We start from the raw sequence: 57,671 nt of genomic DNA, 5'->3' as shown, positions 1-57,671 counted from the left end.
ATCGCCTACGCCCCCTCGACCGCCACGCCCCCGGCGGTGGTGATCCCGGTCCCCCTCGGCGGCTGCTCCGGCTCGGTGGCGTGCGGCACGGCGTCGTCCGCGTCCGGGATCGCCTCGGTCGAGTACATCCTGCGCCGCACCCTGTCCGGCGGCGTCGCGCAGTGCTGGGACCCGGTGCTGCGCTGGCAGAGCGCCGGCACCGCGACCTGCGCCTACCGGCCGGCGTCCTACTACGCGCCGGACTGGACCATCCCGGGCTCGCCGGGGCAGGGGATCAAGGACCCGGCGACCTACGTTCTCACGGTCCGGGTGACCGACAACCTGGGCAACCAGACGATCCAGTCCGCCACCACGACCATCTGACCGGCTGACCGGCTGACCGCTCGGGCGCGCCCGCGGGCGGCGTGGCCCGCGGCCCTACGATGCGCCGGTGACGACCATCGGCGTGCTCGCCCTCCAGGGCGACGTCCGCGAGCACCTACGAACGCTGACCGGGCTGGCAGTCGAGGCGGTGCCGGTGCGTCGCCCGGCCGAGCTCGACGACGTCGACGCACTGGTGCTGCCGGGCGGGGAGTCCACCACTATGGCCAACCTCGCCGAGGCCTTCGGGCTCCTGGAGCCGCTGCGCGACCGCATCGCCGGCGGGCTGCCGGTGCTCGGCACCTGCGCCGGCATGATCCTGCTCGCCGACCGGATCATCGACGGCGCCGCGGTACCGGGTGGTCAGCGGACGCTCGGCGGGCTCGACGTCACCGTCCGGCGCAATGCCTTCGGACGCCAGGTCGACTCCTTCGAGGACGACCTCGACGTCGCGGGCGTGGCGGGCCCCGTGCACGCCGTCTTCATCCGCGCGCCCTGGGTCGAGCAGGCCGGTCCGGACGTCGAAGTGCTGGCGCGCGTGGCCCGCGGACCGGCCGCCGATAGAATCGTCGCGGTCCGTCAGGGCCACCTGCTCGCCACGTCCTTCCACCCCGAGGTCTCCGGCGACGGTCGGATCCACCGACTGCTCCTCGACCTCGTGAGCGGTGCGTGAGGCAGGGACCGCAGACGCTTCACGAGGTTCAGAAGAGGAACGCATGTCCGGGCACTCCAAATGGGCGACCACCAAGCACAAGAAGGCCGCCATCGACGCCAAGCGCGGCAAGATGTTCGCCAAGCTGATCAAGAACATCGAGGTCGCCGCGCGCACCGGCGGCGGTGACCCCGCCGGCAACCCGACGCTCTACGACGCCATCCAGAAGGCGAAGAAGTCCTCGGTCCCCAACGACAACATCGACCGCGCCGTCAAGCGCGGGTCCGGTGCCGAGACCGGTGGCGCCGACTACCAGACGATCACCTACGAGGGCTACGGCCCCAGCGGCGTCGCGATGCTCATCGAGTGCCTCACCGACAACAAGAACCGCGCCGCCATGGAGGTCCGCACCGCGATGAGCCGCAACGGCGGCTCCCTGGCCGACCCCGGCTCGGTCTCCTTCCTCTTCCACCGCAAGGGCGTGGTGATCGTGCCCGCCGACCAGGAGGGCAAGACCGTCTCCGAGGACGACGTCCTCGAGGCCACCCTCGAGGCCGGCGCCGACGAGTGCAACGACCTCGGCGAGGCCTTCGAGGTCGTCTCCGAGGCCACCGACCTGGTCTCGGTCCGCACCGCCCTCCAGGCCGCCGGCATCGACTACGACTCCGCCGAGGCCTCCTTCGTGCCCGACAACAAGATCGAGCTCGACAAGGACGGCGCCGCGAAGTTCTTCCGCCTCTTCGACGCCCTCGAGGATCTCGACGACGTGCAGAACATCTTCGCCAACTTCGACGTCTCCGACGAGATCATGGAGGAGCTCGAAGACGCCTGAGGGCACCGCCTGAGACGAAGTGCCTCGGCGCCCTCCCGCGCTCGCGTCCGACTGGGCGGCCCATCCCTGAACTTGGGGGCCGATATATCGCCCTCCCAGTTCAGATTTCCCCGGTCGACCGGGGAAATCCCGGGACGCGCGCCGTGCTCAGACCCACCCGGCAGCCCACGCAACCTGCGCGAGCGCAGCGTGTCGGGCGCCGGCGTCGGAGGACGGCGTCGTACGGTGGACTCCGAACACACGTTCGATGATCTGACGACGAGCTGAGGAGGGCCCGGGTGCGCGTGCTGGGCATCGACCCCGGGCTGACCCGGTGCGGACTGGGCGTGGTCGAGGGAAGTGTCGGTCGCGCGCTGCGACTGGTCGACGTCAACGTCGTGCGCACCTCCTCCGACCTCCCGGTGGCCCAGCGACTGGTCACCATCGAGAAGGGCGTGGCGGCGTGGATCGAGGAGCACTGCCCCGACGCCGTCGCGGTCGAGCGGGTCTTCGCCCGCTCCGACGTCAGCACCGTGATGGGCACCGCCCAGGCCAGCGGCATCGCGATGGTGGTGGCCGCCCGGCAGGGACTGCCGGTCGCCCTGCACACGCCCAGCGAGGTCAAGGCCGCCGTCACCGGCAACGGCCGGGCCGAGAAGGCGCAGGTGGGCTCGATGATCGCCCGCATCCTGCGGCTCGAGGCTCCGCCGAAGCCGGCCGACGCCGCCGACGCGCTCGCGCTGGCCATCACCCACATCTGGCGCGGAGGCGCCCAGGCCCGGATCGACGCCGCGCTCGCCGCGGCCGGCAGGAGGACCCGATGATCGCCTACGTCCGCGGCCAGGTCGCCGCGCTCACGCTCAGCAGCGCCGTGGTGGAGGTCGGCGGTGTCGGCCTGGAGGTGATGTGCACCCCCGGCACCCTCGCGACCCTGCGCACCGGGGCGAACGCCACCCTCCCGACCAGCATGGTCGTGCGTGAGGACTCCCTCACCTTGTTCGGCTTCGTCGACGACGACGAGAAGGCGATCTTCGAGCTCGTCCAGACCGCCTCGGGCGTCGGCCCCAAGGTCGCCCAGGCGATCACCGCCGTGCTCGCACCCGACGACCTGCGCCGCGCCATCGCCTCCGACGACGTCAAGACCCTCACCAAGGTCCCCGGCATCGGCCAGAAGGGCGCCCAGCGGATCATCCTCGAGCTCAAGGACCGCATCGGCGCACCCACCGGCGCGCGTCCCGGTGCCGCGGCACAGCCGACCGCCGCTCCCTGGCGCGACCAGGTGCACCAGGGGCTGATGGGTCTGGGCTGGAGCGCCAAGGACGCCGAGAAGGCGGTCGATGCCGTGGCGCCCGAGGCCGGCGACGCCCCCGACGTCGGCGCCCTCCTGCGGGCGGCGCTCCGTTCGCTGAGCAAGGCCTGACATGAACGACGACGACCTGGCCGCCGCCGAGGAGCGCCACCTACGCGCGATGATCGGCCCGGACGCCGACCTCGACCTCGATCCCGAGGCTCCCTCGATCACCGCCGCCGAGGCCGAGGGCGACGAGCGCGCCATCGAGGCGGCGCTGCGCCCGCGCACCCTGGAGGAGGTGGTCGGTCAGGCCCGGGTCCGCGAGCAGCTCGGCCTGGTGCTCGAGGCGGCCAAGCAACGCGGTCGCGCTCCCGACCACGTCCTGCTCTCCGGGCCGCCCGGGCTGGGCAAGACCACGCTCGCGATGATCATCGCCGCCGAGCTCTCCGCGCAGCTGCGGCTGACCAGTGGCCCGGCGATCACCCACGCCGGAGACCTCGCGGCCATCCTGTCGGGGCTCAACGAGGGCGACGTCCTCTTCATCGACGAGATCCACCGGATGTCGCGCCCGGCCGAGGAGATGCTCTACCTGGCCATGGAGGACTTCCGCGTCGACGTCGTCATCGGCAAGGGCCCCGGCGCCACCGCCATCCCGATCGAGATCCCGCCGTTCACGCTGGTAGGTGCCACCACGCGCGCCGGCCTGCTCCCGGGCCCGCTGCGCGACAGGTTCGGGTTCACCGGCCACCTGGAGTTCTACGAGGCCCACGAGCTCTACCGGATCGTGCATCGCTCCGCCGGCCTGCTCGGCGTCCGGCTCACCGACGAGGGGGCGGCCGAGATCGCGTCGCGCTCGCGCGGCACCCCCCGGATCGCCAACCGCCTGCTACGCCGGGTCCGCGACTACGCCCAGGTGCGCGCCGACGGCGTCGTCAGCCTCGACGTCGCCCACCGCACCCTCGACCTCTACGAGGTCGACCGCCTCGGCCTCGACCGGCTCGACCGCGCCGTCATCGACGTCCTGTGCCGGCGCTTCGGCGGGGGACCGGTCGGTGTCTCCACGCTCGCCGTCGCGGTGGGGGAGGAGCGGGAGACCGTCGAGGAGGTCGCCGAGCCGTTCCTGGTGCGGATGGGCTTCCTCGCGCGCACCCCCCGCGGCCGGATCGCCACTCCGGCCGCCTGGGAGCACCTGGGTCTGCCTCCCGCGGGGAATGACGACCGATCCGGCGACGAGGGAACTCTGTTCGACCCCTGAGTCGTTGAGCCCCACAGAGACGAGCGCCGAAACGGCCGGGGATTCCTCAGGTTTCGCGGTCGGGCGGCTAGACTCGCCTGTCGGTCGATCCGCTGGTCGCGGATCGCCCGCTTCTGTGCGTTGAACTGCTGTCGAGCCGAGGGGTCTGCTTCACGTGGAAGGGCTGCTTGGGCTGTTGCCCTTCGTTGCCATTATTGCGATCTTCTGGCTCCTGATCATCCGGCCGCAGCAGCGGCGGCAGCGACAGACGATGCAGCTTCAGGCCTCCATCGAGGTCGGCGACGAGGTCATGTTGACGTCCGGCTTCTTCGGCACCGTCGTGGCGCTGCGCGAGGATCGTGCCGACATCGAGTTCGCGCCCGGCGTCGTGATGAGCGTGATGCGCGCCGCGATCGCCTCGCGGACCTCCGACGAGGCGTCGGCTCCGTACGAGGAGGTCGACGAGTTCGACGAGGTCGATGAGACGGACGACATGGCGGCGCGCGACGACGTCGAGCATCCGCGCCTGGAGAAGCGCACCACCGACCCCGCTCCCGGTGCGGGCGATGACGTAGACCCCTCGGCGCCGGGCGCGCCGAAGGCTGGAGAGAGCTGAGCATGGCGGCGAAGAAGCAGGCCCACCCCGGACGCGTCCTGGTCGCGTTCCTCGTCGGGCTCGGAGTCCTCTACGGGCTGGTCGCCCTCGCCGGCTCGTGGACCCCGGCGCTCGGGCTCGACCTCCAGGGCGGTACGCGGATCACCCTGCAGGCCAAGGGCTCTCCCAGTTCGGAGAACCTCAACGAGGCGCGCTCGATCATCGACCAGCGCGTCAACGGCTCCGGCATCTCCGAGGCCGAGGTGATGACGCAGGGCGGCGACGTCGTGGTCGTCGAGATCCCGGGCGATCTCCGGCAGGACCTGGTCGAGGTCGTCGAGCGCCAGGCCCAGCTCCGGTTCCGGCTCGTGGGCTGCGACGAGACCCGCGGCTGCCAGCCGCCCACCGGGGCGAACCCGCAGCAGCCGCCCGCCGAGCAGCTGCCGACCCCGCCGCCCACCACGGACGCTCCGACGACCGGCGCTCCGTCGACGACCGCCACGGACGGTGCCAGCGACGGCCAGGGCAACAACCGGGTCGCGCCGTTCGGGCAGGACGACCCCACCGACCCGCCGTCAGACTCGCCCTCGGACTCCGCGACGAACTCGCCGTCCGACCTCGCCGGCAGTCCGACGGACTCCGCGACGACCCCGGCGTCTCCGACCGACTCGCCCTCGGCGCCGGCGGAGTCCTTCGAGGAGACCGCCGTGGTCCCGCTCGACCAGGCACTGGCCTTCATGCGCGGCGGCTACACCCAGGCCGACTACGACCTCTTCAACGCCTACCAGTGCGGCGAGGACGGCACGATCAGCAAGGTGCAAGGCGCTCCGGCCGACCTGCCCGACACCCCGGTCGACAACCCCCTCAAGCCGTTGGTGGCCTGTGAGCCGCCCGAGCCGGCGTCCGGGAGCACCCCGGCCCGCCCGTCGGTGAAGTACCTGCTCTCGCCGGCCGTCATTGCCGGCACCGACCTGAAGGACGCCAGCTACGGCATCCCGCAGAACGAGCTGCGCTACGCCGTCACCCTCGAGATCGGCGGCAAGGGCAAGGACGTCTTCACCCAGGCCTCCCAGCAGCTCACCAAGGACGTCGACCAGTTCGCGATCGTCCTCGACGGCGCAGTGCTCACCGCGCCGACCTTCACCTCGCAGATCACCGACGGCAAGGCCCAGATCTCCGGCAACTTCACCGAGACCCAGGCCAAGGACCTCGCCACCAGCCTGAAGTACGGCTCGCTGCCGATCACCTTCGAGTCCTCCACCGAGAACATCGGGCCCTCCCTCGCCGGCGACCAGCTCACCGCCGGGCTCACCGCCGGTGCCTTCGGCCTCGGCCTGGTGCTGATCTACTGCATGTGCTACTACCGCGGCCTCGGCCTGGTCGTGGTGGCCTCGCTGCTGGCCGCGGCGGCGGTCACCTACTCGCTGGTGCTCCTGCTCAGCGAGACCGCAGGCTTCACCCTCACCCTCCCCGGCATCGCCGGACTGATCATCGCGGTCGGTGTCACCGCCGACTCGTTCATCATCTTCTTCGAACGCATCAGAGACGAGATGCGCGAGGGCAAGTCGATGCGGGTCGCGGTGGAGACCGGGTGGAAGCGCGCCAAGGTCACCCGGCTCGCCGCACAGGTGGTCTCGCTGCTCTCGGCGGCGGTGCTCTACATCTTCGCCACCGGCGCGGTGAAGGGCTTCGGCTTCGCGCTCGGGCTCACCACGATCGTCGACCTCGCGATCCTCTTCTGGTTCACCAAGCCGATGGTGTCGTGGCTGGCCCACTTCAAGTTCTTCAACAGCGGACACCGGCTCTCCGGCCTCAGTCCCGAGACACTCGGCATCGACGGCCCCACTGCCGCGCCGGCCGGAGGGAGGGCCTGATGGGCAAGTTCTCACGGCTCGGCAACGAGCTCTACACGGGCCGCAAGTCCTACGACTTCGTCGGGCGTCGTCCGCTCTGGTACGCCATCACCGGTGTCATCGTGCTCGCCGCGATCGCGGCGATCCTGATCCGTGGCCTCAACTTCGGCATCGAGTTCACCGGCGGTAACGAGTTCCGGGTGCCCGTCAGCGGCGGGGCGACCCAACAGGTCGCCGACGACTACGGCAAGGTCGTGGCCGAGACCGGGGTCGCCGGCGCCGAGTCGCCCACGGTCACCACCGCCGGCAATGCGGTGCTGATCCAGGTCGAAGACATGCCTCAGGCGGACGTCCAGGCCATCAAGGACGCCCTTGTGAAAGCGGCGGGCGTCTCTCCCGACGACGTGTCGAACTCCGACATCGGCGCCAGCTGGGGAGAGGCGGTCGCCAAGCGAGCCGCCCTCGGTGTCGGGGTCTTCCTCGTCCTGGTGCTGATCTTCATCGCGCTCTACTTCCGTGAATGGAAGATGTCGGTGGCGGCCTTCGTGGCCTTGGCCCACGACGTCGTGATCACCGTCGGGGTCTATGCCCTCTCCGGCTTCCAGGTGACGCCGGCGGCGGTCACCGGACTCTTGGCGATCCTCGGGTTCTCGCTCTACGACACCGTCGTGGTGTTCGACAAGGTGCGCGAGAACACCCACGAGATGCGCAAGAACCGGCAGACCTACGCGCAGGCCGCCAACCTCGCGGTCAACCAGACCCTGGTCCGCTCGATCAACACCGGCATCGTGGCGCTGATCCCGATCGGTGCGATCTTGTGGGTCAGCGCCGCCCAGCTCGGCGCGAGCTCGCTGCAGGACCTCGCGCTCTCGCAGTTCGTCGGCATGGCCGTCGGCGTGTACTCCTCGGTCATCCTCGCGCCCCGCGTGCTCGTGCAGCTGAAGTCCAACGAGGACGAGGTCAAGCTCGCCGAGCGACGCGCCAAGGCGCGCGCCCGCGCCCAGGTCGACCGCTACGCCAGCGTGCCGTCGTTCACCGAGGACATGCCGGTCGGCCGCGATCCCGACGGCGAGGAGGACGAGGAGATCGAGATCGAGGTGGTCACCGACGACGTCGAGTCGACCCCGTCCTCGGGTCGCCCGACCCTCACCAAGCCGGACTCCAGCGCCACCGGACGCGGCCGCACGGTCCCGCCCGCCCGCGGTCCGGTGAGCCGCAGCGCGAGCTCGGGGCGCAACCAGCCGAGTCGCCAGTCCAAGTCCAAGCGCGGGAAGTAGGGCCGTCGCGGTGACGACAGGTCCGCGCGACGAGGTGCACGCGGCGGCCGCCGAGGCGGTCAACCGCCTCATCGTCGACGTCGTCGACTTCCCCCAGCCGGGAGTCGTGTTCAAGGACATCTCGCCGCTGCTGGCCGATCCGGCGGGCTTCGCGGCCGCCGTGGAGGGCCTCGCGGCGGCCGGTCGCGACGCCGAAGGCTCCGTCGCCGTCGACAAGGTCGTCGGCATGGAGGCCCGCGGGTTCATCTTCGCCGCCCCCGTGGCCCTGGCGCTCGGCGTCGGCTTCGTGCCGGTGCGCAAGGTCGGCAAGCTCCCCGGCGAGACCTATGCGGTCTCCTACGACCTCGAGTACGGCCAGGCGACCCTCGAGCTGCACCGAGACGCGATCACCCCCGGCGAACGGGTGCTGCTCATCGACGACGTCCTCGCCACCGGCGGCACCGTCGCCGCCACCCGCGACCTCGTCGCTCAGTGCGGCGGAGTCCCCACCGCCATCGCCGTCTTGATGGAACTCACCTTCCTCCCCGGCCGCGACGCCCTCGGCGACCTCCCACTCACCGCCCTGATGGCCGTCTGACCCGCTCCGGTAGCCGTCCTGGCCGGCCTCGGCGGGGCGGGATTTCCCCGGTCGACCGGGGAAATATGAACTTGGCGGCCGATATCCCGGCCGACAAGTTCAGGGATGGGCCGCCCAGTCGGCTCCCTGATGGTCCGCGGCCTGGTCGCTCAGAACGCTTGTGGAACGAGTCTCGAAGCCGGACCCGCCCCTTTGCGCCCCGTGCCGTCGAGGTCGCGGGCCGACTCGGTGCCCCTGGACTGCCCCTAGACTGGTGACATGACGGAGGAGCGGACCGCGACCCCGGGCTCCGACGCGCCGAGCCCGCGACCTCCGGCCGCCCCGCGCCCCGACCCCGCCGCCGCGATGGCGGGCGGCTCAGGTCGCGGCATGCGCGCGAAGCTCGCCCGCATCGGCAGCCGCAACCAGGCCGTCAACCCGGTGCTCGAACCGCTCTTCCGCGCCGTGCGGGCCAACCACCCGAAGGCCGACCTGGCCCTTCTCGAGCGCGCCTACACCACCGCCGAGAAGATGCACGGCACCCAGATGCGCAAGAGCGGCGACCCCTACATCACCCATCCGCTCGCGGTCACCACGATCCTCGCCGGGATCGGCATGACCGAGCCGACCCTGGTCGCCGCCCTCCTGCACGACACCGTCGAGGACACCTCCTACACCCTCGACGAGTGCCGCGAGGACTTCGGCGACGAGGTCGCCCGGATGGTCGACGGCGTCACCAAGCTCGACAAGGTCGTCTACGGCGACTCCGCGCAGGCCGAGACCATCCGCAAGATGATCGTGGCGATGTCGCGCGACATCCGGGTCCTCGTCATCAAGCTCGCCGACCGGCTGCACAACATGCGCACCCTGCGCTACGTGCCGCTCAAGAGCCAGGAGCGCACCGCCCGCGAGACCCTCGACATCTACGCCCCGCTGGCCCACCGGCTCGGCATGAACACCATCAAGTGGGAGCTGGAGGACCTCGCGTTCGCCACCTTGCACCCCAAGATCTACGACGAGATCGTGCGGATGGTCGCCGAGCGGGCCCCTTCGCGCGACAGCTTCCTCGCCGAGGTGATCAGCCAGGTCGAGAAGGACCTGCGCGAGGCCAAGGTGAAGGCCACCGTCACCGGCCGTCCCAAGCACTACTACTCGATCTACCAGAAGATGATCGTCGGCGGCCGCGACTTCGACGACATCTACGACCTGGTCGGCATCCGGATCCTCGTCGACGAGGACCGCGACTGCTACTCGGTCCTCGGCGTGCTCCACTCGCGCTGGAACCCGGTGCTGGGCCGGTTCAAGGACTACGTCGCGATGCCGAAGTTCAACATGTACCAGTCGCTGCACACCACCGTCATCGGCCCGCAGGGCAAGCCGGTGGAGATGCAGATCCGCACCTTCGGGATGCACCGCCGCGCCGAGTACGGCGTCGCGGCGCACTGGAAGTACAAGGAGGACGGGCGCGAGGGCCGCGACACCGAGCGCAAGGGCGACATGGACGACATGTCGTGGGTCCGCCAGCTCCTCGACTGGCAGAGCGAGGTCGAGGACCCCGGCGAGTTCCTGGAGTCCCTGCGCTTCGAGATCAACCGTGCCGAGACCTACGTGTTCACCCCGCGCGGCGACGTCATCGCCCTGCCGGCCGGCTCCACCCCCGTCGACTTCGCCTACGCCGTCCACACCGAGGTCGGCCACCACACCATCGGCGCGCGCGTCAACGGGCGCCTGGTGCCCTTGGAGTCGACGCTCGAGAACGGCGACGTCATCGAGGTCTTCACCTCCAAGTCCGCCAACGCCGGCCCCTCGCGCGACTGGCTCGGCTTCGTGAAGTCTCCGCGAGCCCGGTCCAAGATCCGTCAGTGGTTCACCAAGGAGCGCCGCGAGGAGGCAGTCGAGCGCGGCAAGGACGCGATCGCCAAGCTGATGCGCAAGGAGGGGCTGCCGATCAAGCGGCTGCTCACCCACGAGTCGCTCACCCTGGTCGCCGCCCAGCTCAAGCTCGCCGACGTCACCGCGCTCTACGCCGCGGTAGGGGAGGGCAACCTCGGCGCCCAGGCCGTCGTCCGCCGCGTCATCGACCTCCACGGCGGCGACGAGGGCGTCCAGGAGGACCTGGCCGAGGCCGTCACCATCACCGGACGCCGTGGCCGCTCGATCGCGGGCGGCGGCGCCGACGCCGGCGTCATTGTCAAGGGCTCACCCGACGTGTGGGTCAAGCTCGCCAAGTGCTGCACCCCTGTGCCCCCCGACGACATCCTCGGCTTCGTCACCAAGGGTGGGGGAGTCTCGGTGCACCGCGCGGACTGCACCAACGCCAAGGACCTGCGCCGCCAGCCCGAGAAGGTGCTCGAGGTGGAGTGGGCCCCCACCGGCCAGTCGATGTTCCTGGTCAACATCCAGGTCGAGGCCCTCGACCGCGCCCGCCTGCTCTCCGACATCACCATGGTGCTCTCCGACGCGCACGTGAACATCCTCTCCGCCAGCCTCTCCACCACCCGCGATCGCGTCGCCAAGTCCCGTTTCAGCTTCGAGATGGCCGAGGCCAAGCACCTCGACACCGTCCTGCGCGCCGTCCGCGGCGTCCCCGGCGTCTTCGACGCCTACCGCGTCACGGCCTAGCCCGCCGCCTTCGGCGGCGGGAGCGGGGTGGGTCGCCCGCCGCGGGGAGTGGTGCGCGTCCGGCCTGCGGCCGAGACCCGCTTCCGAGGGACAAGGGCCCCGCGTCGCTCGGGCGGTCTCTGGGTGCCTGGCTGGCTTGGTACCCCGGCGCCGCGCGTCCTTTTAGCCCTCGGAAGCGGGCCTCGTCCTCCGGCCGGCCGCGCACCACCGGGTCCCCTTGGCTGCTGTGGGTGTGGATGTGGTTGGGAGTGGCTGTCCGCAACCCACGTCGCGATGTGACGTGAGCGGCGAGACTCACCATCCCTCACATCTCACCCGACCAGCAACGAGCGGGGTGAACGTGGTGTGGGACTGCCCGGCGGACGGACCGGCTTCCGGGGGCTAAAAGGACGCGCGGCGCCGGAGAGCCCAAGCCGGCCCACCTGCCAGGCCACCCGAGCGACGCGGGGACCCTGTCCCCCGGAAGCCGGTTCGGCCAGAGGGCCGTCCCACACCACCCCCGCGAGACCGGCGACCCACCACCCCCCGCCGCCGAAGGCGGCGGGCAAGTGCGCCGAAGGCGCGCAAGGGTCAGCCCGAGAAGTCGGCGGAGGCGCGCCTGGCCATCTCGAGGAAGGAGCGGCGCGAGTCGAGGTTCTCCTCGAGCTCCTTGATCTTCTTCTCGTTCCCGGCCGCGCGGGCGGACTCCAGATCGGCCTCGACCTTGGCGATGGCGTCCTCGAGCTTGGTGACCATGTCGTTGGCGCGGGCGGACTTCTCCGGGTCCGAGCGCTTCCACTGGTCGTCCTCGGCGGACCGGATGGCGTTCTCGACGGCGCGCATGCGGCCCTCGAGCTCCTTCATCCGGTTGCGGGGCACCTTGCCGGCGGCCTCCCACTTGTCGGCGAGGTCGCGGAAGGTCTTCTTGGTGGCGTCGAAGTCCTTGACCGGCACCAGCGCCTCGATCTCGACGATCAAGGCGTCCTTGACCTCGGCGTTGGCCTCGAACTCGGCGTCGAGAGCGGCGTTGGCGGCGTCGCGGGCACCGAAGAACTGGTCCTGGGCGCCGCGGAAGCGCTTCCACAGAGCGTCGTCGACGTCCTTGGGGGCGGGGCCGGCGGCCTTCCAGTCGCGCATCAGGTCGCGGTAGCGGCCGGCGGTCGGTCCCCACTCGGTGGACGACGCCAGGGCCTCGGCCTCCTTGGCCAACCGCTCCTTGACTACGCGGGCGCCCTCGCGCTTCTCGTCCTGCTCGGCGAAGTGCGCCTTGCGGGCCTTGGTGTAGGCGGTGCGGGCGCCGGAGAACCGCTTCCACAGGGCGTCGTCGGACGGCCGGTCGATGCGGGGGAGCGCCTTCCACTGCTCGAGCAGGTCGCGCAGCCGGTTGGCGCCATTGCGCCAGTCGGTGCCGGTGGCGATGGCCTCGGCCTCGGTGACGATCTGCTCCTTGGCGGCCTTCGACTCCTCGGCCTTGGCAGCCTTCTCCGCGCGGCGGGCCTCACGCTGGGTGGCCAGCACCGGGGCGAGCGCGTCGAGGCGGGCGCCGAGTGCCGCGAGGTCGCCGACGGCGTTGGCGTCGCTCACCTGGGCGCGCACGGTCTTGATCGACTCGGCGGCCTCCTCGGGCGAGAGCTTGCCCGAGTTGACCCGCTGCTCGAGGAGCTGCACCTCGAAGGACAGCGCCTCGTAGCGTTCGGTGAAGAAGTGAAGTGCCTCTTCGGGGGTGCCGGCGGGGTAGGAGCCCACCGCGCGCTCGCCGTCAGTCGTCTTCACGTAGACGGTGCCGTCGTCGTCGACGCGGCCCCATTCGCTACTCGTCACTACATTCCCTCTTCGTCAGATCCTGCGCCCCACCACCCTAAAGGACCAGCATGAGGTGCGCGTGCGCGCGTCGGACACCGGCGCGCCCGGGCCGCGCCGGGCTCGCTACCCTGAGGCAGTGCTGATCGCCGCCTTCCCCGCTGGTCCGTGGGGCACCAACTGTTATGTCGCGGCCACCGGGCCGGGCACCGAGTGCGTGGTGATCGACCCCGGGATGGATGCCACCCGCGGGGTCGTCGACCTCGTGCGCGAGCACCGGCTCAAGCCGGTCGCGGTGCTGGTCACCCACGGCCACATCGACCACATGTGGAGCGTGGCGCCGGTCGCCGGCACCTACGACGCCACCGCGTGGATCCATCCGCGCGACCGGCACCTGCTGAGCGACCCGATGCAGGGCATGTCGCCCGAGACCGCGCGGATGCTGCTCGGCGGCGATCACAGCTTCGCCGAGCCCGACGATGTCAAGGAGCTGGCCGACGGCCAGGTGATCGACCTGGCGGGCCTGAAGTTCGCCGTCGACCACACGCCCGGCCACACCGAGGGCTCGGTGACCTTCCGGACGCCGTACGGCGAGGCCGCCGGTCAGCCGGACATCTCCGAGGTGATGTTCTCCGGCGACCTGCTGTTCGCGGGCTCGATCGGGCGCACCGACCTGCCCGGCGGCGACCATCCCACGATCCTGCGCAGCCTGCGCGACAAGGTGCTGCCGCTGGCCGACGACGTCGTCGTGCTTCCCGGGCACGGCGAGCAGACCTCGATCGGCCGCGAGCGCGCCACCAATCCCTATCTGCAAGACCTCCACGACTGACCCCGGACTGACCCAGGACCCCAATGGCCAAGATCGCCCCGCTGAGCGGTTTCCCCGAGCTGCTGCCCTCGGCGCGCGTCGTCGAGCGCGCCGTCATCGACTCCCTTGCCCGCACCTTCGAGCTGCACGGCTTCACCAGCATCGAGACGCGCGCAGTCGAGCCGGTCGACGTCCTGCTCGGCAAGGGCGAGACCTCCAAGGAGGTCTACGTCCTCGAGCGGATCCAGAAGGAGGAGGGCGGTGAGTCGGCCGGGGTCGGCCTGCACTTCGACCTCACCGTGCCCTTCGCGCGCTATGTCCTCGAGCACGCCGGGCACCTGGAGTTCCCGTTCCGGCGCTTCCAGATCCAACCGGCCTGGCGCGGTGAGCGGCCGCAGGAGGGCCGCTACCGGCAGTTCACCCAGGCCGACGTCGACATCGTGGGTCGCGACGAGCTCGCGTTCCACCACGACGTCGAGGTGATGCGCGTGATGGTCGAGGCGCTCGACGCGCTGCCGATCCCACCGGTGAGCTTCCAGTTCAACAACCGCAAGCTCATCCAGGGCTTCTACCGCGGACTCGGCATTCCCGACATCGAGGCCGCGATCCGGGTGATCGACAAGCTCGACAAGCTGCCTCGCGAGAAGGTCGCCGAGCTCTTGGTGAGCGATGCCGGCGCCACCGATGAGCAGGCGGCACGCTGCCTGGAGCTTGCCACGATCCGGGTGCCCGACACCTCCTTCGTGGAGCGCGTGCGAGCCCTCGGCGTCGAGGACGACCTGCTGGAGGAGGGCCTCGGCGAGCTCGCCGCCGTCGTCGCCGGTTGCGCGGCCGCCTCCGCGTCGAGCGTCACCGTCGAGGCGAACCTGCGCATCGCCCGGGGACTGGACTACTACACCGGCACCGTCGTGGAGATCTTCATGGCCGGGTACGAGCGGTTGAAGTCCGTCGGAGGCGGTGGCCGCTACGACGCCCTTGCCACCGACGGCCGGACCACCTATCCGGGCGTCGGGGTGTCCTTCGGCGTCTCGCGCTCGCTCATCCCGCTGCTCGCCGACGGCGTCGTCGCGGGCAGCCGTTCGGTGCCCAGCGCGGTGCTGGTCGCCGTCGTCGACGAGGAGAGTCGCGGCACGAGCGACGACGTCGCCGCTCGGTTACGCGCCCGCGGGATCCCGTGCGAGGTCTCGGCCAATGCACAGAAGTTCGGCAAGCAGATCCGCAACGCCGAACGACGCGGCATCCCGTACGTCTGGTTCGAACAGGACGACGGCACCCACCAGGTCAAGGACATCCGTTCGGGCGACCAGGTCGACGCCGACCCGTCGGCCTGGACCCCACCCACCGACGACCTGCGACCGCAGGTCGTCACGAGCAACAACCAGGAGAACTCGTGATCCGCACTCATGACGCCGGCACGCTGCGTGCCGAGAACGTCGGCCAGACCGTCACCCTCGCCGGGTGGGTGGCTAACCGTCGCGATCACGGCGGGGTCGCCTTCATCGACCTGCGCGAGGCCAGCGGCGTCGTGCAGGTGGTGATCCGCGACGAGGAGGTCGCGCACGCGCTGCGCGCCGAGTACTGCCTCAAGGTCACCGGCGAGGTCGTGGCCCGCAAGGAGGGCAACGAGAACCCCAACCTGCCCACCGGCGACATCGAGGTCGTCGCCACCGACGTCGAGGTGCTCAGCGCCGCGGTGCCGCTGCCGTTCCCGATCAGCGACCACGTCGAGGTGGGGGAGGAGGCCCGGCTCAAGCACCGCTACCTCGACCTGCGGCGCTCCGGCCCGAACCAGGCCCTGCGCCTGCGCAGCAGGGTCAACAAGGCCGCCCGCGACGTCCTCGACGGACACGGCTTCGTGGAGATCGAGACGCCGACGCTGACTCGCAGCACGCCCGAGGGCGCGCGCGACTTCCTGGTGCCGGCACGCCTCGCGCCGGGCAGCTGGTACGCCCTGCCGCAGAGCCCGCAGCTGTTCAAGCAGCTGCTCATGGTGGCCGGCATGGAGCGCTACTACCAGATCGCGCGGTGCTACCGCGACGAGGACTTCCGCGCCGACCGGCAGCCGGAGTTCACCCAGCTCGACATCGAGATGAGCTTCGTCGAGCAGGACGACGTCCTGGCCGTCGCCGAGGAGATCCTGGTGGCCCTGTGGGCCCTGATCGGCCACGAGATCACCACCCCGCTGCCGCGGATGACCTACGCCGAGGCGATGGCCCGCTACGGCTCCGACAAGCCCGACCTGCGGATGGGCCAGGAGCTCGTGGAGTGCACCGAGTTCTTCAAGGACACCACGTTCCGCGTCTTCCAGGCGCCCTACGTCGGCGCCGTCGTCATGCCCGGCGGCGCGAGCCAGCCGCGCAAGCAGCTCGACGCCTGGCAGGAGTGGGCCAAGCAGCGTGGTGCCAGAGGCCTGGCCTACGTCCTGGTCCAGGACGACGGCGAGCTCACCGGGCCGGTCGCCAAGAACCTCACCGACGCCGAACGTGCCGGTATCGCGGCCCACGTAGGAGCCGAGCCCGGCGACTGCATCTTCTTCGCCGCCGGCCCGGTCAAGAGCAGCCGCGCGCTGCTCGGCGCCGCCCGCCTGGAGATCGGCCGCCGGTGCGGCCTGATCGACGAGGACGCGTGGAGCTTCCTGTGGGTCGTCGACGCGCCGCTCTTCGAGCCGGCCGACGAGGCGACCGCGGCCGGCGACGTCGCCGTGGGCAGCGGCGCCTGGACCGCCGTGCACCATGCGTTCACCTCCCCGCAGGACCTCGACTCCTTCGACGCCGATCCCGGCAACGCGCTGGCCTGGGCCTACGACATCGTCTGCAATGGCAACGAGATCGGGGGCGGCTCGATCCGTATCCACCGCGACGACATCCAGAAGCGGGTCTTCGCGATCATGGGGATCGAGGAGGACGAGGCCCAGGAGAAGTTCGGCTTCCTCCTCGACGCCTTCGCCTACGGCGCGCCCCCGCACGGCGGCATCGCCTTCGGCTGGGACCGGATCGTGTCGCTGCTGGCCGGCAGCGACTCGATCCGCGACGTCATCGCCTTCCCAAAGTCCGGAGGCGGCTACGACCCGCTGACGGCGGCGCCCGCACCGATCACCGCGCAGCAGCGCAAGGAAGCCGGTGTCGACGCCACTGCGACGGAAGATCTCCCGTCCGAGGGCTGATCCCGGGCTGACCGTCCGACCGGTCGAGACCAGATCGTTATCGCCGCGTGCCCCGCGATCGCGATCTGGTCGCCTAGAGTCCCTCCCGGCGCGCAGGCGCGCCGGTGGCGAAGATCGTCACCGGTGAGGCGGAAGCGAGACCTGGTGAACAGGTCCGGTGAGGGTGGGCATGACCGATCCGATGAGCACCGACGTCCTCGAGGGATTCGAGGACGAGCCGGAGAAGCCGCGCGGCAAGTCCGCCAAGCAGGCAAAGGAGCTCGCGGGTCGTTCGCCGACCCAGATCGCTCTGGCCCGGCTGCGCAAGGACTGGGTCGCGGTCACCTGCGCGATCATCCTGCTGGTGCTGGTCCTCATCGGTCTGCTGGCACCGGTGATCACGAACGCGATGGGCATCTACAAGGACTACAGCGCGGGCGCGCCGACCGCGAGTGAGATGACCGCCTTCGACGGCTACCCGCTGATCGGGCCGCCGTATGAGAAGTTCACCTGGTCGCACCCGCTGGGCATCGAGCCCGGCTCCGGCTTCGACAACCTCGCGCTCCTCGTTTACGGCCTGCGCACCTCGCTGCTGGTCGCCACCCTGGCCACCATCTTCGCCACGGTCGTCGGGGTCACCCTCGGCCTGATCGCGGGATACGCCCAGGGCTGGCTCGACTCGCTGCTGTCGTTCGTCATCGACTTCTTCCTCTCCTTCCCGTTCGTGCTCGGCGCACTGACGCTGGCCCCGATCCTGGTCAGCAACTTCACCAGCGCCGACAGCCTGGGCAAGGCGCAGTTCTTCTCCCTCATCGGCGTGCTCGTGCTCTTCGGCTGGATGGGCCTGGCCCGCCTGATCCGCGGGCAGGTGCTCTCCCTGCGCGAGCGGGAGTTCGTGCAGGCCGCCCGGGTGATCGGCGTCCCGACGCGCCAGATCCTGTTCAAGGAGCTGCTACCGAACCTGGTGGCCCCGATCGTCGTCGCGGTATCGCTGGCACTGCCCGGCTTCGTGGCCGCTGAGGCGGGCCTCTCCTTCCTCGGCATCGGCCTGAGCGAGGGCACCTCGCTCGGCAAGACGATCAACAAGGCCGCGCGCTACTACGACAGCTATCCGCTGTACCTGTGGGCCCCCGTGCTCACCGTGATGATCCTCGTGATCGCGCTGAACCTCCTCGGAGACTCCGTGCGCGACGCGTTCGACCCCAAGACTCGCCGATGAGCCGCCTCCGGCCTCGGGAGAACCCCAGAAAAGAAGAGAAGGGTGGCAACACGATGCGGTTGAGGAACTCAGCCATTGCCGTGCTAGCCGTCAGCATGTTCGCCTTGGCGGCCTGTGGCGGTGGCGGCGACGACGGCGACGGCGACGGCAACGGCGGTCGCGGAGGTGTCAGCTCCGACGACACCTCGAAGGCCGGAGACGGTGGCGACACCGGCGAAGGCCAGGACCCGAACAGGGTCGACGGGCCGGTCACGATCGACGGCGCCACCGAGGGCGGCACCGTCACGGTGCTCTCGAACGCGGGTCTGAACACGATGGACCCCTCCGAGGCCTACTACCAGAACACGACCTCGATCCTCACCAGCCTCGTGACTCGTCAGCTGACGCAGTACGTCTATGACGAGGAGTCGGAGACGATGATCCTGATCCCCGACCTCGCCACCAGTCTCGGTGAGCCCAGTGACGACTTCAAGACCTGGACGTTCGAGCTCAAGGACGGCATCAAGTACGAGGACGGCACCCCGGTCAAGCCCGAGGACTTCGTCTACGCCGCGGCGCGGTCGATGGACCGCACCCAGTTCCCCGAGGGCCCGGCCTACTCCAACGACTTCTTCAAGGGTGGCTCCACCTACGAGGGTCCGTTCACCGGCAAGGGCCTCGACGGCTTCGACGCGGTGACGGTGGAGGGCAACAAGCTCACCTACCACATGGACACCCCGTTCCCCGACCTGCCGTACTGGCTGTCGTTCGCGGCGATGGGCCCGATCCCGGAGAAGCAGGGCTCCGACCCGGCCGCCTACGCGCTGCACCCGCTGGCCACCGGGCCCTACAAGTTCGCCGACTACACCCCGGAGAAGGCGCTGACCCTGGTCCGCAACGACCAGTGGGACCCCAACAGCGACCCGGGACGCACCGCCTACCCGGACTCCTACAACTTCAAGTTGCAGGAGGCCTCGGAGAAGATCGACGAGCTGATGGTCGGCGACAAGGGTGACGCGCAGACCACGCTCACCTACGACGACGTGCTCTCGGCCAACTACCGCGACATGAACGAGTCCGGTCGACTCGTGGTCGGCAGCTTCCCGCTGACCTCCTACTGGGGCATGGACTACCGCAAGATCACCGACCTCAAGGTGCGCCAGGCGCTCGCCTACGCGTTCCCCTACGCCGACTTCTACCGGGCGACCGGTCTCATCGACGGCGTCACCGCCATCCCGGGCTCCACGCTGATGCCGCCGGGTACCCCCGGTCGTGTGGAGTTCAACCCGATCCCCGACCACGAGATCGGCACGACCGACACCGACAAGGCCAAGCAGCTCCTCGAGGAGGCCGGCGCCGTCGGCTTCGAGATCAAGTGGCCCTACGCCAACGACGACGAGCAGGCTGTGGCGGGCAAGAACGCCATCGTCGCCTCGCTCGAGAAGGCCGGCTTCAAGGCCAGCCCGCTGCCGACCACCGTCGCCGAGCTCTCCACGGTGCGTGCCGACCCCGACGCGGACATCAACGTCCGTCCGGCCGGCTGGATCGCTGACTGGCCGTCCGGTGGGTCCTGGTTCCCGCCGGTCATCCAGAGCACCAACCTCCAGAAGGAGGGTCTCGGCTCCAACTACTCGGTGTTCAACGAGCCCGCCATCGACCAGAAGATCAAGGACATCCTCCAGATGGACGTCGAGGAGCAGCCCGCCGCCTGGGGTGCCCTCGACGAGGAGGTCATGACCGACTACCTGCCGCTGTTCGTCACCCGCTACGGCGGCGTCGCCCAGCAGCACGGCTCGAAGATCATGGGTCACTACATCGACAACACGATCGGCATGCCGACCTGGAAGAACATCTACGTCGCCCAGTGACATCGCGCACTGAGTGCTAGATGGTGGCGGGGCCGGCCACGCCGGCCCCGCCACCGCATGTCCACAAGCACCACCGCAAGCACCACCGGCAGCAACCAGCACCACTCACGAGCCGTCCGGGCGAAGAGCTCGCCCAGCAGGCGGTGACAACCAGCCTCCGCGACACGACCGCCCCGAGGGCGACGAGGGAAGGACATCAAGATGTTGGGATTCGTGGTGAGGCGACTGATGTCCTCACTCCTGGTCATCCTGCTCGCCTCGTTCGTGGTGTTCGCCATCTTCTACCTCGGGCCCAGCAACCCGGCCAAGCCGGTGTGCGACGCCCAGGGCAAGTGCACCCCCGAGCGGTTGGCTGCCATCGAGCACAACATGGGACTCGACAAGAACGTGTTCGAGGCCTACGGCACCTTCATGAAGGGAGTCGTGGCAGGCCGAGAGGTGACGGTCGGCTCGAAGCAGTACGACTGCGCGGCACCGTGCCTCGGGATCTCCTTCGCCAACGGGCAGGAGGTCACCAGCGAGCTGAAGAAGCGTCTGGTGCCCACACTGCTCGTCGCGATCGGCGGCTCGCTCACCTATCTCATACTCGGCGTGCTCATCGGCGTCTTCGCCGCCTCCAAACGTGGCACCATCGCCGATCGCCTGCTGGTCTCGGGCAGCCTGCTGGTCTCCTCGGTGCCCTACTACCTGATGTGTCTGCTGGCGTGGATCTACCTGACCCAGCAATGGTCGATCTTCCCCGAGACCGGCTACTTCCCGATCACCGAGAATCCCTTCAAGACCTTCACCGGGCTGCTCCTGCCGTGTCTGGTGCTCGGCATCGCCAGCGCCCCGGCCTATGCCCGATTCACTCGTGGTCAGATGGTCGAGACTCTCGGTGACGACTACATCCGCACCGCCAAGGCCAAGGGCCTGCCCGGACACTCGGTGCTCACCAAGCACGCCCTGCGAGCGGCGATCGTCCCGATCATCACCATCTTCGGTCTCGACTTCGGCGTGCTGCTCGGCGGCACCATCTTCACCGAGTTCATCTTCGACATCGACGGCATCGGCCGCTGGGGGCTGCTGGCCCTGCGCGCCCCGCTCGATCTACCGGTGATCACCGCTACCGTCCTGGTCGGATCGCTGCTGATCGTGATCTCCAACCTGTTGGTCGACCTGACCTACGGGTTCCTCGACCCGCGAGTGAGGCTCGGATGACCACCCTGGAGAAGACGCCAGACGCCGGCGGCCCCGCCGGCAAGGCCGACGCGCCCTACCTCGAGGTCAACGACCTGACGGTGAAGTTCCCCACCGCCGACGGTCTCGTGCACGCGGTCAGCAACCTCAGCTACAGCGTCGAGCTCGGCAAGACCCTCGGCATCGTCGGCGAGTCCGGATCGGGCAAGTCGGTCTCGAGCATGGCGGTGCTCGGACTCCACGACGCCCGTACCGCTCGCATCACCGGCTCGATCAAGGTCGACGGCATGGAGGTCGTCGGTCTCTCGGACCAGAAGATGCGCGCGATGCGCGGCAACAGCACGGCGATGATCTTCCAGGACGCCCTGGCCGCCCTCCACCCGTTCTACCGGGTCGGCGCGCAGCTGGCCGAGGCCTACCAGATCCACCATCCCGGCGCCAACAAGCGCGACGCCCGACGCAGGGCCATCGAGATGCTCGACCGCGTCGGCATCCCCGAGCCGCACAGCCGGGTCGACGACTTCCCGCACCAGTTCTCCGGGGGCATGCGGCAGCGGGTGATGATCGCGATGGGTCTCATCAACGACCCCGCGCTGCTCATCGCCGACGAGCCGACCACCGCCCTGGACGTGACGGTCCAGGCCCAGATCCTCGATCTCCTCCAGGACCTCCAGAAGGAGTTCAACTCCGCGATCGTCATCATCACCCACGACCTCGGCGTGATCGCCGAGATGGCCGACGACGTCCTGGTGATGTACTCGGGACGAGCCGTCGAGTACGGCTCCTGCCGCGAGATCCTCTCGCACCCGGAGATGCCCTACACCTGGGGCCTGCTCTCGAGCGTGCCGGATGTGACCTCCGACCCGAACGCCCGGATGATCCCGATCCCCGGCACCCCGCCGAGCATGCTCAACCCGCCGATCGGCTGCGCCTTCGAGGCCCGGTGCACCCACAGCGACAAGGTGGGCGGCGACCTGTGCGCCACCAAGCTGCCCGAGATGCGACCCGGCGGCCGCGGTGCGCACCACCTCAAGCGCTGCCACCTCGCCGACCCCGACGCGGTCTACGCTGCTGAGGTGCTGCCGGTGATCGCCCCCGACCTTGCCGAGGAGAGCTGATGTCGCATTCGCGCTCAGAGAGCCCCGATCAGCCCGACTACCCGGATGCTCCGCCCACCGACCCGCCTCCGGTGACCTACGCCGGCGGCGCCCGCAGCGAGCCGGTCGGCGACCCGAGCGTCGATGCCGCCACGCGAGCCCGACTCGAGAAGAAGGCGCTCGACACCCCCGGGGACCCCGACGAGGAGCCGGTCGTCACCGAGACCTTCACCGAGCTGGTCGAGCAGACCCACTCGGCGGCCAAGCTCGATCCGAGCGCGCCACCGATCCTGACGGTCAACAACCTCAAGATGTACTTCCCGGTGAAGTCGGGCGGTGTGGTCCGCCGCACCATCGGCCACGTCCAGGCCGTCGACGGCGTCTCCTTCGAGGTGCCGGAGGGCGGATCACTGGGCCTGGTGGGCGAGTCGGGCTGCGGCAAGTCGACCACCGGTCGGCTCATCACCCGGCTGTACAAGCCGACCTCCGGCTCGATGATGTTCGAGGGTCACGACCTCGCCTCGCTGGACAACAAGGAGATGAAGCCGCTGCGCCGCGAGGTGCAGATGATCTTCCAGGACCCCTACAGCTCGCTGAACCCGCGGCACACCGTCGGCACGATCGTCGGCACGCCCCTGCAGGTCCACGACATGGTGCCGAAGAACCAGGTCCTCGGTCGCGTCCAGGAGCTCCTCGAGGTCGTCGGCCTCAACCCCGAGCACTACAACCGCTACCCCAACGAGTTCTCCGGCGGACAGCGTCAGCGCATCGGCATCGCCCGCGCGCTGGCCCTCCAGCCGAAGCTGATGGTGGCCGACGAGCCGGTCTCCGCGCTGGACGTGTCGATCCAGGCGCAGGTCATCAACCTGCTCCAAGACATCCAGACCGAGTTCAACGTCGCCTTCCTCTTCATCGCCCACGACCTCGCCGTGGTGCGGCACTTCTGCCCCGAGATCGCGGTGATGTATCTCGGCAAGATCGTGGAGATCGGCGACCGCGAGAGCATCTACGAGCACCCGGCGCACCCCTACACCCAGGCGCTGCTGTCGGCCGTGCCCGACGTCAAGCAGGCCACCATCGGCGGCCGCCGCGAGCGGATCCGGCTCGAGGGCGACGTGCCGAGCCCCATCAACCCGCCATCGGGTTGCCGGTTCCGTACCCGATGCCCGATCGCCCAGGAGATCTGCGCCAAGCACGAGCCACCGCTGCTCCAGATCGGCCCGCGCCACAAGGTCGCCTGCCACTTCCCGGGACCGGTGGGGCACCACCCGACCGAGCCGCTCACGGCCGGGCTCCTCGGCGTCGACCGGACCGGCAGCCCCGAGCCGGGCGCCTCGCCGTCGAAGGAAGTCATCAACAAGCCGGGCTACGACGACACCTGGTTCGACGTGAACACGAGGACGTTTGGACGAGCCTGACGCCCTCTTCGACGCCCCCGTCGAGCCGCCAGCCCCACCCCGCTCGCGCGGGAGTGGGGCTGCTGGTCGTGGCGGTGGTGGCGGTTCGCTGACCGCGACCACCCACGCCAATGCGCCGCTCGCGGTCCGGATGCGACCCCGCACCCTCGACGAGCTCGCCGGGCAGGCGCAGCTGCGCACCCCGGGGTCGCCGCTGCGCCAGCTGATCGAGGGCGACCAGTCGATGTCGCTGCTCCTGTGGGGGCCGCCGGGCACCGGAAAGACCACGATCGCCTCGATCCTGAGCAACCAGACCGGACGCCGGTTCGTGGAGATCTCGGCGGTCTCGGCCGGGGTGAAGGAGGTCCGCGCCGCCATCGAGGCCGCCCGCGCCGACCTGGTCCGCGGTGGCGAGGAGACGGTGCTCTTCGTCGACGAGGTGCACCGGTTCAGCAAGGCCCAGCAGGACGCGCTGCTGCCCGGGGTCGAGAACCGCTGGGTCACCCTGGTCGCCGCGACCACCGAGAACCCGTTCTTCTCCGTGATCTCCCCGCTGCTCTCCCGCAGCCTGCTGCTGCGCCTCGAGTCGCTCTCCGACGACGACGTGCGTGCGGTCATCGACGCCGCCGTCACCGACGAGCGGGGCCTGGCCGGCGCCTACGAGATCGACGACGACGCCGTCGACCACCTCGTGCGCCTGGCCGGGGGCGATGCCCGGCGTTCGCTCACCTACCTGGAGGCCGCGGCCGGTGCGGCCACCTCGCGCGGCTCGTCCCGGATCGACCTGGAGACCGCCGAGACCGCCGTCGATCGCGCCGCGGTGCGCTACGACCGGCAGGGCGACCAGCACTACGACGTCACCAGCGCGTTCATCAAGTCGATCCGTGGCTCCGACGCCGACGCCGCGATGCACTACCTCGCGCGGATGATCGAGGCGGGGGAGGATCCGCGGTTCATCGCCCGCCGCCTGGTGATCCTGGCCAGCGAGGACATCGGGCTGGCCGACCCCACCGCCCTCACCACGGCGGTGGCTGCCGCCCAGGCCGTCCAGCTGATCGGGATGCCGGAGGCCGGGCTCAACCTGGCGCAGGCGGTGATCGCGCTGTCGGTGGCCCCGAAGTCGAACGCGGTGATCAACGCGCTGCGTGCCGCTCAAGGGGACGTACGGGCCGGCAAGGTCGGCCCGGTGCCATCCCACCTGCGCGACGCGCACTACGAGGGCTCGAAGAAGATCGGTCACGGCAAGGGCTACGCCTACAGCCACCACGCGCCGTTCGGCATCGCCGAGCAGCAGTACGCCCCCGACGTCGTCGCGGACGCTGAGTACTACCAGCCCACCGAGTTCGGCGCGGAGTCCTCGATCAAGGAGCGCTGGGAGCGGATTCGGCGCATCATCCGCGGACGATAGAGTCGGACGTCGTGGGTGAGGACTGGAACGTGCCGGCCGTGGTCGTGATCGCGACCGCGGTCCTGGTCGTCCTCGGGCTGGTGGCGCTCGGCGTGGCCCTGAGGCGGGTGGGCCGCGCACTGCGCTCCACGCGGGCGCACAGCGCCGCGGTCGAGGCCGCGCTGGTCGCCCGGATCGACACGCTGGCCGGTCAGGTCGCCGACGTCGAGCGCCGGCTCGCGTCCCAGGCGCGCCGTCCTGTGGACGACTCACCCGAGTACGTGATCACCCGCCTCGGTGACGTGGAGCCCGAGAACGCGCCCGTTCCGGCCGTCGAGGCCCCGGTGTTCGCCGATCTCGTGCTCCGGGAGAGCGCCGTCCAGGCGGCCTCGCTCGCCGCGGGGCTGCGCCGGGCGCTCTCGCCCGAGGTGCGCTTCCGGATCCGCCATGAGATGCGTCGCGAGGTCAAGCGTGCTCGCAAGCAGCGGCGCGCCGAGGTGCGCCGCGCCCGGCGCGAGCAGGGCTCCGCCGGCCCGGTCGACGTCGCCACGTTCGACGAGGATGCCGCATGAGCGTGATTCCAGGATGAGGGGACGTGCACTCTGGTTCGCGGCAGGTGCCGGTGCCGGGGCCTATGTCGTGGTGCGGGCCAAGCGAGCCGCGGAGATCTTCACCGTCGACGGGCTCCGCGACCGGGTCGGCGCCGCCGTCGTCGGCGCGCGGATCTTCCGCGACGAGGTCGCCCAGGGCAAGGCCGACGCCGAAACCGAGTTGCGTCCCCGCCTCGGACTGGCGCTCACTGAGCATGCCGAGCGGCGCGAGCTCACCGCACCCGAGCAGGCTCGAGGTGAGTCGACCGGGCCGCACCCGGGCCGGCCCACAGACCGGGCCACCGACCGACCCACAGACCAACCCACCGAGAAGGAAGCAGGACGCAGCTGATGGACACCGCGGAGATCCGACGGAGGTTCCTCGCGCACTTCGAGCGCGCCGGACACACCCCCGTCCCCTCGGCCTCGATGCTGCTCGACGACCCGAACCTGCTGTTCGTCAACGCCGGCATGGTGCCGTTCAAGCCCTACTTCCTCGGCCAGGAGACGCCGCCCTACGACCGGGCGACCAGCATCCAGAAGTGCGTGCGCACGCCCGACATCGAGGACGTCGGCAAGACGACCCGGCACGGCACGTTCTTCGAGATGTGCGGCAACTTCTCCTTCGGCGACTACTTCAAGGAGCAGGCGATCGAGCTCGCCTGGGACCTGATCACCAAGCCGCAGTCCGAGGGTGGCTTCGGCTTCGCCGAGTCGCTGCTCTACCCCTCGGTGCTCGACGGCGACGACGAGGCCGTGGCCCTGTGGCGCAAGACGACCGGCTTCGACGACGACCGGATCATCCGGCTCGGCCCGAAGGAGAACTACTGGTCGATGGGCGTGCCCGGCCCGGGCGGCCCGTGCTCGGAGATCCTCATCGACCGTGGGCCCGCCTACGGCCCCGACGGCGACTTCTCCGCCGAGGACCGCTACCTGGAGTTCTGGAACCTGGTGTTCATGCAGGACGAGCTCAGCGCGGTGCGGTCCAAGGAGGACTTCGACATCGCCGGCTCCCTGCCCAGGCGCAACATCGACACCGGCATGGGCCTCGAGCGGGTCGCCTTCATGACCCAGGGCGTCGAGAACATGTACGAGATCGACGTGATGTACCCCGTCATCGAGCGGGCGATGGAGCTCACCGGACGCCGCTACGGCGCGGGCGGCGCGGAGGGCCACATCGACGACATCCGGTTCCGGGTGGTCGCCGACCACGTCCGCTCCTCGATGATGCTCATCGGCGACGGCGTGACCCCCGGCAACGAGGCGCGCGGCTACGTGCTGCGCCGGCTGCTGCGCCGCGCGGTCCGCTCGATGCGGCTGCTCGGCTACGAGGACCCCGCCCTGCCCGAGCTGATGCCGATCAGCCGCGACAAGATGGGGGAGACCTACACCGACCTCCACACCGACTGGGACCGGATCTCGCGGGTCGCCTACGCCGAGGAGGAGACCTTCCGCAAGACCCTCCAGGCCGGCACCACCATCTTCGACCTCGCCGCCGACAAGGTGAAGGCCGCCGGCGGCAGCCGCCTCGAGGGCGACCAGGCCTTCGCGCTGCACGACACCTACGGCTTCCCGATCGACCTCACCCTCGAGATGGCCGCCGAGGCCGGCCTGAGCGTCGACGAGGCGGGCTTTCGCACGCTGATGGCCGAGCAGCGCGAACGCGCCAAGGCCGACGCCAAGGCCAAGCGCGGCCAGCACGCCGACACCGGTGCCTACCGCGCCGTCCTCGACGAGCACGGGCCGACCGAGTGGCTGGCCTACGAGACCCTGTCCACCGAGTCCCGCCCGCTCGCCCTCCTGCGCGGCGGCGAGCGCGTCGCGGCGCTGGGCAACGGCGAGGTCGGCGAGATCGTGCTCGACCGGACGCCGTTCTACGCCGAGTCGGGCGGTCAGGCCGCCGACGCCGGCATCATCGAGTTCGACGGCGGCCGGCTCGAGGTCCTCGACGTGCAGCGCCCGGTGCGCGGGCTGGTGGTCCACCAGGTGCGCGTCGTCGACGGCGAGCTTCCCGCCGACGTCGCCGGGGGACTGCACGCACAGGTCGACCCCGAGTGGCGCCTCGGCGCGCGGCAGGCCCACTCCGGCACCCACGTCGTGCACGCGGCGCTGCGTGAGGTGCTCGGCCCCAGCGCGCTGCAGTCCGGCTCCTACAACCGGCCCGGCTATCTGCGCCTCGACTTCGGCTGGACCACCGCGCTGACGCCCGAGCAGGTCCGCGACATCGAGGACGTCTCCAACCGGGCGCTGCGCGCCGACCTCCCGGTCGGCTGGCAGTACATGACCCTGCCCGAGGCCAAGGAGTGGGGCGCGGTCGCCCTCTTCGGCGAGACCTACGACACCAGCAAGGTGCGCGTCGTGGAGATCGGCGGGCCGTGGTCGCGCGAGCTGTGCGGTGGCACGCACGTCGACCACTCCTCCCAGATCGGCACCGTCGTCGTCACCGGCGAGGCCTCGGTCGGCTCGGGCAACCGCCGCATCGAGGCGTTCACCGGGGTCGAGGGCTTCGCCTACCTGGCCCGCGAGCGCGACGTCGTCGGCCAGCTCACCGGACTCCTCAAGACCCAGCCCGACGACCTCGTCGGCCGCGTCGGCGACCTGGTCGAGCGGCTGCGCTCGGCGGAGAAGGAGCTCGAGCGCGCCCGGATGCAGCAGCTGCTGGCCGGCGGGGCCGCGCTGGCCGAGCAGGCCGTCGACGTCGACGGCGTCGCGGTCGTCGCCCGGCGCATCGACGGCGCCGGGGGAGGCGATGTGCGGACCCTCGCCCTCGACGTCCGGGGCCGGCTGCCGCACGACCGGCCCGGCGCGGTGGTGATCATCGGCGTCGCCGACGGCAAGGCCTCGGTGGTGGCGGCCACCACGGAGTCGGCTCGCGAGCGCGGGCTGAGCGCCAACGACCTGGTGCGCGCGGTCGCGCCGTTCGTGGACGGCAAGGGCGGCGGCAAGGCCGACGTCGCGCAGGGCGGCGGCGGCGACGTCACGCGCATCGACGAGGCACTGGCGGCGGTCACCGCGACCGTCTCCGGCGCGGGCAGCCGGTGAGGCACGGGGTCCGTCTCGGAATCGACCCCGGCGATGCCCGGATCGGCGTGGCACGCAGCGATCCCAGCGGCTTCCTCGCGACGCCGGTGGAGACGGTGCGGCGCGGAAAGGGCGACCTGCGTCGCATCCGCGCGGTGCTCGCCGAGCTCGGCGAGGAGACCGGCAGCGGTGTGCTCGAGGTGGTGATGGGGCTGCCCCGCTCGCTCTCGGGCGGTGAGGGACCGGCGGCGGCCAAGACGCGCGAGTTCGCCGATCGGCTGGCGACGTCGATCGCGCCGGTGCCGGTGCGCCTGGTCGACGAACGTCTGACGACGGTCTCGGCGGAGGCTATGCTGCGCGACCGGGGCACCAAGGGCAGCAAGCGCCGGGCGGTCGTGGACCAGGCGGCGGCCGTGCTGATCCTGCAACACGCCCTCGACAGCGAACGAACCACCGGCCAGGCGCCGGGCGAACTGGTGGCACTCGACGAGGAGCCGGATGTCTGAGCACGATCATGGGAACGCCGCGAGCGGCTCCCTCTTCGGGGACTCCTCGGACAGCGGAACCGACCACAGCGGTTCGGGCCATCGCGCGCCCCGTCGACGGTCGGGCTGCCTGCCGATCCTTATCGTCCTGACGCTCATCGTCGTGGGTGGCTTCTTCGTCGTCCGCTCCCTCGACATCTCCAACCCCTTCGCCTCCGAGCCGAAGGACTACGCAGGGCCGGGCGGCGACGCGGTCACCTTCGAGGTGGCTCCCGGCGACAGCATCTCGGTGATGGCCCAGAACCTGCAGGGCCTGGACGTGGTGGCCTCCACCGACGCCTTCGTCGAAGCCGCCAAGGCCAACGACAAGTCCGGCAGCATCCAGCAGGGCCTGTACCGGCTGAAGAAGAAGATGGCTGCCGCCGACGTCGTGAGCCTCCTCGTGTCCGGAGAGACGCGAGGCATGCAGTACACGTTCACGGCCGGGAAGACGGTCAAGGAGATCGTCGACCTGCTCGCCCGCGACACCGAGATCCCGCGCGCCGACTTCGAGGCGGCCCTGAAGGACCCCAAGGCGCTGGGCCTGCCCGCCAGCGCCCACGGCAATCCGGAGGGCTACCTGGCGCCCGGCAGCTACCTGATCTTCGACGACACCAGCGCCGCCTCGATCCTGGCGCAGATGGTGACGGCGTCCAAGCAGCAGATCAAGGAGGCCGGCCTGCCCGCGGCCTCGAAGAAGCTCGGCTACAGCGAGCACGACCTGGTGACGATCGCCAGCCTGATCCAGGCCGAGGGCAGCCTGCTCGACGAGCAGGGCAAGGCCCAGATCGCCCGCGTCATCTACAACCGGCTCGAGACCGAGGGCGATGCCAACCCGAGTCGTGGCTATCTGGCACTGGATGCCACGATCGACTTCATCTACGGCGACAAGGTGGCACGTCGGACCTTCGCGGAGATCGAGGCCGTCGCCGACAACCCGTACAACACCTACAAGCAGCCCGGCCTGCCGCCGGGGCCCATCGCGACGCCGTCGCCGGCGGCCCTGAAGGCCGCGGTCAACCCGGCCAAGGGCCCGTGGTTCTACTACGTCACGGTGAACCTGAAGACCGGGAAGACCAAGTTCGCCACCACTCCGGAGGAGTTCGCCGTCATCGAGGCGGAGCTCGACGCGTTCTGCGACCGGTCGCCCCTGTGCTGACGGCGGCTGCGGGGGTGCGTGCGCGGTGTCGATGAGGTGCGCGGTGCTCGGCGACCCGATCGCGCACTCGCTCTCGCCGGTGCTGCACCGGGCCGCCTACGCCGCACTGGGCCTGGACTGGACCTACGAGGCGATCCGGGTGCCGGCCGGCGGGCTGGCCGACTTCCTCTCCTCCCTCGACGACGCCGACGGGTGGCGGGGGCTCTCGCTCACCATGCCCCTCAAGCGCGAGGTGCTCGACCTGGTCGCCGCCCGCTCGCCCCGGGTCGACCTCGCGCACGCCGCCAACACGGTGGTGTTCGGCAGCGGTGGGTCCGGTGCGTCGCTGGACAACACCGACCTGCCCGGCGCGGCGGCGGCGGTGCGTGAGCGCTTCTCCGGGGACGTCGAGCGGGTGACGATCCTCGGCGCCGGTGCGACGGCGTCCTCGGTCGGCCTGGCGATGTGCGATCTCGGCGCGCGGGAGATCCGGCTGCTGGCCCGCTCGCCCGAGCGCGCGGCCACCACGGCCGCGGCGATCGCGGCCCATGCGTCGGCGCCCACCGTGACTGTCGGTGCTCTGGGACACGATGCGAGGCATGACGCCGACAACGCCGGGCACGACACCGGAGAGGTCCTGGTCTCCACGATCCCGGTCGCCGCCCAGACCCCGGACCTGGTCCGTCGCGCGGTCACCGACTCTGCGGTGCCGGTGGTCTTCGAGGTGCTCTACGACCCCTGGCCCACGCCGCTCGCCGAGGCCGCCGAGGCCGGAGGCCGGGTGCTCGTGAGCGGCCTGGACCTGCTGGTGCACCAGGCCGCGCTCCAGGTCGAGCTGTTCACCGGTGGCACCGCTGCGTTGGAGGTGATGCGCGAGGCCGGTGCGGCGGCGCTCGCGTCCCGCGCATGACCGACGTCCAGGCCGCGATCCTCGCCGGCGTGCTGGCCGGGATCGGCGGCTACCTGTCGCCCCAGCTGGTGCGGCGGCTGCCCGAGCCCGAGCCGCGACCCGAGGAGGAGCTGAGCGAGGCAGAGCGCGCCGAAGGGCCCAAGGAGCGCTACGACGTCCTCGCCGGACTGGGCTGGTTCGCGCCGTCCGCGATGCTCGCCTCGGCGGCGGCCGGCGCCCTGGTCGGCTGGTCGGTGGGCTGGTCGTGGCTGCTGGTCGGCCTGGTGCCGCTGGTCCCCGTGGTCGTGGCGCTGAGCCTCATCGATCTGCGGACCCGGCTGCTGCCCTCGCGGATCGTCCTGCCCACGACCGCCGTGATGCTCGTCCTCGTCGTCCTCCACGCCGCGCTCGTCGCCGAGTGGAGCGACCTGTGGCGTGGCCTGCTCGCCCTGCTGATCGGCCGGTCCTTCTTCTGGCTGCTGTGGCGGATCCACTCGGCCGGGATGGGCTTCGGCGACGTCCGGCTGGCGGCGCTGCTCGGGCTGGTGCTCGGCTATCTCGGGTGGCCGCAGTTCATCGTCGGGATGTACTCCGGCTTCCTGCTGCTGGCCGTTCCGGGCCTGGTGCTGGCCCTGGTGCGCCGCGACCTCGCGGCCCTCAAGACGCAGTTGCCGTTCGGGCCCTTCATGGCCGTCGGCGCCCTCGTCGGCATCGTGTGGGGTGCCTCGATCCTGAGCGGTCTCGCCGGATCGTGACCGGTGCCGAGCCTCGCTGCGGCTCTGGGAGACTTGACCCATGCTGCGCTGGTTGACCGCGGGTGAGTCCCACGGCCCGTCCCTGGTCGCGATCCTCGAGGGCCTGCCGGCCCACGTCGAGGTGACCTCGACCGACATCGCCGACTCCCTGGCCCGCCGACGGCTCGGCTACGGCCGCGGGGCCCGGATGAAGTTCGAGCAGGACCAGGTCACGATCACCGGCGGCGTCCGGCACGGACGCACCCAGGGCGGTCCGGTGGCGATCATCGTCGGCAACACCGAGTGGCCCAAGTGGGAGAGCGTGATGGCCGCCGACCCGGTGTCGGCGGAGGTCTTGGAGTCGCAGGCGCGCAATGCGCCGCTGACCCGCCCGCGGCCCGGGCACGCCGACCTCGCCGGCATGCAGAAGTACGACTTCGAGGAGGCCCGGCCGATCCTCGAGCGGGCCAGCGCCCGGGAGACGGCGGCGCGGGTGGCGCTCGGCCGGGTCGCGGCGAACTTCCTCGAGCAGGCCGTGGGCGCGCGGATCGTCTCGCACGTGATCGAGCTCGGCGGGGTGCGCGCGCCGGCCGGCGTCCTCCCCGAGCCCGACGACGTCGTCCGGCTCGACGACGACCCGGTGCGCTGCCTGGACGCCGAGGCGTCGGCGGCGATGGTGGCTCGCATCGACCAGGCCCACAAGGACGGCGACACCCTCGGCGGCGTCGTCGAGGTGCTGGTCTACGGGCTGCCGCCCGGCCTCGGGTCGCACGTGCACTGGGACCGGCGGCTCGACTCACGCCTGGCCGGAGCCTTGATGGGCATCCAGGCGATCAAGGGCGTCGAGGTGGGCGACGGCTTCGAGCTGGCCGCGACGCCGGGCTCGCAGGCCCACGACGAGATCGTGCCCACCGGCGACGGCATCCGGCGCACATCCGGTCGTTCCGGGGGGACCGAGGGCGGCATGACCACCGGTGAGGCCTTGCGGGTCCGCGCGGCGATGAAGCCGATCGCCACCGTGCCGCGCGCGCTGCGCACCGTCGACGTCGCCACCGGCGAGGAGGCCGTCGCCCACCACCAGCGCTCCGATGTCTGCGCCGTCCCCGCCGCCGGCATCGTCGCCGAGGCGATGGTGGCCCTGGTGGTCGCCGACGCGGTCGTCGAGAAGTTCGGCGGCGACTCGGTCGAGGAGACCCGGCGCAACTACCAGGGCTACCTCGACGCGTTGAGGTACCGGTGAGCGGCCCGGTCCTGGTCCTGGTCGGCCCGCCGGGCTCGGGCAAGTCCACGGTGGCGGCGCTGCTGGCGCGGGCCTACGACGTCGAGGCTCGCGACACCGACGCCGACGTCGAGGCCGCCGAGGGGCGCAGCATCTCCGACATCTTCGTCGACTCCGGCGAGGCACACTTCCGCGCGCTCGAGCGCGAGGCGGTGGCCGAGGCACTCTCGAGCCACACCGGCGTGCTGTCACTGGGCGGGGGCGCGGTGCTCGAGGAGTCGACGCGCGAACGTCTGTCCGGACACCGGGTCGTGTTCCTCCGGGTCGGGCTGAGCGAGGCGGTGCGCCGAGTCGGGCTGGGCTCGGGGCGGCCGCTGCTGTTCGGCAACGTCCGGGCCCGGATCAAGGCGACCTTGGAGGAGCGCGCGCCGATCTATGAGTCGGTGGCCACGCTCACCGTCGACACCGACGACCTGACCCCCGACGAGGTGGCCGCCAAGATCCAGGAGGCGCTCGCATGAACGACCATGCCCCCGACACCGTCCTGCACGTCGGCGGCGACTCGCCCTACGACGTCGTCGTGGGCTACCACCTCGCCGACCGGCTCGGACCGATGGTCGGCGACGCGCTCCGCGTCGCGGTGATCTGCCCCGAGGCGATGTCCGAGCTGGCCGAGGACGTCGCCGCACCGCTGCTGGAGGCCCTGGACGGACGCGAGGTGACGGTGCTCGTCGTCCCCGACGGCGAGGAGGCCAAGACCGCCGAGGTCGCCAACGACTGCTGGGAGGCGCTCGGCGAGGAGGGCTTCACCCGCTCCGACGTCGTGGTGACGCTCGGCGGGGGAGCGACCACCGACCTCGGCGGCTTCGTCGCGGCGTCCTGGCTGCGCGGGGTGCGCGTCGTGCACGTGCCCACCACGCTGCTGGCGATGGTCGACGCGGCGGTCGGCGGCAAGACCGGCATCAACACCGCCGCGGGGAAGAACCTGGTCGGCGCGTTCCACGAGCCCAGCGGCGTCCTGTGCGATCTCGCGCTGCTCGAGACGCTGCCGCGCGACGAGCTCGTCGCGGGGCTCGGCGAGGTCGTCAAGTGCGGCTTCATCGCCGACCCCGAGATCCTGCGCCTGGTCGAGACGGCCGAGCCGGACGACCTCGAGCCGTCGTCCCCGGTGCTTCGCGAGCTGGTGGAGCGCGCGATCGCAGTGAAGATCGACGTCGTGGTCGGCGACCTCAAGGAGGCCGGCGGCTCCGAGGCCACCGGCGCCCACCCGGGCCGCGAGGCGCTCAACTACGGCCACACCCTCGCCCACGCGATCGAGCGGGCCGAGTCCTACGGCATCCGGCACGGCGAGGCGGTCGCGATCGGCTGCGTCTACGTCGCCGAGCTCGCCCACCGCGCCGCCGACCTGCCCGCCGACGTCGTCGAGCGCCACCGGACGGCGTTCGCCCGGGTCGGGCTGCCCGTCACCTACGCCGGCGCGTCGTTCGAGGACCTGCTCGCCACGATGCGGGTCGACAAGAAGTCCCGCGGCGCGGTGCTGCGCTTCGTCGTCCTCGACGACGTCGGCCGGCCGCGGATCCTGGCCGGACCGTCCGAGGAGCACCTGCGCGCGGCCTACGAGGCGATCTCGGGGGTAGCCCCGTGAGCGCCCGCGTGCTGGTGCTCAACGGCCCGAACCTCGGCCGCCTCGGCCGCCGCCAGCCCGAGATCTACGGCACCACCACCCACGACGAGCTCGCCGCCCTCTGCATGGCGTGGGGCGCCGAACGCGGGCTCGAGGTCGAGGTCCGCCAGACCAACCACGAGGGCGACCTCCTCGACTGGCTCAACACCGCCGCCGACGACCAGACTCCGGTCATCCTCAACGCCGCCGCCTGGACTCACTACTCCTATGCCCTCTACGACGCCTGCGCCCAGCTCACCGCCCCGTTGATCGAGGTCCACCTCTCCGCCCCCCTCCAACGCCCCGAGGAGTTCCGCCACACCTCCGTGGTCACCCCCCACGCCCTCGAGGTGATCTCCGGCCACGGCATCGACGGCTACCGGATGGCTCTCGACGTCCTCGCCGGTACCTGAGCCGACCCGGCTGTGGACGAGCCCGGGATACTTTGAGGCGTAATCAACCTTCTCGGGGTGTCTCCAGGTTGATAACGCCTCAAAGTATCCCGGCGCCAGGCGCTCATCCACAGGCAGCGAGACCGCCGGATTAGGTTGCGGACCGCTGGGCGAGACCTTGCGGATGGCGCGGGGAGAGTGGCGACCGACGTGTCGACGTCCGGCCGATCTGGTACGTCCGGTCCGTGTGGGGCGCACGGGGTCGGACGCGGGTCTGACCTGGCGGACGGCGAGCGGGCCGCGGTACGACCGGGTCGGCCGCGCCCTGTATGTGCCGGCTGATCGGCCGGACTCGGTCGAGCAACGGATCCTGGATGCCGCTGCCCCGTTCGAGGGCAACTGGCGGCGAGGGTTCGTGACCGGCTGGGCGGCACTGCGCTGGCGTGGGGCCGCCTACTTCGGGGGAACCGGACCTGCCGGCGACGGGGTCGAGCCGGTGGAGCTCGTCGTCCCGTGCGACACCTCGATCCGCTCACGCGATGCGATCATCACCCGCCGTCGAGCGGTCGGATGCCAGGAGGTGGAGACCGTCGATGGACTCCCGGTCGCCACGACGCAGCGCGCCCTGCTCGACGAGATCCATCGCCGCGACGACCTGTGGTCGGCCGTCCAGGCCATCGACATGACCGCGGCGGCGCGCCTGATCTCGGTCTGGCTGTTCGCCACGTTCCTCGGATTCTGCAACTCGCGCGACGGCGTCCCCCTCGCGCGCGAGGCGGCCTCGCTCGCCGTCGATGAGAGCCGGTCGCCTCGGGAGACCTGGTGGCGGCTGGTGTGGTGTCAGGTCGCACGCCTCGACGAGCCCCTGGTCAACGTGTCGGTCTACGACCGCTCCGGCCGTCTCATCGGGATCCCCGACCTGTTCGACCCCGTGGCCGGTCTGGTGGGGGAGTACTCGGGAGAGATCCACCGCGGCCGTGATCGCCATCGCCGCGACGTCGTCCGGGAGGAGGCCTTCCGGGCGCATGGGCTCGAGTACGTCGAGGCCGTGTCCGGTGACTCGAGAGCCGCGGCCGGCGCAAGGATCCTCGCCACCCGCCGTCGAGCGCGCTTCGCCCCCGAGCGCGGGCGTTCGTGGACCCTGGAGCGTCCGTCCTGGTCTCCGGCCCCCGAGACCCTCGACGAGTATCTGTGGCGCACCGGCCAGGTTCGACGGCTGATCGCCTGTGATTCAGCGCCGGACGCCGATCTGGAAGCCGTCCTGGACGAGTACCGCCGCCGCTCACGCCGAGCCGGGTAGCGGCGTCCCTCGGCTAGAGGTCCCGCAAAGTCGACCGGGCGTTCTCCAGGTGCTGTGCGTAGCCGTCGTCGAGCAGGCGACGGTAGGCCGCGTCGCCGGCAGCCGCCTGCTGCCCCATCGCCAAGACGCGTTCAACGAGCAGCCTGTCGAGCCTGTCGAGGACGTCGTTGAGGTCGTGCCCGCCGTAGGCGTCGAGGAACATCTTCAGCCGCTCGCGACGCCGGGTCGGCTCGCGAAATCCCTCCTTGCGTGCGAGCGCTGGGCTGTGGAGCGGCACCCACGAGAACGCCGTCCAGGCCAGATCGTCGGCACGTGCGACTGGGGCGGCGTTGTCCCAGTCGATGAAGCCGACCAGGTCGCCGTTCCAAACCGCGTTGTAAGGGCCCGGGTCGCCGTGGGCGACGATCAGGCCCGGACGCCACACACCGCCCTCGCGCCACACCGATCCGGGACGGGGCTCGAAGGTCGCGACGGCGCGGTGATAGTCGCGGAGCCAGCGCGCGACCTCGAGCAGAGCGTGGTCTCCGTGCACCCATGCCGGCCACGGGAACTCGGCCCCGACGGTCTCGCCGGGGAGATAGGTCAACTCCTCGCGACCGAGCGCGTCATAGCCGATCACGCGGGGAGCCCCCGCGAAGCCGACTTCGGCCAGGTGGCGCAGCAGGTTGTGCACGGTCGGCGTGTGGGGTCGGGCCACTCGTCGTACGGTGCTGTCGACGAGGTAGGCGCCGAGGTCGCGGCCCCCTTCGAGCCGCTCGCCCGGGTCGTCCACCCGGTAACCATGGCACACCAAATCACGGCGTCACGGCAGCCGTGGTGACGGGGAATCCGTCGACCGCACGCCGCCGAGCCGGGTAGCGGCGCGGCGGGGATAGTTTGAGGCGTCATCAACCTCTCGATGGCCCCCGGAGGTTGATAACGCCTCAAACTATCCCGGCCGACGCCACACCAGTAGCCACGAGCCCCACGAACACGCGTCGGTCCCACCGCTGTCACCGGCACCACCAGCCACACGGACGCCGAATCGGAGCGTCGGGGCGCGGGCCAGTAGACTCCAGCGCTGGTGTCCGGGTCGGTTGGGCCTGCGCACCCCGCGAGTCAGCTCGTCATACAAGTCCCTCGAACAGTGAAGGTGTCGTCTGCGCATGGCCACCACGAACGACCTCAAGAACGGCATGGTTCTCAACATCGACGGACAGCTGTGGTCCGTGGTGGAGTTCCAGCACGTCAAGCCCGGCAAGGGCCCGGCGTTCGTGCGCACCAAGCTGAAGAACGTCGAGTCGAACAAGACCGTCGACAAGACCTTCAACGCCGGCACCAAGGTCGAGACCGCGACGGTCGACCGGCGCAGCATGCAGTACCTCTACAACGACGGCACCTCCTACGTCTTCATGGACACCGACTCCTACGAGCAGCTCGAGATCGGCCCCGACATCGTCGGCAACGCCGCGAACTTCCTCCTGGAGAACCAGGAGGCGGTCGTGGCCACCAACGACGGCCGGGTGCTGTTCATCGAGATGCCCGCCTCGGTAGAGCTCGTCATCACCTTCACCGAGCCCGGCCTCGCCGGTGACTCCGCCACCGGCCGCACCAAGCCGGCCACCCTCGAGACCGGCCACGAGATCCAGGTGCCGCTGTTCATCAACCAGGGCGAGAAGGTCAAGGTCGACACCCGCGACTCCTCCTACATGGGTCGCGTCAAGTCGTGAGGACCCGCTGATGGCCGCCCGTTCCAAGGCGCGGCGCCGGGCACTGGACCTCCTCTACTCCGCCGAGATGCGGGGCGAGACGCCGGTCGAGGCGTTCGATCGGGTCGTCGCGGCCGGCGAGGCACCGACCAACCCCTACACCGAGACGCTGGTGCGCGGTGTCGCCGAGGAGACCTCGCGTCTCGACGAGGTGCTCGCGCAGTACGCCGAGGGCTGGACGCTCGACCGGATGCCCGCCGTCGACCGCAACGTCCTGCGGCTCGGGCTGTGGGAGATGCTGCACGGCGACGACGTCCCGGACACGGTCGCGATCTCCGAGGCCGTCGCGCTGGTGCGCGACCTGTCCACCGACGACTCGCCGAGCTTCGTCAACGGCGTCCTGGGCGCGATCCAGCGCGCCGGCATCGCGCCGCAGGAGAGCTGACCCGCGCCGGCCCCTCGAGGGGGTCGCACCGCGCCCGAGCGGTGACAGACTGCACGTATGGAGACCAGCGCGGCCGACCTGCAGGCCGACGTCGTCGTGATCGGACTCGGCCCCGGTGGTGAGGCGCTCGCCACCGGTGCCGCGAACGCGGGGAAGCGGGTCGTCGCCATCGACCGGCATCTCGTCGGAGGGGAGTGCCCCTACTACGGGTGCATCCCCACCAAGATGATGGTTCGCGCGGCCGGGACTCTCGCCGAGGCGCGCTACGCCGGCGAGCTGGCCGGCGAGGTGACGCTCACCCCGGACTGGACGCCGGTGGCGCACCGGATCAGCGCCGAGGCCACCACCGGCTGGGACGACGAGATCGCCGTCCGCAGGCTCCAGGACGCCGGTGCCGAGGTCCTGCACGGCGTCGCGCGACTGGCCGGACCGGGACGCGTCGAGGTCACCACGCCCGACGGCGAGGTGCGCACGATCGAGGCGGACGACGTCGTCCTCAACACCGGCACGCGGCCGGCGGCCCCGCCGATCCCCGGCCTGGCCGGCACGCCCTACTGGACTAATCGGGACGCCGTCCGGGTCAGCGAGCTGCCGGAGTCGTTGGCGATCATCGGCGGCGGCCCCATCGGCTGCGAGCTCGCCCAGGTCTTCGCGCGCTTCGGGGTGGCGGTGACCCTGATCCAGCACGGCCCACGGCTGCTGCCCGCCGACGAGCCGGAGGCGGCCGACCTGCTCGCCGACGTCCTCGCCGACGATGGCGTCCGCGTCCTCACCTCGGCCACCACCGAGGCTGTCGACTACGCCGGGGGCCTGTTCACGCTCACCGTCGACGGGGAGGAGGTCCCCGTCGACCGACTCCTGATCGCCGCCGGCCGCACTCCCAACCTCGACGACCTCGGGCTCGAGACCGTCGGCCTCGACCCGCACCAGCGCACTCTCGACGTCGACGACCGGATGCGCGTGCCCGGCGCACCCGGCCTCTGGGCGATCGGCGACATCACCGGCCACGGCGCCTTCACCCACGTCTCGATGTATCAGTCGGCGATCGCCCTGCGCGGCCTGCTCGACGCGGAGGGGCCGGCAGCGGCCTACCACGCCGTGCCGCACGTGACCTTCACCGATCCGGAGGTCGGCGGCGTCGGGCTCACCGAGCGTGCGGCTCGTGAGGCCGGCCTGAACGTGCGCGTGGGGCGCGCCGACCTGGGCGCGTCGTCGCGCGGATTCACCCACGGGCCGGGCGGTCGGGGTCTCGTCACGGTGGTCGAGGACGCCGATCGCGGCGTGCTCGTCGGGGCCTGCGTCGTCGGGCCCGCGGGTGGTGAGATCCTCGGGGCGTTGGCCGTCGCCGTCCATGCGGGTGTACCGGTCGACGTACTAGGCACGATGATCTATGCATATCCGACGTTCCATCGGGCGATCGAGACGGCTGTAGGAGGCCTTCGTTGACTCAGGCAGGAAGTTCCGCGCGCGGCGCCGCGCAGAGCGCCAACGACAGCAAGAGCCTGGACTGGCTGGCCGCGGCCGGGTTGGTCGCCTTCGGCGTCGTCCACCTGGTCCTCGGTTGGCTGGTGATCCAGCTGGCGCTCGGAGACCGTGAGGGCGAGGCCTCCAACTCCGGGGCGCTGGCCCAGCTCGCCGAGCAGCCGTTCGGGAAGTTCCTGGTCTGGGCGATCGGGATCGGGATGATCCTGCTGGTGATCTGGCAGGCGATCGAGGCCGCCGTCGGCCACCAGGACGAGGAGGGCAAGAAGCGGATCTTCAAGCGCCTCGCCTCGGCGGGCAAGGCGATCGTGTACGCGGTGATCGCCTACAGCGCGATCAAGATCGCCATCGGCTCCGGCTCGAGCAACTCCGAGAAGGGCACCGACTCCACGACCGCCAAGATCATGGACCTCCCGGGCGGTCAGATCCTGGTCGGGCTGATCGGCCTGGGCATCATCGGGGTCGGGATCGCGCTGCTGGTCCAGGCCTACAGGGAGAGCTACCTCAAGAAGCTCGACGGCGAGGGCAAGTCCGGCAAGACCGGCGACGCCTACCGGTGGTTCGGACGGATCGGGCACACCGCGAAGGGCATCGCCCTCGGGATCGTCGGCGGACTGTTCCTCTACGCCGCGATCAGCCACGAGCCCAAGAAGTCCGGCGGCATGGACCAGGCCCTCACCACCGTGCTCGACCAGCCGTTCGGCCCGGTGCTGCTCATCTTGATGGGCCTGGGCTTCATCGCCTACGGGCTGTTCTGCTTCGCCTGGGCCCGTCACCTCGATCGGTGACCGGCCGGCTCGGCGACCGGTTGGTCTAAGGTCGAGCGGCGCATTCGGCCAGCTCTCGGAGGACTCCATGACGCAGCAACCCTCGGGCCCGCCCGAGCACCAGTCGGATACCAGCGACCGACTCTTCACCTCCGAAGAGCTCCACGACTACTCCCGTGAACAGGAGCGGCGCGTGAGCGATCACCTCAGCGACCATCTCGCAGATCCGGTGAGCGATCAGGTGCCGCCCGCCGAACGCGGCCAGCCGGCCGGGCCGGCCGGCTCCGCCGGCCCGTGGCCGGGCGGCGCGGGACCCACGGGTCCGCCCCCGGCCGGCCCACCGCCCGGCTACGCCGCGCAGCCCGGCTACGCCCCGGCGCCGCCGTCATCGGCTCCCACGGCCCCGTCCGCTCCGCCTGCGCCGATGGCGCCGCCACACCAGGAGCCGGCGCCGGCTCCGGTTCCGGCTCCGGTCCAGGAGGCACCGGCCGAGACCGCCCACCAGCCCGACGTCGCTCCGGTCGCCGCAGCGGGGGAGCCGCGCCGGTTCATGACCGCGACCGACTTCCTCGACCGTCGCGACAGCGAGCAGGGCCTCGGCCCCGCGTCGTGGGGTTGGCGCGGCCGAGTGCGTCGGTGGACCGGTGGCCTGATCAAACCGGCGATGGGAGCAAAGGAGCGCGCCTACGAGGACGACCGCGCGATGATCCAGCGCGACTTCGACGGCCCACGCACGATCGCCTTCGTCAACCCCAAGGGCGGTGCCGCCAAGACCACGGGCGTGCTGGCCGCGGGCTACACCTTCGGCACGGTGCGCGGCGGTGGCGTGGTCGCGTGGGACAACAACGAGACCCGCGGCACCCTCGGCATCCGGGGCACCCGCAGCACCCACCGCAACACCACGCGCGAGTTGCTGGAGGACCTCGAGCGGTTCAAGGACGTCTACCAGTCGCGCATCGGCGACCTCGGCGCGTTCGTGCGCTCCCAGGGCGACGCACACTTCGACGTCCTCGCCTCCGACGAGCGCCCCGACGTCACCGGCATGATCAAGGCCTCCGACTTCAACGAGGTCCATCAGCTGCTCGAGCGCTTCTATCGCGTGATCATCGTGGACACCGGCAACAACATGCGCGCCGAGAACTGGCTGGCCGCCGCGGACGCCGCCGACCTGCTCGTGGTCACCAGCACCGTGCGTGAGGACACCGGCTACAGCGGCCTGTGGATGCTCGACGCCCTCCAGGACGCCGGCATCACCGACCTGAAGCACAAGGCCGTCACGGTGCTGTCCGACCCCTCCGACAAGGTCGACACCAAGCTCGTCTCCGACCTCACCGGCGTCTACGAGCAGCGCACCCGCGCGGTCTACCGGGTGCCCTACGACCCGGTGCTCGTCTCCGGCTCCGTGGTGCCCTACGCCCAGCTCTCAGCAGCCACTCGTCGCGCCTGGCTCCGCGCGTGTGCCGGGATGTCCGAAGCGCTCTGAGTCCGCGGGTTCTGCGTGGCTCGGCGCGCCTTCGAGGCGTCCCGTGGCCATCCCGCGCGACGGCAGGTTGTGGATGGGGCCGGGATAGTTTGAGGCGTTATCAACCTTCTGGACCCCGGCCGAGGTTGATGACGCCTCAAAGTATCGGGCCCGGGCCGCTTGTCCACAGGTTCGGGTGCGCGGGAGGAGGGGCGGTGGGGGCGGGGGCGGCTGCTAGGGTCGACCGCGATCGACATCCTTTAACGAGCCGTCCTGTGAGGCGGAGAAGGAGGTCCGGAGCACTGTGTGTGCCCAGCCCGAGCCGGACGCGAATGCTGATGTCCACCCCGAGGGCCGCACGGTCCTCGACTCCCGTGACATCGCCCGGGCGTTGACCCGGATCGCCCACGAGATCCTCGAGCGCAACAAGGGCGCCGCCGACCTGGTGCTGCTCGGCATCCCCAGCCGTGGGGTGCCGCTGGCCCGGCGGGTCGGCGAGCGGATCCGCGACGTCGAGGGCGTGGACGTGCCGGTCGGCGCGCTCGACATCACCATGTACCGCGACGACCTGCGTCGTCATCCGGCCCGAAGCCCGCACCCGACGCAGGTGCCTCCCGGCGGCATCGACGGCAAGACGGTGGTGCTGGTCGACGACGTGCTCTACTCCGGGCGCACCGTGCGAGCCGCGCTCGACGCGCTCAACGACCTCGGCCGCCCCGACGTCGTCCGGCTCGCGGTCCTGGTCGATCGCGGTCATCGCGAGCTCCCGATCCGGGCCGACCACGTCGGGAAGAACCTGCCCAGCGCACGCACCGAGCGGGTGATGGTGCGGTTGGCCGACACCGACGACGTCGAGGGGGTGTGGATCGGATGAGGCGCCACCTGCTGAGCATCGACGACCTGGACGTCGACGACATCGACACCCTGTTCGCCACCGCCGCGGAGATGCACGACGTGCAGCGCCGCGAGGTCAAGAAGTTGCCCGCGCTGCGCGGGCGCACGGTGATCAACCTGTTCTTCGAGGACTCCACCCGTACCCGGTCCAGCTTCGAGATCGCCGGAAAGTGGCTCTCGGCCGACACGATCAACATCGCCGCCAAGGGCAGCTCGGCGAGCAAGGGCGAGAGCCTGCGCGACACCGTGCTCACCATCGCCGCGATGGGCGTCGACGCCCTGGTGATGCGCCACCCCGCCAGCGGCGCCGCGCTCCAGGTGAGCCAGTGGGTCGACGCCGCGGTCATCAACGCCGGCGACGGCACCCACGAGCACCCGACCCAGGCGCTGCTGGACGCCTACACCCTCCGACGCCGCCTCGGCACCCTGGAGGGCCAGAAGATCGCGATCGTCGGCGACCTCACCCACAGCCGGGTCTTCCGAAGCAACGTGCTGTGCCTGACCAAGCTCGGCGCCGAGGTCACCGTCGTCGCCCCGCCGACGCTGATGCCCAGCGGCATCGGGCCGTGGTCGGCACAGGCCGGGTTCGCGACGTCCTACGACCTCGACGAGGTGCTGCCCGAGGCCGACGCGGTGATGATGCTGCGGGTCCAGCGCGAGCGGATGAGCGGTGGCTACTTCCCCAGCCCGCGCGAGTACACAGTCGGCTACGGGCTCACCCGCGACCGCCTCGGAGTGCTCGGTCCCGACGTCCCCATCTGCCACCCGGGACCGATGAACCGCGGCCTGGAGATCGCCGCCGACGCCGCGGACGCCGCCCAGTCGGCCGTCCTCGACCAGGTCTCGGCCGGGGTCGCGATCCGGATGGCGGTCCTCTACCACCTCCTCGCAGGAGAAGAGTCATGAGCAACCCTGTCCTCCTCACCGGCGCCCGCCTCCTCGGCGAGGACGCCGTCGACCTGCTCCTGCGCGACGGCGTGATCGCCGAGATCGGCACCACCCCCGGCCAGTTGAGCGCCGACGGCGCGCAGGTGGTCGACGCCGACGGCCTGGTCGCGCTGCCGGGCCTGGTCGACCTGCACACCCACCTGCGCGAGCCGGGCCGCGAGGACGCCGAGACGATCCGCACCGGTTCTCAGGCCGCCGCCGTCGGGGGCTACACCGCCGTGCTGGCCATGGCCAACACCAACCCGGTCACCGACACCGCCGAGGCGGCCGAGCGGGTCCACGACCTCGGCCGCGCCGCCGGGCTGGTCGACGTCCACCCGGTGGGAGCGGTGACCCGGGGGCTGGCCGGCGAGGAGCTCGCCGAGCTCGGTCTCATGCATCGCTCCCGCGCCGGTGTCACGGTGTTCTCCGACGACGGCCGATGCGTGGCCGACGCCCGGGTGATGCGCCGGGCGCTGGAGTACGTCAAGGCGTTCGGCGGCGTCGTCAGCCAGCACGCGCAGGACCCGGACCTCGCGGGCCCCACCGCCTGCTGCCACGAGGGCGAGCTCTCGGGGCGCCTCGGCCTTCCCGGCTGGCCGGGCATCGCCGAGGAGGTCATCGTCGCTCGCGACGTGATGCTCGCCCGGCACACCGGCTCGCGCGTCCACGTCGCCCACGCCTCGACCGCGGGCACCGTCGAGGTGCTGCGCTGGGCCAAGGAGCAGGCCGCCGTCGACGGCACCTGGGCGGTCACCGCCGAGGTCACCCCGCACCACCTGCTGCTCACCACCGACCTGCTCGCCTCCGAGAACGGCGGCTACGACCCCACCTTCAAGGTCAACCCGCCGCTGCGTCCGCAGGAGGACGTCGACGCCGTCCGCGATGCACTCGCCGACGGCACCATCGACGCCGTGGCCACCGACCACGCCCCGCACGCCCGCCACGACAAGGAGCACGCCTTCGTCGACGCCGCCTTCGGGATGCTCGGCCTCGAGACGGCCCTGCCCGTGGTGGCCACCGTGATGGTGGAGTCGGGCCGGATGTCGTGGGCCGACGTCGCCCGCGTCATGTCGGCCACTCCGGCGCGGATCGCCGGGCTCGCCGACCAGGGCCGTCCGCTGGAGGTGGGCGCGCCGGCGAACCTGGTGCTCATCGACCCGGCCACCCCGCTGGTGGTCGATCGCGACGCCTCGGTCTCCCTCTCGCGCAACAACCCCTGGCACGGCCGCACCCTCGGCGCCAGCGTGCGCGCTACGTTCCTGCGCGGCGTCCCGACCGTCCTCGACGGGGCGCTGGTGTGAGTGGTGGGCCGGGCGCCGGGATTTCCCCGGTCGACCGGGGAAACCTGAACTTCGCGGCCGATATCCCGGCCGACAAGTTCATGGATCGGCCGCCCAGTCGGACCCCGGGGCGTCCACGGCTCAGGACCGCGCGCCGCCGGTCGTCGTGAGGAGGGGCCTGGACGAACTGGTGGCTGCCCCGCCCGCGTTGCCGGTCGCGGCCGGGTTGGGGCGGATCACCGACGCCGTCCAGGCAACCGGCGCGGTCGTGGTCCAGGCGCCGCCGGGCTCGGGCAAGACGACGCTCGTCCCGCCCGCGATCGCGCTCACGGTCGCCGGCGGCGGGCGCGTCGTGGTCACCCAGCCCCGCCGGATCGCGGCGCGAGCGGCCGCCAGGCGACTCGCCGCGCTGCTGGGCGAGCCGGTGGGGGAGACCGTCGGGTACACCGTCCGCGGCGAGTCCCGCACCGGCCCGAGCACCCGCATCGAGATGGTCACCCCGGGCGTCCTGCTGCGCCGCCTCCAGCGCGACCCCGACCTCCCGGACGTCGCCGCCGTGGTGCTCGACGAGGTGCACGAGCGCCAGCTCGACGCCGACCTGGTGCTCGCGCTGCTGGTCGACGTCCGCCGCCACCTGCGCGACGACCTCCCCCTGGTCGCGATGTCGGCCACCGTCGAGGCCGAGCGCACCGCCGCCCTCCTCGACGGCGCCGCGGTGGTCACCGTCCCCGGTGCGCTGCATCCGGTCGCGCGCCGCTGGGCGCCGCCACCGCCGGGCGTGCTGGCCCGGGACGAGCGCGGCGTCACGCCGGCCTTCCTCGACCACGTCGCCACCACCACCCGCCGCGCGCTCGCCGAGGAGACCGGTGACGTGCTCGTGTTCGTGCCGGGCGTGCGGGAGATTGGTGCGGTGACGAGGCGGCTCTCCGGCATCGACGCCGACGTCGTCGAGCTGCACGGCCGCCTGGACGCCCGGGCCCAGGATCGCGCGCTGAGCCCTGGCACGACGCGCCGGGTCGTCGTCACCACCGACGTCGCGGAGTCCTCGCTCACCGTGCCGGGGGTGCGGATCGTCGTCGACGCCGGGCTGGCCCGCCGCCCGCAGACCGACCACCGCCGCGGCCTGGCGGGACTGGTCACCGTGCGCGTCAGCAAGGCCGCCGCCGACCAGCGCGCCGGGCGTGCCGGGCGCGAGGGCCCGGGGGTCGTGCTCCGCTGCTGGAGCGAGGAGGAGCACAGCCGGCTCGACGAGCATCCCGCCCCCGAGATCGCGACCGCCGACCTCGCCGGGTTCGCGCTCGAGCTCGCCTTGTGGGGTGCGCCCGACGGCGCCGGCCTCGCCCTGCTCGACTCGCCACCCGCACCCGCCATGGACGCCGCCCACGCCGTCCTCACCGACCTCGGTGCCCTGGACGACGACCACGCGCTCACCGACCGCGGTCGCGCCATCGCCAGGGTCCCGGCCGACCCGCGCCTGGCCCGCGCTCTCCTCGACGGCGCCGCGAGCGTGGGCTCGAAGCGTGCCGCGGAGGTGGTCGCGCTGCTCGCCGAGGACCTCCGCGCCCCCGACGGCGACCTCGTCGCCGCGTTGCGCCGCGCCCGGCGCGAGCGTGACCCCGGCTGGCGGGCAGCGGCACAGCGCTTCGCGGGCCTGATCGACGACCACCCGCACGGGACGCCGGGATCCACCGGCCTCACCGACGACCAGGCCGTCGGGCTGATCGTGGCGCTGGCCCACCCCGACCGGATCGCCCGGTTGCGGCCCGGCGGCGCCAGCTACGCCACCGTCGGCGGCACCGGCGCGACCCTCGCGCCGGGAGCAGCCCTCACCGCAACCACCTGGCTCGCGGTCGCCGACGCCGAGCGCCGGCCCGGGCAGCGCGACGCGACCATCCGCTCGGCGGCTCCGATCGACGAGGCCACCGCGCTGGAGACCGCCGCCGCCCGCTGGCACGAGGACGACGTCGTCACCTGGCGCGCCGGCCGGATCACCGCCCGGCGAGTCACCCGGCTCGGCGCGATCGAGCTCGCCAGCACCCCGATCGCCGACCCCGACCCCGCCGCGGTCACCGCGGCGATCGCGGAGGCGCTGCGGCGCGACGGGCTGGACACCCTGCGCTGGACCGACGCCGCGGTCTCCCTGCGTCGCCGCCTGGCCTTCCTGCACCGCACCCTCGGCGAGCCGTGGCCCGACGTCTCCGACGATGCCCTCCTCGGCGCAGCCGACCAGTGGCTGGTGGGCACCGACCCGAGGCGGCTCGACGTCGCGGCCGCCCTGCGGCGCCTGCTGCCCTGGCCGGAGGCCGCCCGCCTCGACGAGCTCGCGCCCGAGCACGTCACGGTGCCGAGCGGCTCCAGGGTGCGCATCGACTACGAGCCCGACGTGCCGGTGCTCGCCGTGCGGATCCAGGAGGTCTTCGGCTGGGACCGGGCGCCGCGCCTGGCCGAGGGCCGGGTATCGCTCCTGCTGCACCTGCTCTCGCCCGCCCGTCGTCCGGCCGCGGTGACCGCCGACCTCGCCTCGTTCTGGGCCTCGGGCTATCCCCAGGTCCGCGCGGAGCTGCGGGGCCGCTATCCCAAGCACGCGTGGCCCGACGACCCGCTGTCCGCGACGCCCACCAGGGGCACCGGACGCTCGCGGCGCTGATAGTCTCCGGCCTAGCTCTGCATCCTTTAACGATCCGTCCCGTGAGGCGGAGAAGGAGGTACGGCGTGCCGCGTCCTGCCCAGCATGCCCCCGCGATCCTGGTCCTCGAAGACGGTCGCACCTTCCGCGGCGACGCCTACGGCGCCGTCGGCGAGACCTTCGGCGAAGCCGTCTTCAACACCGGCATGACCGGCTACCAGGAGACCCTCACCGATCCGTCGTACCACCGCCAGGTGGTGGTGATGACCGCGCCGCACGTCGGCAACACCGGCGTCAACGACGAGGACGCCGAGTCCCGGCGCATCTGGGTCGCCGGGTACGTCGTGCGCGACCCCGCCCGGGTGCCGTCGAACTGGCGCAGCGCCCGCAGCCTCGACGACGAGCTGCGCGAGCAGGGCGTCGTCGGCATCTCCGGCATCGACACCCGCGCCCTCACCCGCCACCTGCGCGAGCGCGGCGCGATGCGGGTCGGCATCTCCTCGACCACCACCGACGCCGAGGCGCTGCTCGAGCGGGTCCGCTCCTCCGGCGAGATGGCCGGCTCCGAGCTGGCCGGCGAGGTCAGCACGGGGGAGTCCTACGTGGTCCCGGCGATCGGAGAGCGCCGCTTCACCGTCGCCGCGCTCGACCTCGGCATCAAGTCGATGACCCCGCACCGGATGGCCGAGCGCGGCATCGAGGTGCACGTGCTCCCCGCCACCGCGACCCTCGACGACATCCTCGCGGTCGGCCCCGACGGTCTCTTCTACTCCAACGGCCCCGGAGACCCGGCGGCCACCGTGGGCCAGGTCGAGGTGCTCCGCGGAGCGCTGGAGCGCGGCATCGCGTACTTCGGCATCTGCTTCGGAAACCAGCTCTTCGGCCGCGCGCTCGGCTTCGGCACCTACAAGCTGAAGTACGGGCACCGCGGGATCAACCAGCCGGTGCTCGACCGCACCACCGGCAAGGTCGAGGTCACCGCCCACAACCACGGCTTCGCCGTCGACGCACCGCTCGACGCTCCCACCGCCACGCCCTACGGCACCGCCACGGTGAGCCACGTCTGCCTCAACGACGACGTCGTCGAGGGACTCGAGCTGCGCTCCGAGGACGGCACGCTCAAGGCGTTCTCGGTGCAGTACCACCCCGAGGCCGCCGCCGGACCCCACGACGCCGGATACCTGTTCGACCGCTTCGCCGAGCTCATGAGCCGGCAGGCCCAGCAGAAGGTGACCGCCTGATGCCCAAGCGCACCGACATCAAGTCCGTGATGGTCATCGGGTCGGGCCCGATCGTGATCGGCCAGGCCTGCGAGTTCGACTACTCCGGCACCCAGGCCTGCCGGGTGCTCAAGGCCGAGGGCCTGCGGGTGATCCTGGTCAACTCCAACCCGGCCACGATCATGACCGATCCCGAGTTCGCCGACGCCACCTACGTCGAGCCGATCACCCCCGAGTACGTCGAGATGGTCATCGCCAAGGAGCGCCCCGACGCGCTGCTGCCCACCCTCGGCGGCCAGACCGCGCTCAACGCCGCGATCGCGCTGCACGAGAACGGCGTGCTGGACAAGTACGGCGTGGAGATGATCGGCGCCTCCTTCGACGCGATCCACCGCGGGGAGAACCGCGAGCTGTTCAACGCGATCGTCGAGAAGGTCGGCGGCGAGGTCGCCCGCAGCGTGGTGTGCCACACGCTGGAGGACTGCGAGCAGGCCGTCGCCGAGCTCGGCTACCCGGCCGTCGTCCGCCCCTCCTTCACCATGGGCGGCACCGGCTCCGGCATCGCCTACGGCCCCGAGGACCTGGCCCGTATCGCCGGCGCCGGGCTGGCCGCCAGCCCGACCACCGAGGTGCTGATCGAGGAGTCGATCATCGGGTGGAAGGAGTACGAGCTGGAGGTGATGCGCGACAAGGCCGACAACGTCGTCATCGTCTGCTCGATCGAGAACGTCGACCCGATGGGCGTCCACACCGGCGACTCGATCACCGTCGCCCCCGCGATGACGCTCACCGACCGTGAGTACCAGCACCTGCGCGACCTGGCCATCGGCATCATCCGCGAGGTCGGCGTCGACACCGGCGGCTGCAACATCCAGTACGCCGTCAACCCCGACGACGGCCGGGTCATCGTCATCGAGATGAACCCGCGGGTCTCCCGCTCCAGCGCACTGGCCTCCAAGGCCACCGGCTTCCCGATCGCCAAGATCGCCGCCAAGGTCGCCATCGGCTACACCCTCGACGAGATCCCCAACGACATCACCCTCGAGACCCCGGCGGCCTTCGAGCCCACCCTCGACTACGTCGTGGTGAAGGTGCCCCGGTTCGCCTTCGAGAAGTTCCCCGGCGCCGACCCCACGCTCACCACCCACATGAAGAGCGTGGGCGAGGCGATGGCGATCGGGCGCAACTTCACCGAGGCCCTGCAGAAGGCACTGCGCTCCCTGGAGAGCAAGGACGCCGCCTTCGACTGGCACCAGGAGTGGGTCGATCTCGACAAGGAAGCCCTCCTCGAGGAGATCCGCACCCCGCACGACGGGCGCCTCAAGCAGGTGATGGACGCGCTGCGCGCCGGCGCCACGCCGGAGGAGATCTTCGAGGCCACCCGGATCGACCCCTGGTTCGTCGACCAGCTGCTGCTGATCAACGAGGTCGCCGAGGAGGTCACCGCCGCGCCCGAGCTGACGCCGGAGATCCTGCGGCGGGCCAAGCGGCACGGCTTCTCCGACGCCCAGATCGGCAAGATCCGCGGGATGAGCGCCGACGTCGTGCGCGGCGTCCGGCACGCCCTCGGCATCCGGCCTGTCTACAAGACCGTCGACACCTGCGCCGCGGAGTTCGCCGCCCGCACGCCCTACCACTACAGCTCCTACGACGAGGAGTCCGAGGTCGCACCGCGCGAGCGTCCCGCGGTCATCATCCTCGGCTCGGGGCCCAACCGGATCGGTCAGGGCATCGAGTTCGACTACTCCTGTGTGCACGCCTCGCTCGCGTTGAGCGATCCTGGCCTGCCCGGCGGCGGCTACGACACGGTGATGGTCAACTGCAACCCCGAGACCGTCTCCACCGACTACGACACCTCCGACCGGCTCTACTTCGAGCCGCTCACCCTCGAGGACGTCCTGGAGATCGTGCACGCCGAGCAGCAGGCCGGCCCCGTGGCCGGGGTGATCTGCCAGCTCGGAGGGCAGACGCCGCTCGGCCTGGCCCAGGGGCTGGCCGCCAACGGCGTCCCGATCGTCGGCACCTCGCCCGATGCGATCGACCTCGCCGAGGACCGCGGCGCCTTCGGCCGGGTGCTGGCCGACGCCGGTCTGGTGGCGCCCAAGCACGGCACCGCGACGTCGTTCCCCGAGGCCCAGCGGATCGCCGCGGAGGTCGGCTACCCGGTGCTGGTGCGTCCCTCCTACGTGCTCGGCGGACGCGGCATGGAGATCGTCTACGGCGACGAGGCGCTGCGCTCCTACCTGGAGAAGTACGTCGCCGCCGGGCTGATCAGCCGTGAGGCCCCGGTGCTGGTCGACCGGTTCGTCGACGACGCCGTCGAGGTCGACGTCGATGCGCTCTTCGACGGCGAGGAGCTCTTCCTCGGCGGGGTGATGGAGCACATCGAGGAGGCCGGCATCCACTCCGGCGACTCCAGCTGCGCGCTGCCCCCGATCACCCTCGGCGCGGGCGAGACCGAGCGGATCCGGGCCGCCACCGAGGCGATCGCCCGCGGCGTCGGCGTGCGCGGCCTGCTGAACATCCAGTTCGCCCTCGGCTCGGACATCCTCTACGTGCTCGAGGCCAACCCGCGCGCCTCGCGCACGGTTCCGTTCGTGTCCAAGGCCACCTCGACCCCGCTGGCGAAGGCGGCGGCCCGGGTGATGCTGGGGGAGTCGATCGCCGACCTCCGCGCGGCCGGCGTGCTCCCGGCCACCGGCGACGGCGGCGCCCTGCCGGCCGACCAGCCGATCGCGGTCAAGGAGGCGGTGATGCCGTTCAACCGGTTCCGCACCCCCGACGGCCAGCAGGTCGACACGGTGCTGGGACCGGAGATGAAGTCCACCGGTGAGGTGATGGGTCTCGACCGCGACTTCGGGACGGCGTTCAGCAAGTCGCAGGCCGCGGCGTTCGGGCCGCTCCCACAGCCGGTCGTCGACGGCCGCCCGAGCCGGATCTTCGTCTCGATGGCCAACCGCGACAAGCGCTCCATGGTCTTCCCGATCAAGGTGCTGGCCGACCTCGGCTTCGAGATCCTCGCCACCCAGGGCACCGCCGAGGTGCTGCGCCGCAACGGCGTGGCGTGCGGGGTGGTGCGCAAGCACTTCGACGGCCCCGGGCCCGACGGCGAGCGCACCACCGTCCAGCTGATCCACGACGGCGAGATCCAGCTGATCATCAACACCCCCTACGGCGGGGGCGCGACCGTGGAGGGCGGCAACACCCGTCTGGACGGCTACGAGATCCGCACCGCCGCGGTCCGGGCCAACGTCCCGTGCATCACGACCGTCCAGGGGCTCGGCGCCGCCGTCCAGGGCATCGAGGCGATCCAACGCGGCGACGTCGGCGTCCGGAGCCTGCAGGACTGGGCCCGCGACACCGCCGCCGGGCGGGAGTGATGGGCGCCTACCGGCGGGTCTTCGAGCACGGCCTGCGCCGTCTGGATCCCGAGCGCTCGCACCGGCTCGGGTTCGCCGCGGTGCGCGCGGGCGGCCCCCTGCTGGCCCGGCTGCCGGGGGTGGCCGCAGCACCGGTCTCCGCGATGGGCCTCACCTTCCCCCACGTCCTGGGGCTCGCGGCCGGCTTCGACAAGGACGCACGGGGCATCGACGCCCTCGCCGCGCTCGGCTTCGGGCACGTCGAGGTCGGCACGGTCACCGGTCGCCCGCAGCCCGGCAACCCCACGCCCCGGCTGTTCCGGCTGGTCTCGGACCGGGCGATCGTCAACCGGATGGGCTTCAACAACGAGGGCGCCGAGGCCGTCGCGGCCCGGCTCGGGGCCCGCGCCGCACGCCGCCGCGACGCCGAGGGCCCGGTGCTCGGCGTCAACATCGGCAAGACCAAGGTCGTCCCCGAGGACGACCAGGACGCCGTCCTGGCCGACTACGCGCTCAGCACCCGCCTGCTCGCCCCGCACGCCGACTACCTCGTGGTCAACGTGAGCTCGCCGAACACCCCGGGGCTGCGCAGCCTCCAGTCCGTCGAGCGTCTCGAACCGCTGCTGCGGCACGTGCGCGAGGTCGCCGACGGCGTCACCACCGGTACGCGGGTGCCCCTGCTGGTCAAGATCGCGCCCGACCTCGCCGACGACGACGTGCTTGCGGTGGCCGATCTCGCCCTGGCGATCGGGCTCGACGGCGTCATCGCCACCAACACCACGATCGGGCGCGACGGGCTGCGCAGCCACCCCGAGCAGATCGCCGAGGCCGGTGCCGGCGGCCTGTCGGGGGCGCCGCTAAAGGAGCGCGCCACCGAGGTGCTGCGACTGCTGCGCGGCCGGGTCGGCCCCGACCTCACCCTGATCGGCGTGGGCGGCATCAGCACCGCCGACGACGCCCGCGAGCGGCTGGCCGCCGGGGCCGACCTGCTCCAGGCCTACACGGCCTTCATCTACGAGGGGCCGCTGTGGCCCCGGCGCATCGTGAAGGAAGTGACCCGATGAACCACTTCGGTGCCCGGTTCCGTGCGGCGCTCGAGGCCCGCGGACCGCTGTGCGTCGGCATCGACCCACACGCCGCGCTGCTGCACGAGTGGGGCCTCGCCGACGACGTCGCGGGCCTGGAGCAGTTCGCGATGACCGTCGTGGAGGCGGTGGCGCCGGTCTGCTCGATGGTGAAGCCCCAGTCGGCGTTCTACGAACGCTTCGGCTCGCGCGGCGTCGCCGTGCTCGAGCGGGTGATCGCCGAGTCGCGGGCGGCGGGGGCGCTGGTGCTGCTCGACGTCAAGCGCGGCGACATCGGCTCCACCTCGCAGGCCTACGCCGAGGCCTACCTCGACCCGGCCAGCCCGCTCGCAGCCGACGCGGTCACCGTGAGCCCCTACCTCGGGTTCGGCTCGCTCACCCCGTTCGTGGAGACCGCCCGTGCCCACGGCACCGGGCTGTTCGTGCTCGCCCTCACCTCCAACCCGGAGGGGCCCGAGGTGCAGCACGCGGTCACCGACACCGGCGAGAGCGTGGGCCGCCGGATGCTCGACCACCTCGCCTCCCTCAACGAGGGTGCGGCGCCGCTCGGCTCGTTCGGCGCCGTCGTCGGGGCGACGATCGGCGACACCGGTACCGACTTCTGCTTCAACGGCCCGATCCTGGCTCCCGGCTTCGGCGCCCAGGGCGGGACCGCCGCCGACATCCGCCGCATCTTCGGAGCGGCCACGCCCGACGTCGCGCCCAGCTCCTCGCGCGAGGTCCTGCAGGCGGGACCGTCGGTGCCGGCCATGCGCGAGGTCGTCGGGAAGGTCAACGCCGAGCTGCGCGAGGCCCGGTGAGCCGGCGCCTCCCACGAGCGGTCGCCGTGACGGCCCTGAGTGGGCTGCTGGGCGGAATGCTGCTGGCCGGATGCGGCGAGGAGCCCGACACGGCCGGCGAGTACTGCGACCTCGTCGTCGACGAGCAGCCCGCGCTGAGCGGGATGATCGTGCCCGAGCGGGGGACCTCCGGGCTGCTGGGTGGACTGCCGGTCTTCGAGCGGCTCGAGGCCGCCGCACCCGAGGCGGTCGACGACGACTGGACGATCATCGTCGGACGGCTCTCCAGCCTGGCCGACCCGCTGCAGGAGGCCGGCGTCGACCCGGCGACCTACGATCCGATCGACCCGCCGACCGGTCTCAGCGAGGACCAGCGCGAGGCCATCGAGGGCGGCGCCGGCAGCGTGGCCTCCGAGGCGCTGCGCGAGGCCCTCGACCGCGTGGATCGGCACGCACATGAGGTCTGCGGAGCCGATCTGGGACTCTGAGCGCGTCCTCGCCGACCGCCGTCCAGGGCGCAGCCGACCGGCGATCGGCCCGCATTGCCGGTCGCGGAGAGGCACCGTTACATTGAGCCGATATCCCTGAGAATCACCAGCCCGACCGAAGGATCCGCGCCCGTGGCCCTGCCTCCCCTCACGCCCGAGCAGCGCCAGGCTGCGCTCGAGAAGGCCGCGGCCTCGCGCCGCGAGCGCGCGGAGGTGAAGAACCGGATCCGCAACGCCGGCGCCTCGATCATCGAGGTGGTGCGCGAGGGCCAGACCAACGAGGTCATCGGCAAGATGCGGGTCATCGACCTGCTCCAGGCCCTGCCCGGACTCGGCAAGGTCCGCGCGCGGCAGGTGATGGAGCGGCTCGGGATCGCGGAGTCGCGTCGCGTGCGAGGCCTGGGCATCAAGCAGATCGCCGCGCTCGAGCGCGAGTTCGCGCCCGACCAGTGAGCGACCGGTGACCGGCCCAGCCTCGAACAACCGTCTCGTCGTCCTCGCCGGCCCGACCGCCGTCGGCAAGGGCACCGTCGCCGCCGCCGTGCGGGAGCGGCACCACGACGTGTGGATCTCGGTCTCGGCCACGACCCGCGCGCCCCGGCCCGGCGAGATCGACGGCGTCCACTACCACTTCGTCGACGACGCGGAGTTCGACCGGCTCATCGCCGAGGGCGAGCTGCTGGAGTGGGCCGTCGTGCACCGCGCGGCCCGCTACGGCACCCCGCGTCGTCCGGTCGAGGAGTCGCTGGCCGCAGGACGCCCCTCGATGCTCGAGATCGACCTCCAAGGCGCCCGGCAGGTGCGCGAGACGATGCCCGAGGCCATCTTCGTGTTCCTCAAGCCGCCCTCCTGGGACGAGCTGGTGCGCCGGCTCGTCGGACGCGGCACCGAGACCGAGGAGGAGCGCACCAGGCGCCTCGACACCGCTCGGGCGGAGCTGGCCGCCGAGTCGGAGTTCGACGTCACGATCGTCAACCACGAAGTTCACGCTGCAGCCGCGGAGTTGGTAAAGTTGATGGAGTCCGGCATCTCATAGCCCGCCGGGCACCCCCGAGTTATGTGAGGCCTTTGCGTGTCTGCGCCCAACATCGATGCCGTCGGCGTCACCAACCCCTCGATCGACGACCTGCTGACCAAGACCGACAGCAAGTACAAGCTGGTCCTCTACAGCGCCAAGCGCGCTCGTCAGATCAACGCCTACTACTCCCAGCTCGGTGAGGGGCTGCTCGAGTACGTCGGCCCGCTGGTCGACACCCACGTGCAGGAGAAGCCCCTCTCGATCGCCCTGCGCGAGATCAACGACGACAAGCTCACCTGCGAGGACGTCGACCCGGCCGAGCTGGCCGCCGAGGAGGCCGCCGCCGCGCAGGCCGCCCTGGACGCCGCCGCCAACTACAGCGAGTGACGCGCTGAGCGAGCGCGCCGCCGACGAGACCGACGGCACGACTGAGGCCGGGCACCCCGAGGGTGTCCGGCCGCGCGTCGTTCTCGGGGTCGGTGGCGGGATCGCCGCCTACAAGGCGTGCGAGCTGCTGCGCCGGCTCACCGAGTCCGGTCACGACGTCACGGTCGTGCCCACCGAGGCCGCGCTCGCCTTCGTGGGAGCCCCCACCTGGGCCGCGCTGTCGGGCAAGCCGGTGGCCACCGACGTGTGGACCGGCGTCCACGAGGTGCCGCACGTACGGATCGGCCAGCAGGCCGACCTCGTCGTCGTCGCACCTGCCACAGCCGACCTGCTCGCGCGGGCCGCGCACGGGCTGGCCGACGACCTGCTCACCAACACCCTGCTCACCGCACGCTGTCCGGTGGTGCTCGCGCCGGCGATGCACACCGAGATGTGGGAGAACGCCGCCACCGTCGCGAACGTCGAGACTCTCCGCTCGCGCGGCGTGCTCGTCGTGGAGCCCGCCGAGGGCCGTCTCACCGGCGCCGACACCGGCAAGGGCCGGCTGCCCGAGCCGGCCGAGCTCTTCGAGGTGTGCACCGAGGTGCTCGCCCGCGGCGCGGACGCTGCGGACCTGCTCGGACGCCGGGTGGTGGTCTCGGCCGGCGGCACCCGTGAGTACCTCGATCCGGTGCGCTTCCTGGGCAACCGCTCCTCGGGCCTGCAGGGCTATGCGCTGGCCCGGGCGGCCGCCGCCCGCGGCGCCGAGGTCACCCTGGTGGCCGCCAATGTGGGCCTGCCCGACCCCGCCGGCGTCACCGTCGTCCGGGTCGAGAGCACCGCCGACCTGCGCGAGGCGGTCCTCGCGGCCACCGCCGACGCCGACGCCGTGGTGATGGCTGCCGCGCCCGCCGACTTCCGCCCCGCGTCGTTCACCGACGCCAAGATCAAGAAGGCCGACGACGGCTCCGCGCCGGCGATCGAGCTGGTGCAGAACCCCGACATCCTGCGCGAGATCTCCGGTGGCGACTCCGGGGAGCGCGCCCGCAAGGACTCGGTCATCGTCGGCTTCGCCGCCGAGACCGGCGATGCCACGGGCTCGGTGCTCGACCTGGCTCGCGCCAAGCTGGCCCGCAAGGGGTGCGACCTGCTCGTCGTCAACGACGTCAGCGGGGGAGCGGTCTTCGGCAGCCCCGACAACGAGGC

The 57,671-nt window shown here is 71.4% G+C and carries 52 protein-coding genes (2 of these 52 cut by a window edge); 50 read left to right on the top strand and 2 right to left on the bottom strand.

What is annotated here, in order from left to right:
• The 11 genes from WMR31_RS17135 to WMR31_RS17085 all read left to right on the top strand — a co-directional run.
• Positions 1-363 carry the final stretch of a MotB domain-containing protein gene (locus tag WMR31_RS17135; protein ID WP_340540088.1) on the top strand. It extends 420 nt beyond the left edge of the window, so only the last 363 of its 783 coding nucleotides appear in the window; its start codon lies off the left edge, out of view; the stop codon is at positions 361-363.
• 67 nt (positions 364-430) lie between these two features.
• Positions 431-1,033 carry a pyridoxal 5'-phosphate synthase glutaminase subunit PdxT gene (gene pdxT, locus WMR31_RS17130; RefSeq protein WP_340540087.1) on the top strand — a complete coding sequence of 201 codons (603 nt, stop codon included), beginning with the start codon at positions 431-433 and terminating at the stop codon, positions 1,031-1,033.
• 43 nt (positions 1,034-1,076) lie between these two features.
• The gene (locus WMR31_RS17125) at positions 1,077-1,844 is read left to right on the top strand and encodes a YebC/PmpR family DNA-binding transcriptional regulator (RefSeq protein WP_340540086.1); all 768 of its coding nucleotides are present in this window, start codon (positions 1,077-1,079) and stop codon (positions 1,842-1,844) included.
• 287 nt (positions 1,845-2,131) lie between these two features.
• On the top strand, positions 2,132-2,647 hold the full coding sequence (gene ruvC, locus WMR31_RS17120; RefSeq protein WP_340540128.1) for a crossover junction endodeoxyribonuclease RuvC: 516 nt from the start codon (positions 2,132-2,134) through the stop codon (positions 2,645-2,647).
• Positions 2,644-3,243, top strand: coding sequence for a Holliday junction branch migration protein RuvA (ruvA, locus tag WMR31_RS17115; RefSeq protein ID WP_340540085.1), 600 nt, complete (start codon positions 2,644-2,646; stop codon positions 3,241-3,243). The genes ruvC and ruvA overlap by 4 nt, the downstream gene beginning before the upstream one ends.
• Before the next feature lies 1 nt (position 3,244).
• Positions 3,245-4,369 carry a Holliday junction branch migration DNA helicase RuvB gene (ruvB, locus tag WMR31_RS17110; RefSeq protein WP_340540084.1) on the top strand — a complete coding sequence of 375 codons (1,125 nt, stop codon included), beginning with the start codon at positions 3,245-3,247 and terminating at the stop codon, positions 4,367-4,369.
• A 154-nt stretch (positions 4,370-4,523) separates the two neighbouring features.
• The gene (gene yajC, locus WMR31_RS17105; protein WP_340540082.1) at positions 4,524-4,964 is read left to right on the top strand and encodes a preprotein translocase subunit YajC; all 441 of its coding nucleotides are present in this window, start codon (positions 4,524-4,526) and stop codon (positions 4,962-4,964) included.
• A 2-nt stretch (positions 4,965-4,966) separates the two neighbouring features.
• Complete coding sequence (gene secD / locus WMR31_RS17100) at positions 4,967-6,817, top strand: protein translocase subunit SecD (RefSeq protein WP_340540081.1); 1,851 nt, start codon at positions 4,967-4,969, stop codon at positions 6,815-6,817.
• Complete coding sequence (secF, locus tag WMR31_RS17095; protein WP_340540080.1) at positions 6,817-8,073, top strand: protein translocase subunit SecF; 1,257 nt, start codon at positions 6,817-6,819, stop codon at positions 8,071-8,073. Before secD ends, secF begins: the two co-directional genes overlap by 1 nt.
• A 10-nt stretch (positions 8,074-8,083) precedes the next feature.
• The gene (locus tag WMR31_RS17090) at positions 8,084-8,650 is read left to right on the top strand and encodes an adenine phosphoribosyltransferase (RefSeq protein WP_340540079.1); all 567 of its coding nucleotides are present in this window, start codon (positions 8,084-8,086) and stop codon (positions 8,648-8,650) included.
• A gap of 258 nt (positions 8,651-8,908) precedes the next feature.
• Entirely contained in the window at positions 8,909-11,251 is a 2,343-nt protein-coding gene (locus WMR31_RS17085) for a RelA/SpoT family protein (protein ID WP_445321643.1), read from the top strand.
• A gap of 570 nt (positions 11,252-11,821) precedes the next feature.
• Here WMR31_RS17085 and WMR31_RS17080 read toward each other — a convergent pair.
• Positions 11,822-13,051, bottom strand: coding sequence for a DUF349 domain-containing protein (locus tag WMR31_RS17080; protein ID WP_340540078.1), 1,230 nt, complete (start codon positions 13,049-13,051; stop codon positions 11,822-11,824).
• Positions 13,052-13,169: 118 nt separating this feature from the next.
• Between WMR31_RS17080 and WMR31_RS17075 the strand changes: the two genes are divergently transcribed.
• The 21 genes from WMR31_RS17075 (at position 13,170) to WMR31_RS16975 (ending at position 36,576) form a co-directional block, all read left to right on the top strand.
• On the top strand, positions 13,170-13,859 hold the full coding sequence (locus tag WMR31_RS17075) for an MBL fold metallo-hydrolase (RefSeq protein ID WP_340540077.1): 690 nt from the start codon (positions 13,170-13,172) through the stop codon (positions 13,857-13,859).
• Between the two features lie 23 nt (positions 13,860-13,882).
• The gene (gene hisS, locus WMR31_RS17070; protein WP_340540076.1) at positions 13,883-15,232 is read left to right on the top strand and encodes a histidine--tRNA ligase; all 1,350 of its coding nucleotides are present in this window, start codon (positions 13,883-13,885) and stop codon (positions 15,230-15,232) included.
• Positions 15,229-17,001 (top strand): aspartate--tRNA ligase, encoded by a 1,773-nt coding sequence (aspS, locus tag WMR31_RS17065; RefSeq protein WP_340540075.1) that lies wholly within the window; start codon positions 15,229-15,231, stop codon positions 16,999-17,001. Before hisS ends, aspS begins: the two co-directional genes overlap by 4 nt.
• Before the next feature lie 169 nt (positions 17,002-17,170).
• On the top strand, positions 17,171-18,199 hold the full coding sequence (locus WMR31_RS17060) for an ABC transporter permease (protein WP_340540074.1): 1,029 nt from the start codon (positions 17,171-17,173) through the stop codon (positions 18,197-18,199).
• 95 nt (positions 18,200-18,294) lie between these two features.
• Positions 18,295-20,046 carry an ABC transporter substrate-binding protein gene (locus WMR31_RS17055; RefSeq protein ID WP_340540073.1) on the top strand — a complete coding sequence of 584 codons (1,752 nt, stop codon included), beginning with the start codon at positions 18,295-18,297 and terminating at the stop codon, positions 20,044-20,046.
• Positions 20,047-20,247: 201 nt separating this feature from the next.
• Positions 20,248-21,246, top strand: a complete 999-nt coding sequence (locus WMR31_RS17050) for an ABC transporter permease (protein WP_340540072.1) — start codon at positions 20,248-20,250, stop codon at positions 21,244-21,246.
• Complete coding sequence (locus WMR31_RS17045; RefSeq protein ID WP_340540071.1) at positions 21,243-22,343, top strand: ABC transporter ATP-binding protein; 1,101 nt, start codon at positions 21,243-21,245, stop codon at positions 22,341-22,343. Before WMR31_RS17050 ends, WMR31_RS17045 begins: the two co-directional genes overlap by 4 nt.
• Before the next feature lie 215 nt (positions 22,344-22,558).
• Positions 22,559-23,740 carry an ABC transporter ATP-binding protein gene (locus WMR31_RS17040; protein WP_340540126.1) on the top strand — a complete coding sequence of 394 codons (1,182 nt, stop codon included), beginning with the start codon at positions 22,559-22,561 and terminating at the stop codon, positions 23,738-23,740.
• Positions 23,741-23,870: 130 nt separating this feature from the next.
• Positions 23,871-25,127 carry a replication-associated recombination protein A gene (locus WMR31_RS17035; protein ID WP_445321642.1) on the top strand — a complete coding sequence of 419 codons (1,257 nt, stop codon included), beginning with the start codon at positions 23,871-23,873 and terminating at the stop codon, positions 25,125-25,127.
• An 11-nt stretch (positions 25,128-25,138) separates the two neighbouring features.
• Positions 25,139-25,678: a hypothetical protein gene (locus WMR31_RS17030; RefSeq protein WP_340540070.1), complete on the top strand. Its 540-nt coding sequence runs from the start codon at positions 25,139-25,141 to the stop codon at positions 25,676-25,678.
• A gap of 13 nt (positions 25,679-25,691) precedes the next feature.
• The gene (locus tag WMR31_RS17025) at positions 25,692-26,048 is read left to right on the top strand and encodes a DUF6167 family protein (RefSeq protein WP_340540069.1); all 357 of its coding nucleotides are present in this window, start codon (positions 25,692-25,694) and stop codon (positions 26,046-26,048) included.
• Complete coding sequence (gene alaS / locus WMR31_RS17020) at positions 26,048-28,738, top strand: alanine--tRNA ligase (protein ID WP_340540068.1); 2,691 nt, start codon at positions 26,048-26,050, stop codon at positions 28,736-28,738. The genes WMR31_RS17025 and alaS overlap by 1 nt, the downstream gene beginning before the upstream one ends.
• Positions 28,735-29,223, top strand: a complete 489-nt coding sequence (gene ruvX, locus WMR31_RS17015) for a Holliday junction resolvase RuvX (RefSeq protein ID WP_340540067.1) — start codon at positions 28,735-28,737, stop codon at positions 29,221-29,223. The genes alaS and ruvX overlap by 4 nt, the downstream gene beginning before the upstream one ends.
• The gene (gene mltG, locus WMR31_RS17010) at positions 29,216-30,400 is read left to right on the top strand and encodes an endolytic transglycosylase MltG (protein WP_340540066.1); all 1,185 of its coding nucleotides are present in this window, start codon (positions 29,216-29,218) and stop codon (positions 30,398-30,400) included. The genes ruvX and mltG overlap by 8 nt, the downstream gene beginning before the upstream one ends.
• A 31-nt stretch (positions 30,401-30,431) precedes the next feature.
• Complete coding sequence (locus WMR31_RS17005) at positions 30,432-31,289, top strand: shikimate dehydrogenase (protein ID WP_340540065.1); 858 nt, start codon at positions 30,432-30,434, stop codon at positions 31,287-31,289.
• Positions 31,286-32,023, top strand: coding sequence for a prepilin peptidase (locus tag WMR31_RS17000; RefSeq protein ID WP_340540063.1), 738 nt, complete (start codon positions 31,286-31,288; stop codon positions 32,021-32,023). The genes WMR31_RS17005 and WMR31_RS17000 overlap by 4 nt, the downstream gene beginning before the upstream one ends.
• 40 nt (positions 32,024-32,063) lie before the next feature.
• A complete protein-coding gene (gene aroC, locus WMR31_RS16995) occupies positions 32,064-33,242 on the top strand; it encodes a chorismate synthase (protein WP_340540062.1) in 1,179 nt (392 codons plus the stop codon).
• Complete coding sequence (locus WMR31_RS16990) at positions 33,239-33,742, top strand: shikimate kinase (protein ID WP_340540061.1); 504 nt, start codon at positions 33,239-33,241, stop codon at positions 33,740-33,742. Before aroC ends, WMR31_RS16990 begins: the two co-directional genes overlap by 4 nt.
• Entirely contained in the window at positions 33,739-34,866 is a 1,128-nt protein-coding gene (aroB, locus tag WMR31_RS16985; RefSeq protein WP_340540060.1) for a 3-dehydroquinate synthase, read from the top strand. Before WMR31_RS16990 ends, aroB begins: the two co-directional genes overlap by 4 nt.
• Positions 34,863-35,297: a type II 3-dehydroquinate dehydratase gene (locus WMR31_RS16980; protein ID WP_340540059.1), complete on the top strand. Its 435-nt coding sequence runs from the start codon at positions 34,863-34,865 to the stop codon at positions 35,295-35,297. Before aroB ends, WMR31_RS16980 begins: the two co-directional genes overlap by 4 nt.
• Before the next feature lie 394 nt (positions 35,298-35,691).
• Complete coding sequence (locus WMR31_RS16975; RefSeq protein WP_340540058.1) at positions 35,692-36,576, top strand: hypothetical protein; 885 nt, start codon at positions 35,692-35,694, stop codon at positions 36,574-36,576.
• A gap of 13 nt (positions 36,577-36,589) precedes the next feature.
• On the opposite strand, the gene WMR31_RS16970 is transcribed toward WMR31_RS16975, so the two are convergent.
• A complete protein-coding gene (locus tag WMR31_RS16970; RefSeq protein WP_340540057.1) occupies positions 36,590-37,348 on the bottom strand; it encodes a phosphotransferase in 759 nt (252 codons plus the stop codon).
• A 373-nt stretch (positions 37,349-37,721) separates the two neighbouring features.
• Here WMR31_RS16970 and efp point away from each other — a divergent pair, with 373 nt between their 5' ends.
• The 18 genes from efp to coaBC form a co-directional block, all read left to right on the top strand.
• Positions 37,722-38,285, top strand: a complete 564-nt coding sequence (gene efp, locus WMR31_RS16965) for an elongation factor P (RefSeq protein ID WP_340540056.1) — start codon at positions 37,722-37,724, stop codon at positions 38,283-38,285.
• 10 nt (positions 38,286-38,295) lie between these two features.
• Positions 38,296-38,709 (top strand): transcription antitermination factor NusB, encoded by a 414-nt coding sequence (gene nusB, locus WMR31_RS16960; protein WP_340540055.1) that lies wholly within the window; start codon positions 38,296-38,298, stop codon positions 38,707-38,709.
• 57 nt (positions 38,710-38,766) lie between these two features.
• Positions 38,767-40,155 (top strand): dihydrolipoyl dehydrogenase family protein, encoded by a 1,389-nt coding sequence (locus WMR31_RS16955; RefSeq protein ID WP_340540054.1) that lies wholly within the window; start codon positions 38,767-38,769, stop codon positions 40,153-40,155.
• Positions 40,152-40,979 carry a DUF1206 domain-containing protein gene (locus WMR31_RS16950; RefSeq protein ID WP_340540053.1) on the top strand — a complete coding sequence of 276 codons (828 nt, stop codon included), beginning with the start codon at positions 40,152-40,154 and terminating at the stop codon, positions 40,977-40,979. Before WMR31_RS16955 ends, WMR31_RS16950 begins: the two co-directional genes overlap by 4 nt.
• A 172-nt stretch (positions 40,980-41,151) precedes the next feature.
• Positions 41,152-42,441, top strand: coding sequence for a MinD/ParA family ATP-binding protein (locus tag WMR31_RS16945; protein ID WP_340540052.1), 1,290 nt, complete (start codon positions 41,152-41,154; stop codon positions 42,439-42,441).
• Between the two features lie 283 nt (positions 42,442-42,724).
• On the top strand, positions 42,725-43,294 hold the full coding sequence (gene pyrR / locus WMR31_RS16940) for a bifunctional pyr operon transcriptional regulator/uracil phosphoribosyltransferase PyrR (RefSeq protein ID WP_340540051.1): 570 nt from the start codon (positions 42,725-42,727) through the stop codon (positions 43,292-43,294).
• Positions 43,291-44,220 (top strand): aspartate carbamoyltransferase catalytic subunit, encoded by a 930-nt coding sequence (locus WMR31_RS16935; RefSeq protein WP_340540050.1) that lies wholly within the window; start codon positions 43,291-43,293, stop codon positions 44,218-44,220. Before pyrR ends, WMR31_RS16935 begins: the two co-directional genes overlap by 4 nt.
• The gene (locus tag WMR31_RS16930) at positions 44,217-45,545 is read left to right on the top strand and encodes a dihydroorotase (protein ID WP_340540049.1); all 1,329 of its coding nucleotides are present in this window, start codon (positions 44,217-44,219) and stop codon (positions 45,543-45,545) included. Before WMR31_RS16935 ends, WMR31_RS16930 begins: the two co-directional genes overlap by 4 nt.
• Positions 45,546-45,714: 169 nt before the next feature.
• Positions 45,715-48,171: an ATP-dependent helicase HrpB gene (hrpB, locus tag WMR31_RS16925; protein WP_340540048.1), complete on the top strand. Its 2,457-nt coding sequence runs from the start codon at positions 45,715-45,717 to the stop codon at positions 48,169-48,171.
• Between the two features lie 65 nt (positions 48,172-48,236).
• A complete protein-coding gene (gene carA / locus WMR31_RS16920) occupies positions 48,237-49,391 on the top strand; it encodes a glutamine-hydrolyzing carbamoyl-phosphate synthase small subunit (RefSeq protein WP_340540047.1) in 1,155 nt (384 codons plus the stop codon).
• On the top strand, positions 49,391-52,750 hold the full coding sequence (gene carB, locus WMR31_RS16915; RefSeq protein WP_340540046.1) for a carbamoyl-phosphate synthase large subunit: 3,360 nt from the start codon (positions 49,391-49,393) through the stop codon (positions 52,748-52,750). The genes carA and carB overlap by 1 nt, the downstream gene beginning before the upstream one ends.
• Positions 52,750-53,793: a quinone-dependent dihydroorotate dehydrogenase gene (locus tag WMR31_RS16910; protein ID WP_340540045.1), complete on the top strand. Its 1,044-nt coding sequence runs from the start codon at positions 52,750-52,752 to the stop codon at positions 53,791-53,793. The genes carB and WMR31_RS16910 overlap by 1 nt, the downstream gene beginning before the upstream one ends.
• Complete coding sequence (gene pyrF / locus WMR31_RS16905; protein ID WP_340540044.1) at positions 53,790-54,614, top strand: orotidine-5'-phosphate decarboxylase; 825 nt, start codon at positions 53,790-53,792, stop codon at positions 54,612-54,614. The genes WMR31_RS16910 and pyrF overlap by 4 nt, the downstream gene beginning before the upstream one ends.
• Positions 54,615-54,640: 26 nt before the next feature.
• The gene (locus tag WMR31_RS16900) at positions 54,641-55,081 is read left to right on the top strand and encodes a hypothetical protein (RefSeq protein ID WP_340540043.1); all 441 of its coding nucleotides are present in this window, start codon (positions 54,641-54,643) and stop codon (positions 55,079-55,081) included.
• 132 nt (positions 55,082-55,213) lie between these two features.
• Positions 55,214-55,534 carry an integration host factor, actinobacterial type gene (mihF, locus tag WMR31_RS16895; RefSeq protein ID WP_340540042.1) on the top strand — a complete coding sequence of 107 codons (321 nt, stop codon included), beginning with the start codon at positions 55,214-55,216 and terminating at the stop codon, positions 55,532-55,534.
• A 7-nt stretch (positions 55,535-55,541) separates the two neighbouring features.
• Positions 55,542-56,117, top strand: a complete 576-nt coding sequence (gmk, locus tag WMR31_RS16890) for a guanylate kinase (RefSeq protein ID WP_340540041.1) — start codon at positions 55,542-55,544, stop codon at positions 56,115-56,117.
• Between the two features lie 36 nt (positions 56,118-56,153).
• A complete protein-coding gene (rpoZ, locus tag WMR31_RS16885) occupies positions 56,154-56,486 on the top strand; it encodes a DNA-directed RNA polymerase subunit omega (protein ID WP_340540040.1) in 333 nt (110 codons plus the stop codon).
• Positions 56,487-56,490: 4 nt separating this feature from the next.
• On the top strand, positions 56,491-57,671 hold the 5' portion of the coding sequence (coaBC, locus tag WMR31_RS16880; RefSeq protein WP_340540124.1) for a bifunctional phosphopantothenoylcysteine decarboxylase/phosphopantothenate--cysteine ligase CoaBC. Its footprint extends 106 nt past the window's final position; only the first 1,181 of its 1,287 coding nucleotides appear in the window; its start codon is at positions 56,491-56,493; the stop codon falls past the right edge of the window.

The organism is Nocardioides epinepheli (assembly GCF_037936805.1).
Taxonomy (GTDB): Bacteria; Actinomycetota; Actinomycetes; order Propionibacteriales; family Nocardioidaceae; genus Nocardioides.
This window is presented reverse-complemented; position numbering and strand designations above follow the sequence as displayed.

Bases quoted from the DNA above. Each gene is read 5' to 3' on its own strand.
- WMR31_RS17125 (WP_340540086.1), top strand. From the start codon at position 1,077: ATGTCCGGGCACTCCAAATGGGCGACCACCAAGCACAAGAAGGCCGCC.
- ruvA (WP_340540085.1), top strand. From the start codon at position 2,644: ATGATCGCCTACGTCCGCGGCCAGGTCGCCGCGCTCACGCTCAGCAGC.
- ruvB (WP_340540084.1), top strand. From the start codon at position 3,245: ATGAACGACGACGACCTGGCCGCCGCCGAGGAGCGCCACCTACGCGCG.
- secD (WP_340540081.1), top strand. From the start codon at position 4,967: ATGGCGGCGAAGAAGCAGGCCCACCCCGGACGCGTCCTGGTCGCGTTC.
- secF (WP_340540080.1), top strand. From the start codon at position 6,817: ATGGGCAAGTTCTCACGGCTCGGCAACGAGCTCTACACGGGCCGCAAG.
- WMR31_RS17085 (WP_445321643.1), top strand. From the start codon at position 8,909: ATGACGGAGGAGCGGACCGCGACCCCGGGCTCCGACGCGCCGAGCCCG.
- hisS (WP_340540076.1), top strand. From the start codon at position 13,883: ATGGCCAAGATCGCCCCGCTGAGCGGTTTCCCCGAGCTGCTGCCCTCG.
- WMR31_RS17060 (WP_340540074.1), top strand. From the start codon at position 17,171: ATGACCGATCCGATGAGCACCGACGTCCTCGAGGGATTCGAGGACGAG.
- WMR31_RS17055 (WP_340540073.1), top strand. From the start codon at position 18,295: ATGTTCGCCTTGGCGGCCTGTGGCGGTGGCGGCGACGACGGCGACGGC.
- WMR31_RS17050 (WP_340540072.1), top strand. From the start codon at position 20,248: ATGTTGGGATTCGTGGTGAGGCGACTGATGTCCTCACTCCTGGTCATC.
- WMR31_RS17045 (WP_340540071.1), top strand. From the start codon at position 21,243: ATGACCACCCTGGAGAAGACGCCAGACGCCGGCGGCCCCGCCGGCAAG.
- WMR31_RS17035 (WP_445321642.1), top strand. From the start codon at position 23,871: ATGCGACCCCGCACCCTCGACGAGCTCGCCGGGCAGGCGCAGCTGCGC.
- WMR31_RS17025 (WP_340540069.1), top strand. From the start codon at position 25,692: ATGAGGGGACGTGCACTCTGGTTCGCGGCAGGTGCCGGTGCCGGGGCC.
- alaS (WP_340540068.1), top strand. From the start codon at position 26,048: ATGGACACCGCGGAGATCCGACGGAGGTTCCTCGCGCACTTCGAGCGC.
- mltG (WP_340540066.1), top strand. From the start codon at position 29,216: ATGTCTGAGCACGATCATGGGAACGCCGCGAGCGGCTCCCTCTTCGGG.
- WMR31_RS17005 (WP_340540065.1), top strand. From the start codon at position 30,432: ATGAGGTGCGCGGTGCTCGGCGACCCGATCGCGCACTCGCTCTCGCCG.
- WMR31_RS17000 (WP_340540063.1), top strand. From the start codon at position 31,286: ATGACCGACGTCCAGGCCGCGATCCTCGCCGGCGTGCTGGCCGGGATC.
- aroC (WP_340540062.1), top strand. From the start codon at position 32,064: ATGCTGCGCTGGTTGACCGCGGGTGAGTCCCACGGCCCGTCCCTGGTC.
- aroB (WP_340540060.1), top strand. From the start codon at position 33,739: ATGAACGACCATGCCCCCGACACCGTCCTGCACGTCGGCGGCGACTCG.
- efp (WP_340540056.1), top strand. From the start codon at position 37,722: ATGGCCACCACGAACGACCTCAAGAACGGCATGGTTCTCAACATCGAC.
- nusB (WP_340540055.1), top strand. From the start codon at position 38,296: ATGGCCGCCCGTTCCAAGGCGCGGCGCCGGGCACTGGACCTCCTCTAC.
- WMR31_RS16955 (WP_340540054.1), top strand. From the start codon at position 38,767: ATGGAGACCAGCGCGGCCGACCTGCAGGCCGACGTCGTCGTGATCGGA.
- WMR31_RS16935 (WP_340540050.1), top strand. From the start codon at position 43,291: ATGAGGCGCCACCTGCTGAGCATCGACGACCTGGACGTCGACGACATC.
- WMR31_RS16930 (WP_340540049.1), top strand. From the start codon at position 44,217: ATGAGCAACCCTGTCCTCCTCACCGGCGCCCGCCTCCTCGGCGAGGAC.
- carB (WP_340540046.1), top strand. From the start codon at position 49,391: ATGCCCAAGCGCACCGACATCAAGTCCGTGATGGTCATCGGGTCGGGC.
- WMR31_RS16910 (WP_340540045.1), top strand. From the start codon at position 52,750: ATGGGCGCCTACCGGCGGGTCTTCGAGCACGGCCTGCGCCGTCTGGAT.
- pyrF (WP_340540044.1), top strand. From the start codon at position 53,790: ATGAACCACTTCGGTGCCCGGTTCCGTGCGGCGCTCGAGGCCCGCGGA.